This is a genomic window from Pseudoalteromonas sp. SWN29 (assembly GCF_015864465.1).
Taxonomy (GTDB): Bacteria; Pseudomonadota; Gammaproteobacteria; order Enterobacterales; family Alteromonadaceae; genus Pseudoalteromonas.
Window position 1 is genome coordinate 1 of sequence record NZ_JADYXE010000029.1, and the last position, 57,563, is coordinate 57,563.

The 57,563-nt window shown below is 39.5% G+C and carries 54 protein-coding genes; 29 read left to right on the forward strand and 25 right to left on the reverse strand.

Translation table 11 applies throughout. The annotated features are described in order from the left end of the window. Positions 1-108 precede the first annotated feature (108 nt). From hemF to I6F53_RS12190, 6 genes are all read right to left on the reverse strand, one after another. Positions 109-1,059, reverse strand: coding sequence for an oxygen-dependent coproporphyrinogen oxidase (gene hemF, locus I6F53_RS12165; protein WP_197239712.1), 951 nt, complete (start codon positions 1,057-1,059; stop codon positions 109-111). Between the two features lies 1 nt (position 1,060). Beyond that, on the reverse strand, positions 1,061-1,624 hold the full coding sequence (locus I6F53_RS12170) for an L-threonylcarbamoyladenylate synthase (RefSeq protein ID WP_197239713.1): 564 nt from the start codon (positions 1,622-1,624) through the stop codon (positions 1,061-1,063). A 25-nt stretch (positions 1,625-1,649) separates the two neighbouring features. Continuing rightward, the gene (locus tag I6F53_RS12175) at positions 1,650-2,225 is read right to left on the reverse strand and encodes a DNA topoisomerase family protein (RefSeq protein WP_166421555.1); all 576 of its coding nucleotides are present in this window, start codon (positions 2,223-2,225) and stop codon (positions 1,650-1,652) included. Positions 2,226-2,339: 114 nt separating this feature from the next. Next, on the reverse strand, positions 2,340-2,813 hold the full coding sequence (locus tag I6F53_RS12180; RefSeq protein WP_197181689.1) for a DUF494 family protein: 474 nt from the start codon (positions 2,811-2,813) through the stop codon (positions 2,340-2,342). A gap of 1 nt (position 2,814) precedes the next feature. After that, on the reverse strand, positions 2,815-3,906 hold the full coding sequence (dprA, locus tag I6F53_RS12185; protein WP_197239714.1) for a DNA-processing protein DprA: 1,092 nt from the start codon (positions 3,904-3,906) through the stop codon (positions 2,815-2,817). Positions 3,907-3,937: 31 nt separating this feature from the next. Further along, positions 3,938-5,056, reverse strand: a complete 1,119-nt coding sequence (locus I6F53_RS12190; RefSeq protein ID WP_197239715.1) for a LysM peptidoglycan-binding domain-containing protein — start codon at positions 5,054-5,056, stop codon at positions 3,938-3,940. 118 nt (positions 5,057-5,174) lie between these two features. Here I6F53_RS12190 and def point away from each other — a divergent pair, with 118 nt between their 5' ends. The 4 genes from def (at position 5,175) to trkA (ending at position 9,407) form a co-directional block, all read left to right on the forward strand. Continuing rightward, entirely contained in the window at positions 5,175-5,678 is a 504-nt protein-coding gene (gene def, locus I6F53_RS12195) for a peptide deformylase (RefSeq protein WP_197239717.1), read from the forward strand. A gap of 24 nt (positions 5,679-5,702) precedes the next feature. Next, positions 5,703-6,656 (forward strand): methionyl-tRNA formyltransferase, encoded by a 954-nt coding sequence (gene fmt / locus I6F53_RS12200; protein ID WP_197239718.1) that lies wholly within the window; start codon positions 5,703-5,705, stop codon positions 6,654-6,656. Further along, positions 6,649-7,944 (forward strand): 16S rRNA (cytosine(967)-C(5))-methyltransferase RsmB, encoded by a 1,296-nt coding sequence (gene rsmB / locus I6F53_RS12205; protein WP_197239719.1) that lies wholly within the window; start codon positions 6,649-6,651, stop codon positions 7,942-7,944. The genes fmt and rsmB overlap by 8 nt, the downstream gene beginning before the upstream one ends. Before the next feature lie 86 nt (positions 7,945-8,030). Next, positions 8,031-9,407: a Trk system potassium transporter TrkA gene (gene trkA, locus I6F53_RS12210; protein ID WP_004335170.1), complete on the forward strand. Its 1,377-nt coding sequence runs from the start codon at positions 8,031-8,033 to the stop codon at positions 9,405-9,407. A 94-nt stretch (positions 9,408-9,501) separates the two neighbouring features. On the opposite strand, the gene I6F53_RS12215 is transcribed toward trkA, so the two are convergent. From I6F53_RS12215 to I6F53_RS12255, 9 genes are all read right to left on the reverse strand, one after another. Further along, positions 9,502-9,717: an EF-hand domain-containing protein gene (locus tag I6F53_RS12215; RefSeq protein ID WP_166421560.1), complete on the reverse strand. Its 216-nt coding sequence runs from the start codon at positions 9,715-9,717 to the stop codon at positions 9,502-9,504. 77 nt (positions 9,718-9,794) lie between these two features. Beyond that, positions 9,795-10,007, reverse strand: coding sequence for a calmodulin (locus tag I6F53_RS12220; protein WP_024599947.1), 213 nt, complete (start codon positions 10,005-10,007; stop codon positions 9,795-9,797). A 139-nt stretch (positions 10,008-10,146) separates the two neighbouring features. Next, positions 10,147-10,359 (reverse strand): EF-hand domain-containing protein, encoded by a 213-nt coding sequence (locus I6F53_RS12225; RefSeq protein ID WP_166421561.1) that lies wholly within the window; start codon positions 10,357-10,359, stop codon positions 10,147-10,149. A gap of 62 nt (positions 10,360-10,421) precedes the next feature. Continuing rightward, on the reverse strand, positions 10,422-10,634 hold the full coding sequence (locus tag I6F53_RS12230) for an EF-hand domain-containing protein (protein ID WP_149594817.1): 213 nt from the start codon (positions 10,632-10,634) through the stop codon (positions 10,422-10,424). 463 nt (positions 10,635-11,097) lie between these two features. Then, positions 11,098-11,760 carry a flagellar brake domain-containing protein gene (locus tag I6F53_RS12235; RefSeq protein ID WP_197239721.1) on the reverse strand — a complete coding sequence of 221 codons (663 nt, stop codon included), beginning with the start codon at positions 11,758-11,760 and terminating at the stop codon, positions 11,098-11,100. 44 nt (positions 11,761-11,804) lie between these two features. Beyond that, on the reverse strand, positions 11,805-13,256 hold the full coding sequence (locus I6F53_RS12240; protein ID WP_007584186.1) for a TrkH family potassium uptake protein: 1,452 nt from the start codon (positions 13,254-13,256) through the stop codon (positions 11,805-11,807). A 96-nt stretch (positions 13,257-13,352) separates the two neighbouring features. Next, entirely contained in the window at positions 13,353-13,967 is a 615-nt protein-coding gene (locus I6F53_RS12245; protein WP_007377640.1) for a YigZ family protein, read from the reverse strand. An 88-nt stretch (positions 13,968-14,055) separates the two neighbouring features. Beyond that, positions 14,056-15,378: a Xaa-Pro dipeptidase gene (gene pepQ, locus I6F53_RS12250; RefSeq protein ID WP_197161599.1), complete on the reverse strand. Its 1,323-nt coding sequence runs from the start codon at positions 15,376-15,378 to the stop codon at positions 14,056-14,058. A gap of 149 nt (positions 15,379-15,527) precedes the next feature. After that, positions 15,528-17,414, reverse strand: coding sequence for a transglycosylase SLT domain-containing protein (locus tag I6F53_RS12255; protein WP_165729280.1), 1,887 nt, complete (start codon positions 17,412-17,414; stop codon positions 15,528-15,530). Positions 17,415-17,607: 193 nt separating this feature from the next. Here I6F53_RS12255 and fadB point away from each other — a divergent pair, with 193 nt between their 5' ends. The 3 genes from fadB to tusA all read left to right on the forward strand — a co-directional run bounded on the left by fadB (position 17,608) and on the right by tusA (position 21,497). Beyond that, positions 17,608-19,767 carry a fatty acid oxidation complex subunit alpha FadB gene (gene fadB / locus I6F53_RS12260; RefSeq protein ID WP_197181277.1) on the forward strand — a complete coding sequence of 720 codons (2,160 nt, stop codon included), beginning with the start codon at positions 17,608-17,610 and terminating at the stop codon, positions 19,765-19,767. Between the two features lie 4 nt (positions 19,768-19,771). Continuing rightward, a complete protein-coding gene (fadA, locus tag I6F53_RS12265) occupies positions 19,772-20,941 on the forward strand; it encodes an acetyl-CoA C-acyltransferase FadA (protein ID WP_007584192.1) in 1,170 nt (389 codons plus the stop codon). A 316-nt stretch (positions 20,942-21,257) separates the two neighbouring features. Beyond that, entirely contained in the window at positions 21,258-21,497 is a 240-nt protein-coding gene (tusA, locus tag I6F53_RS12270; RefSeq protein WP_007377644.1) for a sulfurtransferase TusA, read from the forward strand. A 12-nt stretch (positions 21,498-21,509) separates the two neighbouring features. On the opposite strand, the gene I6F53_RS12275 is transcribed toward tusA, so the two are convergent. The 9 genes from I6F53_RS12275 to dnaA form a co-directional block, all read right to left on the reverse strand. After that, positions 21,510-22,112 (reverse strand): DUF4276 family protein, encoded by a 603-nt coding sequence (locus I6F53_RS12275; RefSeq protein WP_197239722.1) that lies wholly within the window; start codon positions 22,110-22,112, stop codon positions 21,510-21,512. After that, positions 22,106-23,227 carry an AAA family ATPase gene (locus I6F53_RS12280; RefSeq protein ID WP_197239724.1) on the reverse strand — a complete coding sequence of 374 codons (1,122 nt, stop codon included), beginning with the start codon at positions 23,225-23,227 and terminating at the stop codon, positions 22,106-22,108. The genes I6F53_RS12275 and I6F53_RS12280 overlap by 7 nt, the downstream gene beginning before the upstream one ends. Positions 23,228-23,375: 148 nt before the next feature. Further along, positions 23,376-23,825 (reverse strand): hypothetical protein, encoded by a 450-nt coding sequence (locus I6F53_RS12285; RefSeq protein ID WP_197239725.1) that lies wholly within the window; start codon positions 23,823-23,825, stop codon positions 23,376-23,378. A gap of 267 nt (positions 23,826-24,092) precedes the next feature. Then, complete coding sequence (gene glyS, locus I6F53_RS12290) at positions 24,093-26,162, reverse strand: glycine--tRNA ligase subunit beta (RefSeq protein ID WP_197239726.1); 2,070 nt, start codon at positions 26,160-26,162, stop codon at positions 24,093-24,095. A gap of 2 nt (positions 26,163-26,164) precedes the next feature. Further along, on the reverse strand, positions 26,165-27,067 hold the full coding sequence (gene glyQ / locus I6F53_RS12295) for a glycine--tRNA ligase subunit alpha (RefSeq protein WP_007584197.1): 903 nt from the start codon (positions 27,065-27,067) through the stop codon (positions 26,165-26,167). Between the two features lie 135 nt (positions 27,068-27,202). After that, positions 27,203-29,635 carry a DNA topoisomerase (ATP-hydrolyzing) subunit B gene (gyrB, locus tag I6F53_RS12300; protein WP_197239727.1) on the reverse strand — a complete coding sequence of 811 codons (2,433 nt, stop codon included), beginning with the start codon at positions 29,633-29,635 and terminating at the stop codon, positions 27,203-27,205. Positions 29,636-29,647: 12 nt separating this feature from the next. Next, entirely contained in the window at positions 29,648-30,742 is a 1,095-nt protein-coding gene (recF, locus tag I6F53_RS12305) for a DNA replication/repair protein RecF (protein WP_008138030.1), read from the reverse strand. Positions 30,743-30,757: 15 nt separating this feature from the next. Further along, positions 30,758-31,861 carry a DNA polymerase III subunit beta gene (gene dnaN, locus I6F53_RS12310; protein ID WP_024599960.1) on the reverse strand — a complete coding sequence of 368 codons (1,104 nt, stop codon included), beginning with the start codon at positions 31,859-31,861 and terminating at the stop codon, positions 30,758-30,760. A 13-nt stretch (positions 31,862-31,874) separates the two neighbouring features. Beyond that, complete coding sequence (dnaA, locus tag I6F53_RS12315) at positions 31,875-33,263, reverse strand: chromosomal replication initiator protein DnaA (protein WP_010555148.1); 1,389 nt, start codon at positions 33,261-33,263, stop codon at positions 31,875-31,877. Between the two features lie 518 nt (positions 33,264-33,781). Here dnaA and rpmH point away from each other — a divergent pair. The 20 genes from rpmH (at position 33,782) to glmU (ending at position 52,890) form a co-directional block, all read left to right on the forward strand. Further along, the gene (gene rpmH, locus I6F53_RS12320; protein ID WP_004335215.1) at positions 33,782-33,916 is read left to right on the forward strand and encodes a 50S ribosomal protein L34; all 135 of its coding nucleotides are present in this window, start codon (positions 33,782-33,784) and stop codon (positions 33,914-33,916) included. Positions 33,917-33,923: 7 nt separating this feature from the next. After that, complete coding sequence (gene rnpA, locus I6F53_RS12325) at positions 33,924-34,346, forward strand: ribonuclease P protein component (protein WP_197181273.1); 423 nt, start codon at positions 33,924-33,926, stop codon at positions 34,344-34,346. A gap of 129 nt (positions 34,347-34,475) precedes the next feature. Further along, the gene (gene yidD, locus I6F53_RS12330) at positions 34,476-34,751 is read left to right on the forward strand and encodes a membrane protein insertion efficiency factor YidD (protein ID WP_197239728.1); all 276 of its coding nucleotides are present in this window, start codon (positions 34,476-34,478) and stop codon (positions 34,749-34,751) included. An 8-nt stretch (positions 34,752-34,759) separates the two neighbouring features. Further along, a complete protein-coding gene (yidC, locus tag I6F53_RS12335) occupies positions 34,760-36,397 on the forward strand; it encodes a membrane protein insertase YidC (protein WP_197239729.1) in 1,638 nt (545 codons plus the stop codon). Between the two features lie 135 nt (positions 36,398-36,532). Continuing rightward, positions 36,533-37,897 (forward strand): tRNA uridine-5-carboxymethylaminomethyl(34) synthesis GTPase MnmE, encoded by a 1,365-nt coding sequence (gene mnmE / locus I6F53_RS12340; RefSeq protein ID WP_165729271.1) that lies wholly within the window; start codon positions 36,533-36,535, stop codon positions 37,895-37,897. Positions 37,898-39,003: 1,106 nt separating this feature from the next. Further along, complete coding sequence (mioC, locus tag I6F53_RS12345; protein ID WP_024591277.1) at positions 39,004-39,453, forward strand: FMN-binding protein MioC; 450 nt, start codon at positions 39,004-39,006, stop codon at positions 39,451-39,453. Positions 39,454-39,881: 428 nt separating this feature from the next. Further along, entirely contained in the window at positions 39,882-41,771 is a 1,890-nt protein-coding gene (mnmG, locus tag I6F53_RS12350; protein WP_010555145.1) for a tRNA uridine-5-carboxymethylaminomethyl(34) synthesis enzyme MnmG, read from the forward strand. A 15-nt stretch (positions 41,772-41,786) separates the two neighbouring features. Further along, the gene (gene rsmG, locus I6F53_RS12355; RefSeq protein WP_007585988.1) at positions 41,787-42,407 is read left to right on the forward strand and encodes a 16S rRNA (guanine(527)-N(7))-methyltransferase RsmG; all 621 of its coding nucleotides are present in this window, start codon (positions 41,787-41,789) and stop codon (positions 42,405-42,407) included. 14 nt (positions 42,408-42,421) lie between these two features. After that, on the forward strand, positions 42,422-43,207 hold the full coding sequence (locus I6F53_RS12360; protein ID WP_004335235.1) for a ParA family protein: 786 nt from the start codon (positions 42,422-42,424) through the stop codon (positions 43,205-43,207). Positions 43,208-43,227: 20 nt separating this feature from the next. Further along, positions 43,228-44,151 (forward strand): ParB/RepB/Spo0J family partition protein, encoded by a 924-nt coding sequence (locus tag I6F53_RS12365; RefSeq protein ID WP_197239730.1) that lies wholly within the window; start codon positions 43,228-43,230, stop codon positions 44,149-44,151. Between the two features lie 142 nt (positions 44,152-44,293). Then, positions 44,294-44,674, forward strand: coding sequence for an ATP synthase subunit I (locus tag I6F53_RS12370; protein WP_165729265.1), 381 nt, complete (start codon positions 44,294-44,296; stop codon positions 44,672-44,674). Positions 44,675-44,689: 15 nt separating this feature from the next. Continuing rightward, a complete protein-coding gene (gene atpB, locus I6F53_RS12375) occupies positions 44,690-45,547 on the forward strand; it encodes a F0F1 ATP synthase subunit A (RefSeq protein WP_197209502.1) in 858 nt (285 codons plus the stop codon). A 61-nt stretch (positions 45,548-45,608) separates the two neighbouring features. Further along, positions 45,609-45,851: a F0F1 ATP synthase subunit C gene (gene atpE / locus I6F53_RS12380; protein WP_007585980.1), complete on the forward strand. Its 243-nt coding sequence runs from the start codon at positions 45,609-45,611 to the stop codon at positions 45,849-45,851. A 41-nt stretch (positions 45,852-45,892) separates the two neighbouring features. Next, positions 45,893-46,363: a F0F1 ATP synthase subunit B gene (atpF, locus tag I6F53_RS12385; RefSeq protein ID WP_004335264.1), complete on the forward strand. Its 471-nt coding sequence runs from the start codon at positions 45,893-45,895 to the stop codon at positions 46,361-46,363. 16 nt (positions 46,364-46,379) lie between these two features. Next, positions 46,380-46,913: a F0F1 ATP synthase subunit delta gene (atpH, locus tag I6F53_RS12390; protein ID WP_007585978.1), complete on the forward strand. Its 534-nt coding sequence runs from the start codon at positions 46,380-46,382 to the stop codon at positions 46,911-46,913. Between the two features lie 14 nt (positions 46,914-46,927). Next, a complete protein-coding gene (atpA, locus tag I6F53_RS12395; protein ID WP_007585976.1) occupies positions 46,928-48,469 on the forward strand; it encodes a F0F1 ATP synthase subunit alpha in 1,542 nt (513 codons plus the stop codon). 60 nt (positions 48,470-48,529) lie between these two features. Next, positions 48,530-49,390 carry a F0F1 ATP synthase subunit gamma gene (gene atpG, locus I6F53_RS12400; protein ID WP_007585974.1) on the forward strand — a complete coding sequence of 287 codons (861 nt, stop codon included), beginning with the start codon at positions 48,530-48,532 and terminating at the stop codon, positions 49,388-49,390. A gap of 33 nt (positions 49,391-49,423) precedes the next feature. Continuing rightward, positions 49,424-50,809, forward strand: a complete 1,386-nt coding sequence (atpD, locus tag I6F53_RS12405; RefSeq protein ID WP_007585971.1) for a F0F1 ATP synthase subunit beta — start codon at positions 49,424-49,426, stop codon at positions 50,807-50,809. Between the two features lie 13 nt (positions 50,810-50,822). Further along, a complete protein-coding gene (locus I6F53_RS12410) occupies positions 50,823-51,245 on the forward strand; it encodes a F0F1 ATP synthase subunit epsilon (RefSeq protein ID WP_007377666.1) in 423 nt (140 codons plus the stop codon). Between the two features lie 286 nt (positions 51,246-51,531). Beyond that, entirely contained in the window at positions 51,532-52,890 is a 1,359-nt protein-coding gene (gene glmU / locus I6F53_RS12415; protein WP_101163105.1) for a bifunctional UDP-N-acetylglucosamine diphosphorylase/glucosamine-1-phosphate N-acetyltransferase GlmU, read from the forward strand. 27 nt (positions 52,891-52,917) lie between these two features. Here glmU and I6F53_RS12420 read toward each other — a convergent pair whose 3' ends face one another. Next, on the reverse strand, positions 52,918-53,760 hold the full coding sequence (locus I6F53_RS12420; protein ID WP_165722850.1) for a LytR/AlgR family response regulator transcription factor: 843 nt from the start codon (positions 53,758-53,760) through the stop codon (positions 52,918-52,920). Between the two features lie 144 nt (positions 53,761-53,904). Between I6F53_RS12420 and I6F53_RS12425 the strand changes: the two genes are divergently transcribed. After that, a complete protein-coding gene (locus tag I6F53_RS12425) occupies positions 53,905-55,134 on the forward strand; it encodes an acyltransferase family protein (RefSeq protein ID WP_197142520.1) in 1,230 nt (409 codons plus the stop codon). Between the two features lie 83 nt (positions 55,135-55,217). After that, a complete protein-coding gene (locus tag I6F53_RS12430; RefSeq protein WP_197239731.1) occupies positions 55,218-57,011 on the forward strand; it encodes a choice-of-anchor I family protein in 1,794 nt (597 codons plus the stop codon). Positions 57,012-57,563 lie beyond the last annotated feature (552 nt).

The following is a 57,563-nucleotide window of genomic DNA, read 5'->3' on the forward strand; positions in this document are numbered from 1 at the left end:
CTGATCATGACATTGAGATTTAGTTCAAAAAAATCCCCGCTAATTTCTTAGCAGGGATTTGTGTATAAGAGACAGCTAATTAGCGCCATTTTGATTACTGTATAATTATTATAATTGCCATTCTCTGGCTATCAGCTCACTTGGTTGACTAGTTAGCCACTCTTGCGGGCGTAAGTAGTACTGATATAGGTTAGCTTCTGGGCTACTTGGCTCTGGTTTATAATTATATTCCCAGCGTGCGAGTGGTGGCATAGACATTAATATGGACTCTGTGCGTCCGCCACTTTGTAATCCAAATAAAGTGCCTCTATCCCATACTAAATTAAACTCAACGTAGCGTCCGCGACGATAAAGCTGAAAATCACGTTGTTGCTCTGTGTATTCATCATTTTTGCGACGTTCAATAATAGGTATATAAGCATCTAAAAAGCCATTACCCACCGATTGCATAAACGCAAAGCTCTTTTCAAAGCCAAGTTCGTTTAAGTCGTCAAAAAATAAACCGCCTACTCCGCGCGTCTCGTCTCTGTGCTTTAAATAAAAGTACTCGTCGCACCAGGTTTTATATTTTGGATAAACTTCGCCGCCAAATGGTGCGCAAATATCATGAGCAACTTGATGCCAATGTTGTACGTCTTCTAATACTGGGTAAAAAGGAGTGAGGTCAAATCCTCCACCAAACCACCATATTGGGTCTTCGCCTTCTTTTTCAGCTATAAAAAAGCGCACATTGGCATGACTTGTTGGTACATGAGGGTTTTTGGGATGAATAACTAACGACACACCACATGCATGAAAGCTTCGCCCTGCAAGCTCTGGTCTATGTGCTGTTGCAGAGCCAGGCATTGAAGCGCCAAATACATGAGAGTAATTAACTCCGCCTTGCTCTATTACAGCGCCGTTTGTAGTTACACGTGTACGACCACCACCGCCCTCTGCACGTTGCCAGTTATCTTCAATAAATTTAGCGCTGCCATCTGCGGCCTCTAAACCTTGGCAAATAGTGTCTTGCAAAGCCATAAAGTATGCTTTTACTTGATCTAATAATTCGCTTTGCATATTAACCTCTAAATATTTTGCCAGTCATGGCGTCTTTTATTGTGCTTGGCTGAGTATTACCACCTAACGGTTCGTCAACGTAAAAACCAACTTGCTCTGCAAATTGCGCTTTAGCTTGCTCAATACTAATAACAGTTTCTTGCCCTGTTAAGTTTGCACTCGTTGATACTAGCGGCTTACCAAACTCTTGGCATAAACGCTTTACTGTTGGATGGTTTGTTACCCTTACTGCGATAGTATCAAACTGCCCAGTTAACCATTTAGGCGTATTTTTAGAAGCAGGCATAACCCATGTCATTGCAGCAGGCCAACTGGAAAAAATATCAGCGCGTTTATCCATTGGTATTTTTGCATCGTCTACGTATTTTAATAATTGCCCGTAATTATCAGCAATTAAAATAAGCCCTTTTTCAACTGGGCGCTGTTTAATAGCTAATAGTGCCTCAACGGCTTGTTGATTATCTGGATCGCAACCTAAACCATATACAGCTTCTGTTGGGTATAAAATAACTTCGCCTTGCGTTAAGCATGTTATTGCAGTGGGCGTATTTGAAAGGTCTGACAAAGTAGTCTCCAGATATAATTAAACGTTATTCAGTTGGGGCGAGCTTATGCATGCAACTTTTTTGTGGGCATTGCAATAATGTACCGTTTGCCATATTTCTTTCAATGACGATTGGCCAATTACATTGTGGGCAAGGGTGTTCGACCGGTTTGTTATTAAGTGTGTATTTACAACTTGGGTAGCAATCACAAGAGTAAAATACTTTACCAAACTTATTACTACGCGCGACTAAATGACCTTTTTTACATTTTGGGCAACTAGGTAAAGTGTCTTCGCTTTGTTTTTCTTCATTTTCGTTAGCAATGTAATGACACTCTGGATAACCCGTACACCCAATAAACATACCGTAGCGGCCATTTTTAACCACCAGCGGCTTACTACATTCAGGACATGCTGAATCTTCTAATATTTTGATTTCATTACTATCGTGATGTGCCAACGGTCTAATAAAATCGCATTTAGGATAACTTGCACATCCTAAAAAAGGGCCTGATTTACTATTGCGGATCACTAACTCTGAACCACACTGTGGGCATATCTCGTATTCTTTTTCGAGGGCGTGCTTGTTCGCCGAGAAAAGCGAATGGTCGATTTTACTCATGGTGATCCTGATAGGTTGGTGAATTTTCGCCTAATATACCCAAACCACTTAAAGATACAAGCAATGCCGTGCTTATCCGTTTAAGTAATTTGAGTACAATCAAGATAATTATCTCTAATGAAGAAGTTCGCTGGGTTCATCAAAAATCAAATCTTCCATTTGCTCATACGCCTCCTCAGAGCCAGGAACATTAAATAAAATCATAAGTACAATCCATTTTAAATCCTCTAAACTTATGCTTGGTTTATCGAGTGAGGCTAAACAGTCCATTACCATTTCACGAGTCACATTGTTAATAACGCCTATTTGCTCTATAAACATTAAAAAGCCACGACACTCAGCACTGAGCCTTTGGCACTCGCTATCGGTAAATATACGCACGGCATATTTAGGGTTAGCTATTAAATAAGGAGATTCGTCACTGTGTTGTAAGTCGGCCAGTTGCTCTAGCCAATCAAGCGCTTTAAATATCTCAGGCTTATTAAAACCCGCGCGCAGTAGCTCATCAGTTAACTCATTTTGCTCGGCAAATATATCCGCTTCGCTATGAATGTAATTTTCAAAAAGATATAAAAGAATATCAAACATATTACCTTCCTGCGCTTAACTTAATATAACCATCTAGCACGCGCTCAATCTGATCGTCTAACTCTAAATCGAGCAACCTAGCGAGTACTTTGTCTATTGGCCACTGAGCACGACGTACAATGTCGTCTACGCTAGTTACTTCAAAACCAATACTATTTAAAACCTCACATTGAGAATTGGCTTGAATCGGTTGCTCTTTATTACCTAAGTTACTGTCGTAAGTAAAACTCACCTCATCAAGAATGTCGGCTACGTTTTCTACTAGCTTAGCGCCTTGCTTTATTAAAAAGTGACTTGCCTGCGCTAACGGGTTTTTGATAGAACCCGGTACTGCAAACACCTCTTTATTTTGCTCAAGCGCATAACGTACTGTTATTAACGAACCGCTTTTAATTTCAGCCTCAACAATAAGCACTCCCAACGATAACCCAGAAATAATACGATTACGACGCGGAAAATTATGTGCATTAGCAGCTGTTCCGGGTAAAAACTCACTCACCAGTAGGCCGCTTTCTAAAACCTGGTCTGTTAATAGTTTATGGCGTTTGGGATAGTAAATATCAACCCCAGTACCAAGCACTGCTATGGTTTTACCCGTACCAGCAAGAGAGCCCTTATGCGCTGCGCCATCTATTCCCCGCGCCATACCTGAGGTAACTGTAATACCAGCTAAAGTTAACTCGTATGCAAATTCTGAGGCTATTTCAAGCCCGGTGGGTGTCGCATTACGACTTCCTACTATTGCAATTTGCGGCGTAGATAATAACGAGACATCACCTCTACAAAATAGTAATAAAGGCGCGCTGGCAATCTGCCGAAGATCCTCAGGATAGAGCGCATCAAAAATACAGACTACAGTAATGCTCTGCTGCGCAATTAATTGCTCATAATGATTTACTTGCTGCCAATTAGTGTTGAGTAAATTACTCGCTTGATTAGCAGTTAATCCAAGCTTTAAAAGCTTGTCATGGGGTAAGTCGAATAACGACTCAAGGGAATAATGTGTAGATAATGCTAAAAGGGTTTTGATACCCAACCCTTTACACATATAAAAGGCAAGCCAGTGGGCTAGCTTGCCAGATGACTGATCCATGCTCTCTCCTAGAGCACCGACTCGCTACTTCTTAATGAATAACTGCAATATCTCCAATGCGAATTGGGTGCTGGTTTTTAGTTATTAATGCATAACTTACTTTGTCATACACTTTAAAGACAATTAGCTCGCCAACTTTTTCTTTAGGCATAGTCCACGTTGTATTTTCTTCGTCAGACTCACCACCAAATAATTGGCTTGCATCAGATAAAAGCTTCTCGTATTTACTAGAATCTTCTGGGTAACGAGGGCCACGAGGACCATCAATAACCGTTGGCGATTGACGTTCTAGATCTAATACATGACCTTCTTCTATATTTTGTTCACTGCCTAAGTTTAGCACCACAACATCCATTGTGCTGAATTCTCTAACGTGGCGTGGCGAAGCAATAATATTACCTGTTACAGGCTCAGAGGGACGGTGTATATTAAAGTACGCTGGAAGCATTTGACCTTCCATTGCTGGTATTAAAAAATCACCTTGTTGAATTTCTCGTTTAACCGATTCAACGCGTAACGACGAAGGTACACCATTGTGTTCATCACCCGATCTAAAGGCACGTGCTATACCCACAAAAGAAGCACGTGTTGCTAATACTTCACCGGTTAGATCTGTGTAAGGGTCACCCTTATGGTAAATGGTATACGCTTTATGAACTTGTAAGTCGCCTTTAGCATATAAAATGTGGCCTAACGTTTGTGTTTTAGTATTTTCGTTAGCACCTAAAATATAAGGCTTACCTTTAATATCGTCACTGTTCATTGCTTGCTCGTAACTGATATAAGGTTTAATCATTTCAAGCGGCAAGGTAGTAATAGCATTACGCCCTTTTGGTGTAATACGCCCCTGAGGAGATAATTTTCTATAGCCTTTATTGATCACTAAACGTGGGTTTCCATCGGCATCGTATATAAGCGCCAATGCATCACCGGGGTAAATTAGGTGTGGGTTGTCAATTTGTGGATTCATTTGCCAAAGTTCAGGCCAGAGCCAAGGCTCATTTAAATAGATGCCAGAAATATCCCAAAGCGTATCGCCTTTTTTTACAACATACTGTTTTGGAGCATCTTTTTTTATTTTAAGTACATCAGCGACTACGGGAAACGCAGCGCTTAACGTAAGCATGATTGCAAGTAATGGAGATTTCATTGAGCTTCCTTGTATTGTTTTTTCATTATTATTGCCCAAAACCTGTTAAAGGTGAACGCGAATGGCTAAAATAAGAGCATACAATACCCTAAATTAAGCACAAGTGAAAAAGGTAACTATGGCTAGGTTAGAAGTTTTAAGATTTCCAGATGAGCGTTTACGTACTATAGCAAAAGATGTTGCACAATTTGACGACACAGTACGTCAAATTGTAAAAGACATGCTAGAGACAATGTACGATGAAAATGGCATTGGGCTTGCAGCCACGCAAGTAGATATTCATCAACGAATAGTTGTTATTGATGTATCAGAAGAGCGCGATGAGCCACTGGTATTAATTAACCCACAAATTATCAAAAAAGACGGCTCTACCGTTAGCGAAGAAGGCTGTTTATCAGTACCTAACTCGTACGCAAAAGTAGACCGCGCAGAAACAGTAACAGTCGCTGCACTTAACGAAAACGGTGAAGAATTTGTACTAGATGCAGATGAATTACTGGCTATTTGTATTCAACACGAATTAGATCACCTTCAAGGTAAGCTGTTCATTGATTACTTATCTCCATTAAAGCGCCAACGTATTCGTAAAAAGCTTGAAAAAGAAGCCAAGTTTGCAGACTAGTAATAAGCACCTTAGGAAAACTCAGTGACTCAACCATTACGCATTATATTTGCCGGTACGCCGGACTTTGCCGCACGTCATTTACAAGCGCTGATTCAAAGCGAACACCAAATAGTGGGTGTATATAGCCAGCCAGACCGCCCAGCGGGTCGTGGTAAAAAATTAAAAGCCAGTGAAGTTAAAGCGCTAGCGCTTGAGCACGACTTACCGGTTTTTCAGCCTCAATCATTAAAAAATGATGAAGCACTAGCTGAGCTAACAAGCTTAAACGCCGACATTATGATAGTTGTAGCGTATGGCTTAATTTTACCTAAAGCTATATTAGAAGCCCCACGGTTAGGTTGCTTAAATGTGCATGGTTCTATATTACCGCGCTGGCGCGGTGCTGCACCTATTCAACGCGCAATTTGGGCAGGCGACGAGCAAACTGGCGTAACAATAATGCAAATGGATGAAGGGCTAGATACCGGCGATATGCTACATATAAGCCGCTGCCCTATTAGCGCCACCGAAACCAGCGAAAGTTTATATACAAAACTTGCTGAGCTAGGCCCAGACGCGTTAATTGAAACCATTAATAAATTAGCGAATGGTGAGATCACCCCTGAGCCTCAAAATGATGAACTTGCTAACTACGCTAAAAAGCTTTCTAAAGAGGAAGCTAATATCGACTGGTCAATGAGTGCGCTGCAAATTGAGCGAAACATTCGCTCTTTTAATCCATGGCCTGTGTGCTTTACCCAAATGGGTGGGCAAACAGTAAAGATTTATCAAGCGCAGGTTGTGCAGCAATTAGGTGATCCTGGGCAAATTTTGTCAAGCGACAAAAATGGTGTAGTAGTAGCATGTGGCGAACATGCTTTATGTATTACGCAATTACAACCGCAAGGTAAAAAACCAATGGCAATTAACGACTTTTTAAATGGTCGTAGTGACTGGGTTACTCCTGGCACAATATTAGGCGAAAACAATGAGTAATGTTCCAAACGTACGAGCGCTTGCCGCTGAAACTTTATATAACATAGTTGATAAAGGCGCATCGCTTAATCAAGAACTTCCATTTGCAAGCCAAGGCTTGCCGCCTAAAGATAAAGCGCTGCTACAGCAAATTTGTTACGGCGTTTTACGCTACTTACCTAGCCTTGAAAATTACTGCCAACACTTAGTAGAGCAGCCATTAAAAGGTAAACGTAGAATATTTCAGTTTTTATTATACGTGGGTATTTATCAACTGCAGCATATGCGCGTACCGCCACATGCTGCCATTTCAGAAACGGTAAATGCACTGGCTCAACTGCGCGCTTTAGGATTAAAAGGGCTAATAAACGCCATTTTACGTAGTTTTCAGCGCCAACAAACAGAGCTTGAAGAAAAAGCAAAACTGATCCCTGTGTGCTTATACAACCACCCAAATTGGTTTATCAAACAAGTTAAAGAAGCCTATCCAGATAGCTGGGAAGAGATACTTGCAGAAAACCAACAACAAGCACCTATGTGGTTACGTGTAAATCAATCGCAATTTAGTACGCAAGAATACAGCGATATGCTTAGCGCTAACGACATTGAACATACCTTAAACCCAGACTTTATAGATGGGATTAAGCTTGCCAAACCACGCGATGTATTTTCATTGCCTGAGTTTGATACGGGTGCATGTTCAGTACAAGATGCAGCAGCCCAACTTGCAGCACGCTTTTTAGAACCTAAAGCAGATGACTACATTTTAGATGCCTGTGCAGCACCTGGCGGTAAAACATGTCATATATTAGAGCTTGCTGATGCAGAAGTACTTGCACTTGATAGCGACGCAACTCGCCTTGAACGTGTTAAGCAAAACTTAACGCGTATTGGCTTAGGTGCAGACCTACAATGTGGCGATGCTTCACAACCACATACTTGGTGGGACGAAAAGTTATTTGATCGTATTTTGCTTGATGTGCCTTGTTCGGCTACTGGCGTAATTCGCCGTCACCCTGATATAAAATGGTTACGTCGCGCATCAGACATCGAAGACTTATCTAAATTACAAAGCGATATTCTTGATAGCATTTGGCCTCTGTTAAAACCAGGCGGCACATTGGTATATGCTACGTGTTCGGTACTCCCACAAGAAAACCAACTGCAAGTTGCTAAGTTTTTAGCTAATAACGATGACGTAGAGCATATTCCGCTACACGAAAATGATACCGTAACAACTCCTGGTTTGCAGTTATTACCCGGCGAAAGTGATGGATTTTATTACGCTAAACTAGTTAAAAAAGCCTAATAGCCGTACACTGAATAGTTAGCCATTTATGAAACATTAAATGGCTATTTTTTTAATTAAATTATGGTCAATACCACGGGTAAATAATGAAAATAATTATACTCGGTGCCGGGCAAGTTGGTGCTACGCTTGCTGAAAACTTAGTTGGCGAACAAAACGAAATTACCGTTGTTGATATAGACGGTAACCGATTACGTGAACTTCAAGATAAGTACGACTTACAAGGGGTTATGGGCCACAGCGCGCATCCTGATGTATTACGCCGTGCAGGCGCTGAAGATGCCGATATGATTATAGCGGTAACCAGTTCAGATGAAGTGAACATGGTGGCATGCCAAGTGGCATACAGTATTTTTAAAACCCCCACTAAAATTGCCCGCATTCGCTCAGAGCAATATTTAAAATACCGCGAAAAGCTTTTTCAAAACGATGATTTACCTATCGATCATTACATTGCCCCAGAAGCACTGGTCACTAAGTATATTCGCCGTTTAATTGACTACCCTGGTGCTCTGCAAGTATTGCAGTTTGCCGATGGCATGCTCTCGTTAGTCGCCGTAAAAGCTTACTATGGTGGTTTATTAGTAGGTTATGCGTTATCAGCACTTAAAGAACATATTCCTAATGTAGAAACTCGTGTTGCCGCTATTTATCGCCAGGGTAAAGCAATCAAACCACTGGGTACCACCGTTATTGAAGCCGACGACGAAGTATTCTTTATTGCCGCTACAAAACATATACGCGCAGTAATGAACGAGCTACAAAAACTTGAGCGTTCGTACAAAAAAATTATGATCGCTGGTGGCGGTAACATTGGTGCAGGCCTTGCCCGCTCACTTGAAAAAAATCACACAGTTAAACTTATTGAACGCAGTAAAGAACGTGCTGAGCAGCTCTCAGAAATGCTCGACAATACGGTCGTTTTTTGTGGTGACGCATCTGATCAAGAACTACTTTCAGAAGAACATATAGAACAAGTTGATGTATTTATTGCCGTAACCAACGACGATGAAGCAAACATTATGTCGGCCATGCTTGCAAAGCGTATGGGCGCACAGAAAACCATGGTGCTTATTCAGCGTGGAGCTTACGTTGATTTAGTACAAGGCGGCGAAATAGATATTGCCATATCACCGCAACAAGCCACTATATCAGCGTTATTAACTCACGTACGACGTGGTGATATTGTTAATGTGTATTCACTACGTAAAGGTGCGGCAGAAGCTATTGAAGCGGTTGCCCATGGTGATGAAAACACATCTAAAGTGGTTGGTCGTGCAATTGCCGATATAAAACTTCCGGCGGGTACCACTATTGGCGCAATAGTACGTAATGACGATGTGCTGATAGCCCACGACGATACAATTATTATGTCGGGCGATCATGTCATCATGTTTTTAATCGACAAAAAGCACATTACCGTTGTAGAAAAACTATTCCAAGTAAGTGCTATCTTCCTTTAATTATTTCCATTAATTAGCTCCTTAAATTAGTTAATTGAACACACAAAAAAGCCGCTGACTAAGGCGGCTTTAGTGGAGTATGCTTAAATAGTGATTACTGTACTTTTGAAAATTCTTCTTTAGAGATCTCACCATTACCATCAGTATCTAAATCATCAAAAATCTTTACAAGCTGAGGATTAACCTTCGCTTCTTCCATTGAAATCGCGCCGTCGCCATCTGCATCAAAAGAGGAAAAGTCTACTGCTGCGTATGCTGCTGATGAAGATGCTAAAACGATAACTGCAAGTGTTGTATTTAATGTTTTCATAATAATATTCCTAGTAAAATGGGAAGTCCTTTTCAAAGATCCCTGACTGTGAAAAATGTTTAACCTAAAGAGGTTAATTAGTAATTAGCAAACTCTTCTTTAGAAAGCTCGCCGCTACCGTCGGTATCTAGCTCAATAAACTCGGCCATTAAATCCGTATCGACTGCCGCTTCGCTTGGGCTAATTGTGCCGCTACCGTCGATATCAAGGCTGTCAAAATCTGATGCTGCAAATGCAGCTGAAGAAGACGCTAGTGCTATAAGTGCTAATGCTTTATTTAAATGTTTCATAACTTAATCCTTCAATGTTCTATCAAAAAAATTGCTTCGTTTAACTTAAAACGTAATTTTTCACTTCCTTGTTATCCTCTTTCGTAAGCTCCCTTGCCTACTTAGGTTGTCTTTGGCAACTCAGGATAAATACTTTAAATTAAGCTTCTGAAAATTCTTCTTTTGATAACTCACCATTTTGGTCAGTATCAAGTTCTGAGAACATACTCATTAGCTTTGCATCTACTGATGCTTCTGCTTGGCTAATTGCACCATTGCCATCTACATCTAATGTATCGAAATCTGTTGCTGCAAACGCGGCTGAAGAAGATGCTAGTGCCACAAGTGCTAATGCTTTATTTAATGTTTTCATAACGTGTATCCTTCAATTTTTTGAGTAATGTGGGCTCTTAGTAGCGCCCCAGAGTTTTAAGCTTATGCTTGTGAAAACTCTTCTTTAGATAGTTCGCCGTCTTGGTCTGTATCAAGTTCAGAGAACATACTCATTAATTTTGCGTCTACTGATGCTTCTGCTTGGCTAATTGTGCCACTGCCATCCACATCAAGTGTGTCAAAGTCTGTTGCAGCAAAAGCGGCTGAAGAAGATGCAATAGCGATAAGTGCTAAAGTTTTATTAATGCTTTTCATAATATGTATCCTTCAAATTTATGTGTGCGATTAAGTATTTCACTTTGAATCACGATTTCGTTCAGTACACCTAGACTATTACAACTTAGATGCCAACATTTAAAAGCTATTAAATTTCAGATAGTTAAATGTAAAACTCATAAAAAGAAGGGATTTTTAAAGTAATTACTGTTGCCTTTTAGCAACGCTCTTCAAAGTGGATATATTAAAACTATTAAAAACATATAGTTATGTTTAGATAAAAAGATACATTTTTAAATGTATGGAAATTAAAGAAGGGGATTTATAGAATAATTCAGATAAATTTTAACGAGGTAGATTTAATAACACAAAAAAAACCACAATAAATAATACGTAATGCACTGTTTTATTTAAATAATAATTTTAATTATAAAAACAATAAAAAGTATTTTATAAATACTGACGTAAAACACCTTTTTGTTGCAAATAAGCGAAAAGCTATTTATTCAACGGTAGGTTCGAGCGCTGCAGGGTCTATAAAATGCTCTTTCATAAAAGTTTTCATTTCATCCTCGCTTGCTAGTAACTTAATTCCACAACGCACGCCTGTGACATGTTCCTTAACACTGCAAATTTCGCCTTCAAAACTTTTATCACTGCTATTGAGTATTACTGTGCATTGCATATCTTTAATATTTTCATCTTTCTGATCACCTCTAATATCGAACATTACTCCGGTTAGCGAAATATCTTTAATGAGGCCTTCAAGTATTCTGTCGTCACTTAGTTTTAGCTTTGCAGGTAATAAGGTAGGTATACGCGTTTGCGAGCGCAGTGCAAATAACTGCACCTGCTTAGGATAGTTAATAAATATAAGCTTAGCCGGGTGAGACGCTACCGACATTATTTGTTGGCGAAACGCTATAACTTGCCCGCCGCCACCTTCAATTAATGCCCTAACTACAACCATTACACCATCACGTAAATAGTCACTACTAGCAGGTAAACGTCTAGAATTTGGATAATTTAAAATAATAAATTTATTTTCAAGCAAACCAACAAACTCGGTTTTTACACGTTTACTGTCGGTTGGGGTTAATATTTCTAAATCGACCAAACCACTTGTAGTTAGTTGATGTAATTTATCTAGATTTGAAGTTGGCATATCCCTTTCCCACTAACTTGTATTTTAAAATTTAAACGACTCGTTTAACCACGCCAAAATGTAGGCGTAAATAGCACTAATAAGGTAAATATTTCTAGGCGACCAAACACCATTGCAATGGTCAGTAACCATTTAGCACCATCGGTTATGGCACCATAGTGCGAGGCTACATCACCCAAGCCGGGGCCTAAGTTATTTAAACAAGCAGCAGTGGCTGAAAACGCCGTTATATTATCCATACCCGTGCCCATAAGCGCTAACATAATAATAATAAACACCAACGCATAAGCAGAGAAAAATCCCCACACAGCTTCTACTACTTTATCTGGCAGCGCCTTTCTACCCAGCTTGATTGAATATATAGCACGAGGATGAACCAAACGATTGAGCTCACGCACACCCTGCAAATAAAGTAAAAACACGCGCACTACTTTCATACCACCACCGGTAGAGCCTGCACAGCCACCAATAAAGCTCGAAAATATAAGTAAAATAGGTAAAAACAAAGGCCAAGTTGAAAAGTTATCAGTAGCAAAGCCTGCCGTTGTACTCATAGAAACAGCCTGAAATAACGCCTGATCGAGGGTTTCATCGCCATTAGCAAATATTTCATTAGAGGAAAGTACGGTAAAACAAATAACCACCAGCGCTAATTGAATACACAAAAACACCTTAAACTCAGGGTCTCGAATATAAACTTGTATGTTACGACTGGCTACTGCGGCGTAATGAAGGGAGAAGTTAACGGCGGCTATAATTAAAAAGAACACACAAATAAAGTTAATAACAGGGCTATCAAAGTGCCCCATAGAGGCATCGTAAGTAGAAAAACCACCAATAGCCACCGTTGAGAATGCATGACATATAGCATCAAACCACTCCATTCCTGCAGCCCAATAAGCCAGCATACAAGCAATAGTAAGCGACACGTAAATATACCAAAGATGCTTTGCTGTATCGGCAATTCGCGGGGTCATTTTGGAGTCTTTTACAGGCCCTGGTATTTCAGCGCGATATAACTGCATACCACCAACACCAAGCATAGGCAGTATAGCAACAGCAAGTACGATTATACCCATACCGCCAAACCACTGGAGTTGCTGGCGATAAAACAATACCGACTTGGGTAAGTACTCAATACCGGTAAGTACAGTAGCACCTGTGGTGGTTAAGCCTGAGAATGCTTCAAACACCGCATCGGCGAGCGATAGATTAGGTTCTTGTAAAAATATAAGCGGCAAGGACGCAAACGCCCCAAGTACCAGCCAAAACAAAACAACAATTAAAAAGCCTTCACGTGCTTTTAAGTCACCGTTTTCATGGCGGTTTGGGTAATAAGCCATCATGCCAATAACAACACTAAAGATAAATGCTAAAACAAAAGGAACACCACCACCGTCTTTATATATTAAAGACACTAGTGCCGGGGGCACCATGGTAATACTAAACAGCGCAACAAGTTGGCCAAGAATTTTTATGATGGTACGAAATTGCATTTAGCTTGTCGCTTTTATTATTAGTAAATTCAGGCTGAGTAGTATCAACCAAATTAAATAGAGTCAGTATGCATTACATGTAATTTGTGTAGGTTATTACTCTTTAATAGTTAACTCAACTGCGCCGTGACTTAAATCAAAAATATCTTTGATTGCTTGCTGAGCTTCGCGGCTATCTATAGTAATGACCCATTCAATATTAGCAGTAAATTGCTTATCAATATTAAGCACTTGATACTTTGTTTTTAATAACTGCTCTATAGCACCTTGCATGCTGTATTCACTACTCCCAGTAATTTCAACACTGGGAACTTTAAGTACCGTTTGCAATTTTACTAATGCATTATTTAATGAGCCACCATAAGCACGTACTAATCCGCCCGTGCCTAATTTTATTCCGCCAAAGTAACGTGTAACTACAGCTGTGATTTCGCCAAGGCCTGAACCCACCAGCACATTTAACATAGGCTTTCCTGCCGTGCCATTTGGCTCACCATCATCCGAAAAACCATAAACATGGCTGCCACCGGGGTTGCCTGCCACATGTGCCCAGCAGTTATGACGAGCATCGCTATACTTTTCTTCAATACTTTTAATAAATGCTTTGGCTGAATTTAAATCGGGGGTATGTGCAATGTGAACTATAAACGTACTTTTTTTAATTTCTTCTTGATGAAAAACGTCAGCAGCGGGATATTTATATTCAGACATATTTTAAACTTGTAAAAAGGGGGCCAAAAGGCCCCTTTAAATAATGTACGTATTTTAACGTGTATAAACTAATTAGTGTTAACTAGAATTAATCGAGCGCTAAATCTCGTGTCATATTTTCTAAGCTATCTTCGTGAACAATAATGTTATCTTCAATACGAATACCGCCAAATGGTTTAAATGACTCAACCTTTTCCCAATTAATAAACTGCTTATTATCGGTTTGTGCTAAATCACCAAGCAGTGAATCAATAAAGTATAAACCCGGTTCAATAGTAAACACTTGGTTTTTCTCTATTCGACGAGTACAACGCAAGAACGGATGACCTTCAGGCGATGGCTGATGAGTGCCTTTTTCGTCACTCATAAAGCCGCCCATATCATGCACTTGTAAACCAAGGTGATGCCCTAGACCATGCGGGAAGAAAGTAGAGGTAATTTTACGCTCAACAATTTCCTCAGCAGGTAAATTAACAATTTTAAAATCACTTAGAATTTGTGCTATACGGTTATGGCATTCAACGTGTAAATCACCATAAAGCATACCCGGCTTTAAACCTTTACCTAGTTCTATTTGTTGAACTGTCATAGCTTGTACAAGCTCAGCAAACTCACCCTGCTTTTTAAAATCATACGTACGAGTAATATCAGCAGCATAACCATTAAAGTTTGCACCAGCATCAATTAAAAATGAGTTATGAGTGTGTGGCGCTTTTGGATCAAAGTGCGTGTAGTGCAAAATAGCGCAGTTTTCGTTAAGCGCAACAATGTTGCCGTACGGCATTTCATTTTCGCTTTGACGTGTTGCCATTAAGTACGCTTGCTGAATATCGAACTCGCTACCACCATTAAAGAATGTGTCGCGTGCAGCTTTATGCCCATCTACTGCAATGCGGTTAGCGTTGCGTAAACATTCAAGTTCGTACTGCGTTTTATAAGCGCGGTGGTAATGAAAATAGTTAAGTACAGGCTCAGGGTTCATAATACTAAAACCAAGTGCTTGCGCTACTTCAATATATTCGCCCATGTAAGCGTATTTAGCTTTGTCGTATGGTAATAACTTTTCAACTTGATCAGGCTGAAGTAATAGCTCTATATCAAAGTACTCAGCCCAAAAGTCGCGAGGCTCGTCTGGTACTTTATGCCAAAAATCTACTGGACGATAAAATATTAGTTTTGGTTTGTCGCTGCCATTTACCACAATCCAGCAATGAGGATTATCAATAACCGGTAACCACGCTTTAAACTGTGGATTAACTTTAAATGGATAATACATATCATCTAAAAACTGGCGCTTAGCTTGGCCTGAATGAATTACTAATCCTTCTAACCCTTCGCTATTACAAATTGTACGAGTACGCTGTTGCAGTGTTGCAATATGTTCGGCGTATAAAACGGCTAATTTATCCATTGTTAATCCATCTGTTAAATTTAACTTGCTCTGAGTCTACCACTTAAACACTAAGCGCTCAAAAAAGGGGGATATTTAACATGTAAACATCCCCCTTATTAATACCTATACCTATCGTGTTAAGTTATTGGTCGATTGGTATCATATATTCAACCGCCCATTTTCATTTCGAGTAGCGGCGCTAATACATTACCTTCTCGGCCCATTCTTGTATGGTAAACCTGTCTGTACGCAAATACATTTTTTACGTAATCACGGGTTTCGCGATACGGAATAAGCTCTACCCATAACTCAGCCGGAATAGCGTCATCAGGTAACCAACGCTTTATACGGTGATAACCCGCATTATAAGAAGCTGTTGCCAGCACTTCATTGCCATGGTTTTTCTTTTTTAAGTATTGTAAGTAACTCGTACCCAACCTAATATTTGTTTTAGGTTGATATAAACGACTACTTGTCACACTGCCTTTATTTACATACTCAGCAGTACTAGGTAATAACTGCATTAAACCACGTGCATTAGCATGCGAGCGTGCATCTGGCGCAAAAGAGCTTTCGCGCCTTGCAATAGCAATACTCCAGGCAACATCTATCTTGCTACGTTTACTGTAGCGCTCAAAAACATCTTGAAACGCAAACGGAAAACGTTGCTCTACGTTATCCCACGCTTTAATTTTTGCTAAAGTAAAAATAGTACTGTCGTGCCAACCTAAATCGGTAGATAGTTGTGATGCTGCTAGCTTTTCTTCATCGCTAGACGTATCCGTTAAATAATTCCACTCACGGCGCGCCGACGTAAAGCGCTCAATATCGTAAAGTGCTTTTGCGCGCTTATAACCTGGTGCATTCCTTACTTTATCTACAAGTACCTTATCAACAGCTAAAGGTTGATTATTTAAATCAACAGGTAAACCCAAACGCGCAGCTGCTAAAAAGCCGTAATAATCACGATTAGCCGCTACGGTTTTCCAAATGTCGTCGGCTTTTTGTTGCTCACCACGTTTTGCATAGCTGTAAGCTAACCAATATTGTTGGCCAAGGCTTAAGTTTTCTTTACCTGTAAAAAACGCAGCGATACCTTCCCAATCTTGGGTTTTGAGCATATTGCCCAGTTGCCATTGAATAAGCTTGCTGTCTAGTCGCTCTTTTGGCACTTTATTTAGCCAAAAGCTCGCTTGTTTATGCCCGCTTGAAGCAAGCGACAATGCAAAAGTGTAATACACACCCGCTTTTTCCTCATCACTGTACTTAAATATTTTTTCTAACTTTTCCCACGCCTTCAAAGCAAGCTCTTTATCGCGCCATATTAAACGCTTAACACCATAAAGTGCTATTTGGCCTTCTTTAGCTGACTTATTTTTATATCTATATAATCCAGCTGCAGCGCTTGGATCTTTACGTACTTTTAAATATAAATCTGCTAAGTAGCTTTCATTTTTAGGTAACAGCGTTTTTAAATAAGGTAGTAAGCTTTGCGTACCGCCATCAGCAGCAAGTGTAACGCGCTTCCAAACGGTTTCTTCTTTCATGTAGCCTTTTTTACGCCACTGTGAAAATAAACTATCGCACTCATTTGGCTGCGACTTACCCACAGCCCATAGGTCGGTTACCTGATTAAATATTGCTTTTTCAGGTGCGCCCAAATCAAGCTGAAAATCTAAATAAGTACAGGTAAGCCCAGTATTAGACGTTTCACGGTAATTACGAATATAAGCTGCTTTTTTATTTTTCTTTTTTAAATACTCTAACCATGCTTTACGTACCGGCCACTCAAGCGGAGTATGTTGATATATGTTTAAATAGTCTTCTATCTCTGCTTGATACTTAATATTTGGATGGCGCTGCCAATATGTTTTTTCAACGTAAGGTTTCAACGGATGATTTAAGCCACTAACCGCTTCTTTAAAGTCTTGGTAGCTTCCGTACCTTACTTTTTTTTCGGCATCTAAAAATGCCTCGTTATCGATACTTGCCTCGGCAGAATAAAGAGGGAAAATGAATGCAGCTGCCGCAACACTTAATAAATATTTTTTCATAATGTCCTTTAATAAAAAATTAAAGTAGTGAATAAAAACTTTTCAACCACCTTAGCACCAAACCAGCTATATTTTAACCAGTCGATTGTAACCGAGTTAAATTTTTCGTTGCATTTTTAATTTAAAGCAAGCACACTGATTGAAATGCAAACTCATCGTACCAGTCTTAGTTCGTCAACTAGGGAGAATAATAATGTTATATAAAAGCGATTCCTTTGAAGTTAGCTTCCTAAAGGAAAGCATCGCCGAGTTTAAGTTTTGTGTTGCAGGTTCTGTAAACACATTATCTCAAAAAACTCTTTCAGATTGCGCGGCAGCATTAAAAGAATTAGCCGCTAATACTGATATCAAAGGCATGATTTTTACCAGTGATAAAGAGCACTTTATTATTGGTGCCGATATCTTCGAATTTTTACCAACGTTTACTAAACCAGAAGCAGAATTAGTAACGTGGATCAAAAATGCAACAGACGTTTTTGATGCAATCGAAGATTTACCATTCCCAACCCTAACCGCTATAAACGGTATGGCACTTGGCGGTGGTTGTGAGTGGGCACTTGCTACCGATTATCGTATAGCAAGCGAAACTGCTAAAATGGGCCTACCAGAAGTTAAGCTTGGCATAATGCCTGGTTTTGGTGGCACAGTGCGCTTACCACGTATCATTGGCGCCGATAACGCAATGATGTGGATTACCTCTGGCGCAGAAAATCGCGCAGCAGATGCCCTTAAAGTAGGTGCGTTTGACGCGGTAGTTAGTACTGACAAACTTTTAGAGTCAAGTGTATCAACGCTTGAACTTGCGATTGCTGGCAAGCTAGATTGGCAAGCAAAACGTAACGTAAAACTACAGCCACTTAAATTAAACCGTGTTGAGCAAGGCATGAGCTTTGCAATGGCAGAAGGTATGGTAATGGGTAAAACCAAAGGCCACTATCCTGCACCGGTTATGGCTGTACGTACTATTAAAGCAGCGGCAAACTGTACTCGCGATGAAGCAATGGCAATCGAAAATGCCAACTTTGCTAAATTAGCACGTACACCAGAAGCAGCAGCTCAAACAGGTATATTCCTAGCTGACCAATACATTAAAGGTAAAGCACGTAAATTTGCTAAGCACAGCGATGTAGAAATTAAACAAGCAGCTGTATTAGGTGCAGGTATTATGGGCGGCGGTATTGCATACCAGTCTGCTTATAAAGGCACACCTATTATAATGAAAGACATCCAACAAGATGCGCTTGATTTAGGTATGGGTGAAGCGTCTAAGTTATTAGGTGCAAAAGTTAAGCGTGGCCACATGCCAATGGAAAAAATGTTGGCAACTCTTAGTAAAATCAAACCAACACTTAACGATTCAGACCTACAAAGCGCCAACATTATTGTTGAAGCCGTTGTAGAAAACCCTAAAGTTAAGCAAGCAGTACTCGCTGATCTTGAAAAGAACATGCCAGAAGGCACTGTACTTACTTCAAACACATCGACTATTTGTATTGATTTACTAGCAGAAGCGCTAGATAAGCCAGAAAATTTCTGTGGTATGCACTTTTTCAACCCAGTGCCAAAAATGCCATTAGTAGAAATTATCCGTGGTGCAAAAACCTCAGATAAAACGATTAATGCAGTAGTTGATTACGCGCTTAAATTAGGTAAATCACCAATTGTTGTTAACGATTGCCCAGGCTTTTTTGTAAACCGTGTTTTATTCCCTTACTTTGCAGGTTTTAGCAAATTAGTGGTTGAAGGCGCTAACTTTGCAAAAGTAGATAAAGTAATGGAAAACGTATTTGGCTGGCCTATGGGTCCGGCTTACTTACTTGATGTTGTAGGTATTGATACAGCGTTCCATTGTACTGGCGTAATGGCTGACGGTTTCCCTGAGCGTATGGCGCGTGCTGATAAAGACCCTGTAACTATTTTTGCCAACGAAAAACGTTTTGGTCAAAAGAACAAAGCCGGTTTTTACAAATACGAAACAGATCGTCGCGGTCGTCTTAAAAAGTCTCATGACGAGACAGCAGTTGAGCTATTAAGCCCAATTACAGATGCACCAAAAGAATTTGATAAACAAGAAATCATCGACCGTTGTATGATTCCAATGATTAACGAAGTGCTACTTTGTTTGCAAGAAGGCATTGTTGCCTCTCCGCAAGAAGCAGATATGGCATTAGTTTATGGTGTTGGTTTCCCTCCATTTAGAGGCGGCGCGTTCCGTTACTTAGATCAAACTGGATTAGCTAACTTTGTTGCAGCAGCAGACAAATACGCTCACCTAGGTGCGATTTACCAAGTATCTGAGCAAACTCGCAAGTGGGCCGAAGAAGGTCGTGTTTTCTATAAGGTGGAAGGTTAATATCATGAATAATCCAGTAATTGTAGATTGTATCCGCACACCAATGGGTCGCTCTAAAAGTGGCGTATTCAAACATAAACGTGCTGAAGACTTAAGCGCACATTTAATGAAAGGCTTACTTGATCGCAACCCAGCAGTTGATCCAGCATCAATTGACGATATTTATTGGGGTTGTGTACAACAAACATTAGAGCAAGGCTTTAACGTAGCACGTAACGCAGCATTACTTGCCGGTATTCCGCACAGCGTACCTGCTGTAACGGTTAACCGTTTATGTGGCTCGTCAATGCAAGCATTGCATGACGCTGCACGCGCAATAATGACAGGCGCTGGCGACACTTACCTAATTGGTGGTGTTGAGCACATGGGCCACGTACCTATGACTCACGGCAACGACTTTCACCCAGGCTTAGCAACAACGATTGCACAAGCATCGGGCTCAATGGGCTTAACAGCAGAATACCTTGCAACGCTTCATGGCATTAGCCGTGAGCAACAAGATGAATTTGCTTATCGCTCACATCAACGTGCACAAGCTGCAACTGTTGAAGGCCGTTTCCGTCGCGAAATATTAGCAATGGAAGGTCACGCAGCAGATGGTTCTCTTATCTTAGTTGAAGACGACGAAGTAATTCGCCCAGAAACAACAGTAGAAGGCCTATCAAAGCTTCGCCCTGTATTTAATCCTGCATCGGGTACGGTAACAGCCGGTACGTCTTCTGCACTTTCTGACGGCGCATCTGCAATGTTAGTTATGAGCGAAGAAAAAGCAAAAGAACTTGGCTTGCCAATTCGTGCTCGCATTAAAGCAATGGCAGTCGCGGGTTGCGATCCATCAATTATGGGTTACGGCCCAGTACCAGCAAGTAAAAAAGCACTTGCACAAGCCGGTATTACAATTGATGACTTAGGCGTAGTAGAGCTTAACGAAGCCTTTGCAGCACAATCATTACCTGTAATGAAAGATTTAGGGTTAATGGATGTTGTTGACGAAAAAGTGAATTTAAATGGCGGCGCAATCGCACTTGGTCACCCACTGGGTTGTTCGGGTTCGCGTATTAGCACATCGCTTATTCACTTAATGGAAGACAAAAATGTACGATACGGTTTAGCAACTATGTGTATTGGTTTAGGCCAAGGCATTGCAACTGTATTTGAACGTGTTCAAGACTAATTAGTTTGAACATGTAAAACCATCTTGGTGATTAAAAAGGCGGACTGATTTTATTCAGTTCGCCTTTTTTATTAGCTGCAATAGATGAAAACGACCTTTTATCAAACAAGCATGTAACAGCATAATTATGTGATCGGGCGTATTATTAAATAAAGCATTTTGAAGCTGCTAAAAGCATTAAATAAAATGCTGATCTAGATCTAAGTAAAATAGTTAAATTACACTTAAAATTGCGTTAAACTTCCAAACTTATTAATTGCTATACCTAAGCACTCACTGACGCAGCAATCACTTTAATTAAACAGGCCAATTTATTATGAGCTTTGATAACCCCGATCACCAATTAGATGCCATAGGCCTACGCTGTCCAGAGCCAGTAATGATGGTACGCGCTGCAATTCGTAAAATGAGTGATGGTGAAACGTTATTAATAACCGCTGATGACCCGTCAACAACTCGCGACATTCCAAGTTTTTGTACGTTTATGGATCACACGCTGGTGGCTAAAGATGCAGAAGAAGCACCGTATAGATATGTGGTGAAAAAAGGGTTGTAAATTACTTTATGACTACTTATCGTTAATTTTCTCTATTTTATGAAGCCACTCATTAAAACCCGAACATTTATTTCGTATTGCTTCTACTCCAATAGCCTCAGCAATACGAGGGCCATGTGTTGTTTTTCTATACCGAACAACAGACATAATTCTTTTTGATGGTGCAGTCTGCGGCGAATTATTTATCTTTTCAGGATCACCCCTAAACTCCTGTAATAAACCATCTGCCCACTCTTTAAGGTTTGCTTGTCTCATTATTAATGCAAAACTTTTTGGGCATGAGAATAATATACCTTCAAACTCATACATTTGCACAAAAGGTATCAATCGACCTCTAATATTTTCGCCTACAGCATTCAAAATACGCATTTCTAATGAGAGCTTAGTTTCACCTGCTACTTTATTTTTAAATCCATAGAAATCATAAAAAGTAGTTACATAATCAAAATTATTAGCTATTTTTTTCAGTTCGCTACGTACCTTATCTATATTTACATCACCTTGCATACATATTGGGGTCATAAACAAGTTTTTTTGAGCTAGATAAGGTGCTAAAACTTTTTTAACGAATATCTCTTCTGTTTGCCCTTCAACTGAAATTCCTATTCTTACCATTCTGGACGGCCCCCGATAAGATTTTTAGACCAAATATCTCCCATTGAAAAATCATCTAGCCATTCTGATAACTCATCTGTAGAAACTCTCTTAAATTCAGATTTACCTTCATTTTGATCGACCACAATGAAGTCATCAGGGTTAAACTTATTCGCAAAAGTTACCGACTGCGTTGAACAGATAACTTGATTATCCTTTGACGTTACTTTTACTATTTCTGCTAACTCATCTAATGCCGCAGGGTGTAACCCAAGCTCAGGTTCATCTAAAATAATAGTTTTTGGCCTTAGCGTTTCAGGCTGTAAGAATAAAGTAGCCATACAAATAAATCGTATTGTTCCATCTGATAACTGATTAGCTGAAAATGGTTCGTCATTTTGTTTATGTAACCATTTTAATAAGATGCGCTTTGAATTATCGTTCCCCCGTGGCTCCAAATAAAAATCATGAAAATATGGTGCTATATTTTGTATAGCCTCAACTATGTCTAAATATGCATTACTATATTCTTCTAAAGTTGAATGCTTTAGATAATATAAAAATGCAGCGATATTGCTTGCATCTGTATATAAATAGTCTACAGCATCAAGATCACAGGCTTGTTTGAACCCTGCAGTATCACTAGTGTCGTGAAAGTGATAAACACGACAATCATTTAGATATAATTTTGTATATTTCTTCACATGGGGACTATCAGCTTTTATGCTATGTGCTAAGCCACTTTCTCCTTTAGTACCTTGAATAGAAAAACTTTTAGAAGAGCTTCTTATCGAACAATATTCCGTATTAAATATTAATGTATCGTCATTAATACCGTGTCCAAATGTTGCATGATAGCCATTATATCCAACGTCAATATCAATGCTTATTTCTTTAGTTTTCTTTGGCCCAAAATGAAAAAAAGCACTTGCTGATCCATGTTTTTGAACATAATTTTGTAGTTTACCTTCTGATAAGTGCCTCAAGAAAGTAAACAAGGAAATAAAATTTGATTTACCTGAACCATTCGCACCAATCAATATATTGATCGGTTTGATTTCTAGCTCAAAGTTTTTTATTGATTTGAACCCTTTAACAACCACTTTACCTAAGTGATTATTAGTTGAATCTGACATAACTTACCAACTTAACCAAAGTATGAATATACACCTAAAGCGAATTCCGAATTAGAACTAATATTTTATAGAGACTTTAACAGATGAATAAACTAACTACACTTAGAAACTTATAAATGAAAGGCTAAGCTTACTATTTATCCTTGCTCTATTTCTTCGTTATCGTCACTTGCGGCTTGTCGTAGTCACTGTAATCAATACTTACTATGTATGTGCCTTTTATCGCTGGTGTGTAACTAAAGTAATTATAAATAGTATTACAGTCTGCGATAGCTGGCTGGCCGAGTGTTAGTTTTTGGCCTGCAGGTTGTGCATCGCTGTAACCGCAGTTGTAACCTTCGCTAAAATCGGCATCTGCTATTTTAAATTCGTACACTTTACCAGGGCTTGAAAACTTTACTTCTGCTTGATAAAGCGCAGGGCCAACTGGCGCAAACTGATACTGAGGTTCTGCATCCCACAATGTAAAGTCGCCACGTAAGTAAATTGTGCGATCAAGCTCTTGCTGTGGCAATACATCGTTAATCGAAATTTGACTAGTACAAGCAGTAAGTAAACCAGCAATTGCTAAGGTTAAAATTCGTTTCATAGAAATCATCAATGGGTATCCTTTGCGTACAGTGAAAACTAAAAAGCCAGCAAAACGCTTAATGCCGATCAGTTAGTCACTTTTTTGAATAATTAGTCATGTTTTATTCAAATATAGCTAAGAAAAAAAACTAGCTGTAAACAATACTGAATGTAGGTGAAACAAAGGTTTCAGAACTATTTATCAAAATTAGCCTGAAACCCTTAATTTTATTGATTTCACCTTAAGTGAACGGCATTACAGCAAAACGCTGGCTTTTAAAATTGCTAATCGGTGTTATTTTTGTAAAACAGAAATATCTGCAATACCTAAAAACAATCCGCTTAGCTGGCTTAATAGCGCAAGACGATTTTGCTTAACTGCTTCATCGTCGGCCATAACCATTACGTTGTCAAAAAAGTTATCAACACTTTCACGAATACCCGCCAATTGGCTTAATGCTTCTTGGTAGTTACCGTCTGCGTAAAGTGGTGCAAGGTCAGTGGCAAATTTTGCTACTTGTGATGCTAATACTTTTTCAGCGTCGTCGCTTAACAAGCTCTCATCAACACTACCTTGGCTGGTAATGTCATTTTTAGCCAGAATATTACCTACGCGCTTATTAGCGGCTGCAAGCGCTTCTGCTGCGTCTAATGTGCGGAAGTGGCTCACGGCTTTAACGCGGCGATCAAAATCAACTGGTTTAGTCGGACGACGTGCAAGCACTGCTTGAATTACGTCTACTTCAATACCTTCGTCTTGATACCACGCACGGAAGCGCCCTAGCATAAATTCAAATACATCAGCTGATACATTTAAGTTAGTTAACTTGTCGCCAAACAATGTTTGCGATTTAGCCACTAGGTCTAAAATATCAAGTGGTAATTCTTTTTCTACCATGATGCGAAGAGCACCAATAGCAGCACGACGAAGAGCAAATGGGTCTTTGTCACCTTTTGGTGCTTGGCCTATACCAAAAATACCCACCAGCGTGTCAAACTTATCAGCAATCGCTACTGCGCAGCTAATTAAATTTGTAGGTAAGTTGTCGCCAGCAAAGCGTGGCATGTACTGCTCGTTTTGCGCTATAGCTACATCTTCGGCTTCACCGTCATGGCGAGCATAATGCATTCCCATTACACCTTGCACGTCGGTAAATTCCATTACCATCTCAGTCATTAAGTCTGTTTTACTTAATAGACCAGCGCGCTCTGCTAATGCTTTATCGGCACCTAATTGCTCAGCAATATAACCTGCAAGCTCACTAATGCGCGCAGACTTATCTTTAAGCGTACCAAGTTGCTTTTGAAACAATACACTATCAAGCGACTCTAATCGGCTTTCTAGTGTTTTCTTTTTATCTGTTTCAAAGAAAAACTGTGCATCAGCTAAACGTGGGCGTACTACTTTTTCGTTACCAGAAATAACCACACTTGGATCTTTACTTTCTATGTTAGATACAAACAAAAACTTATTTAAAAGTTTGCCGTTTTGATCTAATAACGGGAAATATTTTTGATCGTCTTTCATGGTGTAAATTAACGCTTCGGCTGGTACATCTAAAAATGCTTCTTCAAATGTTGCCGTTAAAGTAACTGGCCACTCTACAAGTGATGTTACTTCTTCTAGTAAATCTTCATCCATAGCAACAACAGCGTTAACTGCTTTTGCAGCCTCTTCTATTTGTGCACGAATTTGCGCTTTACGTTGCTCGTAATCGGCAATAACGTAAGCCGATTTAAGCACGTCAAAAACGTCATCTGCATGGTTAATGCTAATTTTTTCTGGGTGATGAAAACGATGACCTTGGAGCTGGTTAGTTATTTGCTTACCAAGGATCTCACCTTCAAGTAACTCATCACCAAACAAAATAGTTACCGTATGCACAGGACGAATAAATTGTGTTTTATTCGCGCCCCAACGCATTGGTTTAGGAATTGGTAATTTAGCTAACGCTTTAGTAATTGCACCCGTCATTAGCGTTTTGGTTTCTTGCCCTGCTACTTTAGCAATGTGCAATAACCATGCGCCTTTATCAGTCTCAAGTGTTTGTGCATCTTTTACTTCAATACCACAACCACGTGCCCAACCCATTGCTGCTTTTGTTGGATTACCTTCACCGTCAAATGCGGCTTTAGTAGCTGGACCGCGTTTTTCAACTTCTTTGTCTTGTTGCTTAGCTTCAAGCGCTTTTACTTGTAAACCTAAACGACGAGGCGATGCATACCAGCTTACGCCTTGGTGTGCTAATTCTAATGTTTCTAGCTCTGCAGTTAAGTTTGCTGCAAAGGCTTCTGCTAGCTTACGCAGTGCTTTTGGTGGCAACTCTTCGGTGCCAATTTCTACTAATAAATTTTGTGCTGACATGCTTACTTATCCTTACACAGCGGGAAACCAAGCGCTTCGCGTTTGTCATAGTAACTTTGTGCACACGCTTTTGATAACGCACGTACGCGTAAAATATAACGTTGGCGTTCTGTTACCGAAATAGCGTGGCGTGCGTCTAGTAAGTTAAATGCATGCGATGCTTTCATTACTTGCTCGTAAGCTGGTAGTGGTAAGTTAGCTTCAATTAACTTTTGGCTTTCTGCTTCGCATTTATCAAACTGAGCAAATAAGTCTTCTACGTTTGCGTGTTCAAAGTTATAAGTAGACTGCTCTACTTCATTTTGATGGAACACGTCACCGTAGGTTACGCGCCCTAGTGGACCGTCTGCCCATACTAAGTCGTAAATACTATCTACGCCTTGAATGTACATTGCTAAACGCTCTAGGCCGTAAGTAATCTCACCTGTTACAGGTGAACATTCAATACCGCCAACTTGCTGGAAGTAGGTAAATTGCGTTACTTCCATGCCGTTTAACCAAATTTCCCAACCTAAGCCCCAGGCACCTAATGTAGGTGATTCCCAGTTGTCTTCTACAAAGCGAACTTCGTGAGTTAGTGTATCGATACCCATAGCCGCTAAAGAGCCTAAGTAAAGCTCTTGGATGTTATCTGGCGATGGCTTTAAAACTACTTGAAATTGGTAGTAATGTTGTAAGCGATTTGGATTTTCACCGTAACGACCATCGGTAGGACGACGACACGGTTGCACGTATGCACTCGCCATTGGCTCTGGACCAATAGACTTTAAAAATGTTTGCGGGTGAAATGTCCCTGCGCCCACTTCCATATCAAGTGGTTGAATAATGACACAGCCTTGCTGTGCCCAATAATCCTGTAAAGCCAGGATCAAACCTTGAAAGGTTTTTACGTCATATTTTTGCATATTTGGCTTTTTACTATCTAAGAAGTAGCGTGAAAATTACCCTTAGTATACCGTGTGTACACTCAGGTTTTAAGCAGTTTGTGTAGAAAATAAAAAAGGAGCCATTAGGCTCCTTTTTCAATGTAAGTAATATTTTTACACGTCTAGGTTAACTACACGTAGTGCGTTATTTTCAATAAACTCACGACGAGGCTCTACTTGATCGCCCATTAAGGTCGCAAATAATTGATCCGCGCCAACAGCATCTTCGATCGTTACTTGTAACATACGGCGAGCACTAGGATCCATTGTGGTCTCCCAAAGCTGGCTTGGGTTCATTTCGCCCAGTCCTTTATAGCGTTGAATATAGATCCCGCGCTTCGATTCTGTGATCAACCATTCCAAAGCATCCACAAAGTTATCAACAGGTTTTGTTTTCTCACCACGTTGAATATATGCACCTTCGCTAAGGATGTTTGCGATGTTAGTACCAGTCACAGCAATGCGTTGGTAGTCACGTGACGCAATAAAGTCATAATGAAGTACGTGCGCTTTATCAACACCGTGCTGACGAATATTCACAACCGGGTAATACATATTACGCTCAGCATCATGCTCTGTACCAGCATGGAAAATAGTCGCATCTTCATCACGTGCAATCAGGTCGTCAACCAACACTTTAGTCCAAGCAATTACTTTAGCTTCGTCTGAAAGGTCATCAGTTTTCAATTCTGTTTGATAAATTAAGCGTTCCATTACCGTGTTAGGGTATTTACGCTTTAAACGCTCAATTACTTTAACTGTGTTTTGATAATCGTGAACTATTGACTCTAGTGCCTCACCTTCAAGAGCTGGTGCATCTGTACTTGCATTTGCATACAACGCTGCACCATTAAGAGCAAGCGATGTTAGGTATTCAACTAATGCAGGGTCATCTTTAATATAACGCTCTTGCTTACCTTTTTTCACTTTATAAAGTGGTGGTTGAGCAATGTAAATATAGCCGCGTTCTACAATTTCAGGCATTTGGCGATAGAAGAATGTTAATAGTAACGTACGAATGTGAGAACCATCCACGTCCGCATCGGTCATGATGATAATACGATGATAACGTAACTTTTCAGGATTATATTCGTCACGACCAATACCACACCCTAATGCAGTAATTAGTGTTGCTACTTCTTGCGAAGATAACATTTTGTCAAAACGTGCTTTTTCTACGTTTAAGATTTTACCTTTAAGTGGAAGAATAGCTTGGTTTTTACGGTTACGTCCCTGCTTGGCTGATCCGCCAGCAGAGTCCCCTTCCACTATATATAGTTCAGATTGGGCTGGATCTTTTTCTTGGCAATCAGCTAGCTTACCTGGTAAACCAGCTAAGTCCATTGCACCTTTACGACGTGTCATTTCACGGGCTTTACGCGCCGCTTCACGAGCACGTGAGGCATCAATAATCTTACCTACTACAATTTTGGCATCAGTTGGGTTTTCTAATAAAAACTCAGTGAATTTTTCAGCCATTGCTTGTTCAACTGCTGACTTAACTTCACTTGAAACTAGCTTATCTTTAGTTTGCGATGAGAACTTAGGATCAGGAACTTTAACACTAACAACAGCCGTTAAGCCTTCACGGGCATCATCACCGGTAGCATTGCTGGTTGTTTTAGCTTTTTTGTTAAAGCCTTCTTTTTCCATGTAGTTATTAAGTGTACGTGTTAGCGCTGATCTAAAACCGGCTAAGTGAGTACCACCATCACGTTGTGGAATATTATTTGTAAAACAGTAAATGTTTTCTTGGTATGCATCATTCCACTGCATTGATACTTCAACGCTAATACCATCTTCTTCACGCTCATGAGTAAAATGGAATACACCTTTGTGTATAGGTGTTTTATTACGGTTTAAGTATTCAACGAAAGCTTGAATACCGCCTTCGTATTTAAAGTGGTCAGATTTATTTTCTTCACGTTCATCATTTAAAATGATGCTCACACCTGAATTTAGGAATGAAAGCTCGCGTAAACGCTTAGCTAAAATTTCGTAATGAAAATCTAAGTTTGTGAATGTTTCACCACTTGGCCAAAAGCGTAGTTCTGTACCAGTCGTGTCCGATTCACCAATAACAGCTAGAGGTGCATCTGGCACACCCATAGTGTAAAACTGCTCATGAAGTTTACCTTCACGGCGAACTGTAAGTTTTAGTTTTTCTGAAAGTGCATTTACAACAGAAACACCAACACCGTGTAAGCCACCTGATACTTTATAAGAGTTATCATCAAACTTACCACCAGCATGAAGTACCGTCATAATAACTTCGGCTGCTGATACGCCTTCTTCTTCATGAATAGAAGTTGGGATACCACGACCGTTATCTCGTACTGAGACAGAACCGTCTAAGTGAATCGTTACGTAAATATCATCACAATGACCTGCTAAGGCTTCATCGATCGAGTTATCAACGACCTCAAACACCATGTGGTGTAAGCCTGTGCCATCATCGGTGTCCCCAATATACATTCCAGGACGCTTTCTTACTGCGTCTAATCCTTTAAGTACTTTAATACTCGACGAGTCATAATTCTCAGACATGGTTAATCCCACTTATCTTGTTATTAGGTTGCCATGTTTCACGTGGAACATTTGTAGTTCTCGTTGCATGGGTTCCACCACAGCAGAAATACTTTCAGACAAAATTGAAGAGATAAAAATTTGAGAACTGCAGTGAGCAAGTAATTGACCCACTTTCTCTTTTGTATCTTCGCCTAACTCTGAAGGTAGATCATCTATTAGCAATATAGATTGCTTATCTGTCTCTGACTCAATTAAGCTATTTTGCGTAACTTTTAACGCATACAATAGTAACTTTAATTGACCGCGTGAGAACGTATTCTCTACACTGTTGCCAGCGACACTAAAACTAAAATCAGCCTTATGAGGGCCTTTACTTGTAAACCCTTGGCGAGCATCTCGCTCAAAGTTTTGCTCTAACGCATCTGCAAGAGATTCAGTCTCTTTCCAACCTGCGTTAAAGGTCATTTCTAAATCACGTACAAGCGTTAATTCTGCACACATTTTATCAAAAAATTGCTGCTTAAACCTACTTATATACGCCAATCTTAATTTATTTATTTCTTCAGCCAGTCTAACAAATTCTTTGTCCCAAAACTTAATTTGGTCAAAATAATTCTTTGGCTTAGTTTTTAACAACGCATTGCGTTGTTTAAGTACTTTATTAAATGACTGCCATAAAAAAAAGAACTCATGTTCCACGTGGAACAAACCTAAATCTAAAAACTTTCTGCGCTCTTTCGGCCCACCAAAAAATAAGGAGTAACTCTCTGGTGTGATAATTTGTACAGGCATAAGCTGAGCTAGCTCAGATATTTTACGGCTCGCCTTACCTTGAATTTTTAAATTAGTTTCACCCGTTTGGGTTTTACTAATACCAATTGGAATAGATAAGTCGTGTATCGTTTTTCGTCCGTGAATTACAAACTGCTCTTGCTGATGCGCAATAATACTTTTGTGTTTTGGAGTACGAAAAGATTTGCCGTGAGAAAGGTAATAAATAGCCTCTAAAAGGCTGGTTTTTCCGCTGCCATTTTCACCATAAATTATATTAACGCCGTTGACTGGTTCTAACGTCAGCGCCTCAATATTACGAAAATATTTGAGGCTCAAATGACTTAAGCTCATTATGTATTTATAATCTTATAAACGCATAGGCATAACAACATACATTGCTTCTTCATCACCAGCGCCTTCAATTAAGGCACTGCTATTTGAGTCGGCTAATGTAAATAGTACGTCTTCTGTTTTTAGAGTGTTAAGTACGTCTAATACGTAAGACACGTTAAACCCTATTTCTAGGTCTGCGCCTTCGTAACTTACTTCAACAACTTCTTCAGCTTGTTCTTGCTCTGGGTTGTTAGCCGTAATTTTTAATAAGCCGTTTGATAAGTTTAAGCGTACACCACGAAACTTTTCATTAGATAAAATAGACACACGTTGAAACGCATTTCGTAACCATTCGCGGTTAGCTGTAATTACTTTGTCGCCACCGCGCGGTAATACACGACGGTAATCAGGAAAACGTCCATCAACTAGTTTACTTGTAAATGTAAACTCAAGATCGATAATACGAATATGGTTGGCACCAAACTGAATTGTTACCAATTCATCATCAGCGACCATAAGACGCATAATTTCTTGCACACCTTTGCGAGGTATAATTAATTGGCGTTGAGTATTAAGCGATTGCGTTAATTGCTTTTGCGCTATAGCTAAACGGTGACCATCTGTTGCTACTGTTTTTATATCGGTATTATCTACTTCAAACGACATACCATTTAGGTAATAACGTACGTCCTGATTGGCCATTGAAAAATGCGTGCTTTCGAGTAACTTACGTAACTCTAAACGAGTAAGTTGAAATTCAACTTCTCCATCCCACTCTTCTAAATTTGGAAAATCATCAGCAGATAAAGTCGTTAATGAAAAACGGCTTTTACCACTAGTTAAAAGTAATTGGTGCTCTTGCAAGCTTAAAGTAATGTCCGAACCATCTGGTAGACTTTTACAAATATCGAGTAACTTTTTAGCGGGTAACGTTAGTTTTGTATCGGCAATATCATCACCTACAAATACGCCAGAAACTAATTCAATTTCAAGGTCAGTACCCGTCATTGAAAGTTGTCCGTTTTCTACCACTAACAAAACGTTAGATAAAATTGGCAACGTGTGTTTGCGCTCTATTGCGCCCGACACTTGCACCAATGGCTTTAAAAATTGTTGTCTTGATATTGTTATTTGCATAATAAAGTCAGCCCTAAGATGACAATGTTCTTATTAAGTTTTGGTAATCTTCTTTAATTTCGTGGCTTTCGTCACGTAGTGATTTTATCTTACGACATGCATGTAATACGGTCGTATGATCGCGTCCACCAAATGCGTCACCAATCTCAGGTAAGCTGTGATTAGTTAATTCTTTAGATAATGCCATAGCTACTTGGCGCGGCCTCGCTATAGAGCGGCTGCGGCGCTTAGATAACAGATCTGATATACGAATTCGATAGTACTCAGCAACGGTGCGCTGAATATTGTCTATGGTAACCAGTTTATCTTGCAAGGCAAGTAAATCGCGAAGCGCTTCTTTTACAAAATCGATAGAAATTGGACGACCGGTAAAGTTAGCGTTAGCAATTACACGGTTAAGTGCACCTTCTAATTCACGTACGTTCGAGCGTAATTTTTTGGCAATAAAAAAAGCAACTTCGTGTGGTAAGTTAATCTTACTTTGCTGGGCTTTTTTCATCAAAATAGCAACGCGCGTTTCAAGCTCTGGTGGCTCTATCGCGATTGTTAATCCCCAACCAAAACGTGATTTAAGCCTATCTTCAACGCCTTCAATCTCTTTAGGATAACGGTCAGAGGTTAAAATGATTTGTTGGTTACCTTCGAGCAATGCATTAAAGGTATGAAAAAACTCTTCTTGTGAACGCTCTTTGTTAGCAAAAAATTGAATATCATCAATCATTAATGCATCAACACTGCGGTAATAACGCTTAAATTCTTCTATCGCATTATTTTGTAGTGCCTTTACCATGTCTTGGACAAAGCGTTCTGAATGCATGTAAACAATTTTAGCATCTGGCTTATTTGCCATAATGCCATTACCTACCGCATGTAATAAATGAGTTTTACCTAAACCAGTACCGCCGTATATAAATACAGGGTTAAAAGCAGAGCCAGGATTGTCGGCAACTTGTGTGGCCGCAGCTTTTGCTAATTGGTTAGATTTACCTTCAACAAAGCTGTCAAAAGTATAATTTTCTTTAATGTTAGATTTGTAACCTGACTTAGGTGCAGGTTCAACAACTGGCTTTTGCTCGCGAGGCTGTTGTTTTGCAGAAGCGTGTGCACTTGGTGCCGATTGAGTTTCTATAACCGGTGCAGCTTGTGCATTTAATAAAGGTTTACTACCTACATCAAAACGTAGTTTTGGTGCTTCAACACCACAAATCTCTACTAATAATTCGTTAATTCTATTTAGGTACTTTTCTCTCACCCAATCAAGCACAAAGCGATTAGGTGCATAAATCGTCAAGGTATCTTCGGTACTTTCTGCTTGTAGCGGTCTTACCCACATACTGAATTGCTGCGAAGGCAGCTCATCTTGCAATACATATAAACAACTTTGCCAAACCGACAGATACACAGTTAAACTCCCAGAGATATAATTTTTATTCCCGCACATCATTAATGATTATAAATCATACATTTATTGCGTTCAAATGGTCCAATAAGCGACCCAAGACCGCGTATTATGAAGACACTTTATCCACAAGTAAAAGATTGATTTTTATAAAATTGTTGACATCGATGTATAAAATCATTAACAAGCTGATTTAAAACAGTTTTTATTTTAGATCCTGAGAGGAGATCATAACAAAATAACACCAAGATCGCGAACCAAATTTACGATCCAATTTACTTTTCCCCTGCTTTTATTCACTTTTTATACAGGGGCTGTGGAAAACTTCTTATTTATGATGATCCTAACAGATCGCCTTATATGATCTCTTATATAGTAGTAGGTGGGTTATATACCCTTAACGTAATTATGATTGACTTTACATTACTTACTCTATAATATCTCGCGCTCGCAATGGCACCTATGCCAGGATCGCGACCTGTATAGGATGTTTTAACTTTAACCGATCGGATGAGATTGTTATGAAAAGAACTTTTCAACCTAGCGTTTTAAAACGCAAACGTGCACACGGCTTCCGTGCTCGCATGGCAACTGTAAATGGCCGTAAAGTATTAGCACGTCGCCGCGCTAAAGGCCGCAAAGTTCTTTCTGCTTAATTTATAAGTGGAAGACTTTAGCTTTGGCAGGGAGTTACGTCTGTTAACTCCCTCGCATTACTCTCGCATATTTAATGAACCCGCTCGGGCTGCAACTCCTTTCTTTACTCTATTAGCTAAACCAAATGACCAAGAAAAACCTCGGTTAGGTCTTACTGTTGCTAAAAAACGTGTAAAAAAGGCATGCCAACGAAACCGTATTAAACGTCTCGCTCGCGAAAGTTTTCGTTTAAATCAACACAGCATCGATAATATTGATATTGTGCTTATGGTTAAAAATGGTATTGATGAGCAGTCTAATGAAGAAATAACCAAACAACTTACTAAATTATGGCGAAAAATTAACGAACGCTGTAAACCAGGTGCACCAAAACCGCCACCTTTTAAGAAACGCCCAAACAAATCAGCTAAATCTAACAAACAACCCTAATTGCAATAGAATTGCAGGGTTAATTAATGTATCTTTAGCTCACCTTTTAATCATGCATTTAAAATTTCTAATTGAGTCTTTAAATACATGATATCTATCTCACTAAACTTAAGTAGGGGCATAAACATCATGAGGTTACTTAAACCACTTGTTGCTTTACCAACTTATTGTTTAGTGTTATTTATCCGCGGTTATCAAAAGTGGATTAGCCCGCTGTTAGGTCCGCATTGTCGTTTTAATCCAACCTGTTCTAGTTATGCTATTCAAGCAATTAAATTGCATGGATCGGTAAAAGGTAGTTGGTTAGCTTTAAAACGCATATTAAAATGCCATCCTTTACATTCAGGTGGAGAAGACCCCGTCCCTGAAAAATTAACCCATATTAACCACCAACACGAGAAATAAGAGCTGTTATGGAATCGCAACGCACGTTTTTATTAATTGGCCTAATGCTAGTGTCGTTTTTATTGTTCCAAGAATGGGATAATGATTACAACAAGCCTAAAGTCGATCCAAGTGCCACAACACAAACACTACAAGCAAATTCACCAGAGTCGGATGATTATATCCCTTCATCGTCAGATTCAGGTTTACCCGCTTCAGCAACTTTAGCTAAACGTTCTGTAATTAATATCACTACTGACGTTTTTAAAGTTAAAATTGACACCAAAGGCGGTGATATTGTTGAAGCAGATCTTCTTCAGTATGAAGATACCAAAGGTAGCGACACACCTTATATGCTTCTTGGTGAGCTTATTGAAGGTAGACAATACTTTTCACAAAGTGGCTTAATTGGCTTAAATGGCCCTGATGCATCAGCTAATGGTCGCCCTACTTATAGTACCGAACAAAAAACATATACCTTAACGGGTGATGAGCTTCGCGTTCCACTTCAGTTTACTGATAGTAATGGTGTTAACTTTACTAAGACGTACGTATTCAAAAAAGGTCAATATGATGTTGGTTTAGAATACAAAGTTAACAATACAACAAGCACACCACTTCAAGTACAGCTATACACGCAAATTAAGCGTACCGTACAAGAAAAAGGCAGCATGGTTGACCAAAACTATTTAGGTGCTGCATACGGTACTGACGAAGAACCTTACGAAAAGTATAGTTTTTCTGATATGGCTGATAAAAACCTAAATAAGAGTACACAAGGTGGTTATGTTGCCTTTATTCAGCATTACTTTGTAAGTGCTTGGGTTCCAATGCAAGATCAATCAAATACAATTTATAGCTTAATTACAAAAAGTAATGCCGCTATTATTGGTGCTAAAGACCCTGCTGTAAATATTCAAGCTGGTAGTGAACAAACACTAACTGCTACTTATTATATGGGCCCTAAAGAGTCAGATATTCTTGAAGCGATTCACCCAGACCTAGACCTAACTGTAGATTACGGTTGGTTATGGTTTATTTCGCAACCTTTATTTGTATTGCTAAAATGGCTACACAGCATTTTAGGTAACTGGGGTGTAGCAATTATTGCCATCACTATTATCGTAAAATCGTTAATGTACCCACTTACTAAAGCGCAATACACTTCAATGGCTAAAATGCGTGCCCTACAGCCTAAAATGGCAGCCCTTAAAGAAAAGTTTGGTGATGACCGTCAAAAGTTCGGCCAAGCAACTATGGAAATGTACAAAAAAGAAAAAGTTAACCCAATGGGTGGCTGTTTCCCTATTTTGCTACAAATGCCAATTTTCTTAGCCTTGTTCTACGTATTCTTAGAGTCTACTGAACTTCGCCATGCTGAATTTATTTTTTGGTTAAATGACCTTTCTGCACAAGACCCGTACTACGTACTACCAATATTATTTGGTGCGAGTATGTTTGTGACGCAAAAGCTACAACCTATGACGGTTACTGATCCAATGCAGCAAAAAATGATGACCTTTATGCCGGTTATCTTCTCTGTATTCTTCTTATGGTTCCCATCTGGTTTAGTTCTTTACTGGTTAGTGTCTAACCTTATTTCTATTGTCCAGATGTTAATCATCTATCGTGGCATGGAAAAGAAAGGAATTAAAGTAAGAGGCTAACTAAGCTCCTACTTATATAAAGGCGACTTCGGTCGCCTTTTTTATTGCCTGTTTTTCACCACAGCTATTCGCTACAAATAAATCGATAGGTTACAATACGGGCATAAAGTTACTCATCGTTGGCAAATTAATAGCATGATCAATCAAGATACAATTGCAGCACAAGCAACAGCACCTGGACGTGGTGGTGTTGGTATTATTCGCGTTTCAGGTAGCCTTGCTAAAAGTGTCGCCGAAAAAGTAGTAGGTAAAATACCTAAAGTTCGCTACGCCGATTATGTGCCATTTAAAAGCCTTGCTGGCGAGCAACTTGATCAAGGTATTGCCATTTACTTTGCAGGCCCTAACTCATTTACTGGTGAAGACGTACTTGAATTACAAGGCCATGGCGGCCCTGTAGTGCTGGATATGTTACTTAAAGAAATTAGTAAAATAGAGGGCGTTCGATTAGCAAAGCCTGGTGAGTTTTCTGAGCGCGCATTTATGAACGACAAGCTTGATTTAACACAAGCTGAAGCCATCGCCGACTTAATTAATGCTACCAGCGAGCAAGCCGCTAAAAGCGCCCTACAGTCTCTCCAAGGTGAATTTTCTAAGCACATAGAAACACTCGTAGAAAAAGTAATTCACTTACGTATGTATGTAGAAGCAGCAATAGACTTTCCTGATGAAGAAATTGATTTTTTATCCGATGGTAAAGTGTCAGGCGACTTAGACGCGATTATTACTCAGCTTAACACTGTAACCAACCAAGCCAAGCAAGGCAGCATCATGCGCGAAGGTATGCGTGTTGTTATTGCAGGTCGCCCTAATGCGGGTAAATCAAGCCTGCTTAACGCTCTAGCCGGTCGTGAAGCCGCAATCGTAACAGAAATAGCCGGTACCACTCGCGACGTACTAAGAGAGCATATACATATAGATGGTATGCCACTGCATATTATAGATACAGCAGGCCTACGCGAAAGCCCAGACAGAGTAGAGCAAATAGGTATTGAGCGTGCATGGGATGAAATAAACCAAGCCGACCGCGTTTTATTTATGCTTGATGGCACTGACACTATAGATACTGACCCGCACAAAATTTGGCCTGAATTTATGGCAAAATTACCAGAAGGTATGGGGGTTACGGTCATCAGAAATAAAGCTGATTTATCGGGCGACATAGTCGGAATGGAGCAAGAGCAACAATACCCGGTAATCAGCTTAAGTGCTAAAAATGCTGACGGTATTGAACTTGTTCGCGAGCATTTAAAAGCGTGTATAGGCTTTCAAGGCGCAACAGAAGGTGGCTTTATGGCGCGCCGTCGTCATTTAGATGCACTAGAAAGTGCTGCGTATCATTTAGAAACGGGTAAAACACAATTAGAAATGCACATTGCTGGTGAAATACTCGCTGAAGAACTGCGTTTAACACAACAGCATTTAAATGAAATTACAGGCGAATTTACCTCAGATGACCTACTTGGCAAAATATTTAGCTCGTTTTGTATTGGTAAATAAACACCCTATTACAGATATATTTTTATTATAAGAGCACTTAGGTGCTCTTTTTTTATGTAAAATATTCTGCTGTAAAATATGTATTTATACACCTGATGCCTGCAAATTACTGCCAATAAAATCATATCCAAAACTACCTTTGTTACGTGCTAAGAGAGGTCAGATTATATAGAGTAGGCAATACTGAGAGTGCTTATTGGGGGAATTAATAGCACAAATTACACCTATTATTAAGACTAAAACCAATGCCTTTTCAAACAACCGCACGCTTTAATAGCGTTATATGTCATACAAAAAGTAGTTATAAATAGCTTCCTTATACTTACTTTAGCTCACAAAAATGCACTAAAACACACCTCATACACGCAAAAGATGATGCTATTCGCTCAATTAAAGAGCTAAAAAACACTGATTAGTACTCTAAAAAGCTTACTTTTGACAACATATAATTTGATGATCACTGTGATTTTTAAATAAAATAACTCAACTGCTAAGTATTCAAAACTTTTGATCTGCTTACTCCACCAGCAAAATTAATAAAAATAGCAGCTCTAAACTCGCATAAAATTAAAAATACCGAGATCACTTATCCACAATACCTAATTTTCAGCTCAAATAAATACCAAAACTAGGTAAATCAGCTGCAAAAACCTCATGATCAATTGTAATTTATCTATTTATGAACTTATTTTTAATTAATTTCATTAGATCTGCTTTATTAGATCATTTTTAAAAATTATTTTCGATCTAAATTTAAGGTTATCAACAGGCTTTATATCCACATTATGATCAACATGTATTTTTAATTAAGATATTTACAATTTAATTCTTTACTGACAAGTAATATCAATAACTTAGCGAATATAAAACAACCTAAAAAAGCAGTTTAAGCAGAGCTTTCCCCACTGTTATCAACAACTTGATCAGAAGATTACATTTAAAGATAATTTGTTAAACACTATATTATCAACAACTTAAAGACACAATTTTGAATGAGTGTAAAATTACCGCAAAAATAGTTATACAAAAAAGCACTCTTAACTTTACTGTTATCCTCACTCAGTTATCATAGGCGGCAATTAAAACCAATGTGATCACTAATATTCATGAGTTCAGTAAATCTTATTGTCGGCAGCCAAATGGGATCAGCCGAGTATGTTGCAGAGCAATTAAGCGACGCGCTTAATAACCTTGGTATTACTACGCAACTACATGATCAACCTGAATTTAGCGATATTGATCAGCAAAATACCATTTGGTTAATCTGCACATCAACTTATGGTGCAGGTGATTACCCTGAAAATCTTATTAGTTTTGTTGAAGATGTAACTCAAGCAGATGATTTATCTGAATTAAAATATTCAGTAATCGCTTTAGGCGACACTAGTTATGACACTTATAACCTAGCAGGACGTAATATAGATGCCTTATTAACTCAAAAAGGCGCTATAAAAGTAGCAGAACGTTTAGAGCTTAATATTCTCGATGAAGCACTACCAGAAGACACTGCATTAACATGGTTGGATTCTTGGATAGCTCAAACAGGCATAAAATAGATAGATCAAGTAAAAAGTTATATATAAAGTTACCCACAATTTACTAATAATTTAATAGGTTTTGTGGATAAAGATTGAATAAACTGCGTTTTAAAGCATGCTTATCCATTGGATAAGATCCAACTGATTCAACCCTGTGCATAAAGTGCCTTTTTGATCAGAGCTTATTTGCTGGATGATCCGATCATATTAACACCTTTAGATCTGATCTAATTTCATGTTTTAAATGAAGATCTAAACCTTATCAACAGAAAATTCGATCAGTAGTAGTAATAGTAATAAAAGATCTCTTTAAAAGATCCTTTATATTATTAGAGATCACATACTTAGATCTTGCCCTTTGTTTAATCATTTATCTTCTGCCAATTTCTAGGTAGAATACGCTCCCTTTTGAAGTTTACCGGTTTGATTTAAGTAGGATCCCATTAATGATTTTTCACGAAAATTTTGACGTTATCGTAGTAGGTGGTGGACATGCTGGCACTGAAGCCGCATTAGCAGCTGCCCGTATGGGGATGAATACCCTGCTACTGACTCACAATATGGATACCCTTGGTCAAATGTCTTGCAACCCAGCAATTGGTGGGATTGGCAAAGGTCATTTGGTAAAAGAGATCGACGCTCTTGGTGGTGCAATGGCACAGGCCATTGATAAAGGCGGGATCCAATTTCGTACACTAAATTCTTCAAAAGGACCTGCTGTTCGTGCTACTCGAGCACAAGCAGATCGCGCTTTGTACAAAGCGGCTATTCAAACAACATTACAAAACCAAGATAACCTTAAGATTTTTCAACAATCATGTGATGATCTTATTGTTGAAAACGATCGTGTTACTGGCGTAGTAACTCAAATGGGTTTACGTTTTAGTGCACCAAGTGTTGTTTTAACCGTGGGTACTTTTTTAGGCGGCTTAATTCATATTGGTTTAGAAAATTATAAAGGCGGTCGTGCAGGCGATCCTCCTTCAATCGCTTTAGCTGATCGCTTACGTGAACATCCATTTAGAGTTGATCGTTTAAAAACAGGTACACCTCCACGTATTGATGCACGTACTGTTGATTTTACAAAAATGGAAGCACAGCCAGGTGATACACCAACTCCTGTGTTTTCGTTTATGGGTAAACAATCAGATCACCCACAACAGATACCGTGTTACATAACTTACACAAACGAAAAAACACATGATGTTATTCGTAAAAACTTACATCGCTCACCTATGTACTCAGGTGTTATTGAAGGTATTGGTCCACGATACTGCCCTTCAATTGAAGATAAAATTGTTCGTTTTGCAGATAAAGATAAACATCAAATATTTGTTGAACCTGAAGGTTTAACATCATACGAATTATACCCAAATGGTATTTCGACTAGTTTACCGTTTGATGTACAACTTGAAATTGTGCAATCGATTACAGGTTTTGAAAATGCACATATTTGTCGACCTGGTTACGCAATTGAATATGATTACTTTGATCCACGTGATTTAAAACAATCTTTAGAAACTAAATTTATTGAAGGTTTATTTTTTGCGGGTCAAATTAACGGTACAACTGGTTATGAAGAAGCCGGTGCACAAGGCTTAATTGCAGGGATGAATGCTGCACTAAAAGTACAAGGCAAAGATTCTTGGACACCACGTCGTGATGAAGCTTACGTGGGTGTATTAATCGACGACTTAGCAACATTAGGTACAAAAGAACCGTACCGCATGTTTACCAGTCGTGCCGAATACCGTTTATTACTTCGTGAAGATAATGCTGATATTCGTTTAACTGAAAAAGGCCGTGAACTAGGTTTAGTTAATGACGAACGCTGGCAGGCATTTAACGAAAAAATGGAAGTAATCGAAAAAGAGAAGCAACGCATTAAAGATACGTGGATTCATAAAGATCACGCCGTTGTAGAACAAGTAAATGCATTACTGAAAACACCGCTTACACGTGAAGCAAGTTTAGAAGAATTACTTCGTCGCCCAGAGATTCGTTATAACGATCTTATGGCTATAGAAGGATTAGGATCTGAATTTACAAACAAAGCGGCACTTGAACAAGTTGAGATCCATACTAAGTACGCAGGTTATATTGCGCGTCAACAAGATGAGATCAACAAACAGCTTCGTCATGAGCAAACAATTTTACCAAAAGAGTTTGATTATAAAACCGTATCTGGTTTGTCAAATGAGGTAGTTGCCAAGCTTATTGAGTCGCGTCCTGACACTATTGGTCAAGCATCGCGTATTTCTGGTATCACCCCAGCGGCGATTTCGCTATTATTAGTGTATCTGAAGAAGCAAGGCTTATTACGCAAATCCGCGTAACGGTAAGGGTACATAGTGTTACAGCAACAATTAACTACATTGTTAGCGCAAACTGATATTGCGCTAACAGAAAAACAACAGCAACAGCTAGTTCGTTACGTCGAGTTATTGAATAAGTGGAATAAGGCTTATAACTTAACCTCAGTACGCTTACCTGAAGAAATGATGATTAAGCATATTATGGATAGCTTAGTTGTTGCGCCTCACTTACCCGGTCATCATTATATTGATGTTGGAACGGGTCCTGGATTACCGGGTATCGTATTAGCAATTGCATTACCTAATACACATTTTGTGTTATTAGATAGCTTAGGTAAACGTGTACGATTTTTAATGCATGTTAAACATGAGCTTGGTCTTGATAATGTAACCCCGGTTCAGTCAAGAGTTGAAGAATATCAACCAAGTGTTAAATTAGACGGCGTACTAAGTCGTGCTTTTGCTTCATTACAAGATATGGTTGACTGGTGTTCGCACTTAATCGATCATTCGGGTAAATTTATAGCACTTAAAGGCGTGTTCCCTAGCGAAGAGCTAGAGTCACTACCTGCAGGCGTTAAGTTTGAGCAAAAAATTGCATTAGAAGTACCTAATTTAGATGCACAACGACATTTAATTATTCTTTCTAAAGACTAGGGATCAGAGACACCGTGGCAAAAGTCATCGCATTAGCAAATCAAAAAGGTGGAGTGGGTAAAACTACAACCGCTGTTAACCTCGCTGCGTCTATGGCTGCAACGAAACGTAAAGTGCTGTTAATTGATCTCGATCCGCAAGGTAATGCGACTATGGGGAGTGGCGTAGATAAGTATGGCGACGTGCCAACTATTTACGACTTACTTATTGAAGATAAACCTATAGAAGACGTTATCATCAAAGAAACGTCTGGTGAATACCATATGATTGCTGCAAACGGTGATGTTACCGCTGCAGAAGTTAAACTTATGGAATTATTTGCCCGTGAAGTGCGTTTACGTAACGCACTTGAAAAAATTCAGGACCAGTACGAATTTATTTTTATCGACTGTCCGCCCTCTCTAAATATGTTAACTGTTAACGCAATGGCCGCAGCTGATTCTATTTTAGTGCCAATGCAGTGTGAGTATTATGCACTTGAAGGGTTAACCGCATTAATGGATACGATTACGCAGCTTGCTAAGTTAGTGAATCCTAGCTTACAAATTGAAGGTATACTTCGTACTATGTACGACCCGCGTAACCGTTTGGCAAATGATGTATCAGAACAATTAAAACAACATTTTGGCGATAAGGTATACCGTACGGTGATCCCGCGTAATGTTCGTTTAGCGGAGGCACCTAGTTTTGGTACTCCTGCTATGTACTATGACCGGGCATCAAGTGGTGCTAAAGCATATTTAGCACTCGCTGGTGAAATGTTACGCAGAAAAGAAAAAACAGCGTCCGTTGTCGCCTAACTTTGAGGTAAAAAAATAACATGTCTGCTAAAAAACGAGGTTTAGGCCGAGGACTCGATGCACTTTTAAGTTCGTCAAAGCCTGCACCAAGCCCAAGCAAGGAACAAGACACATCAAACGTTTCTGAGGCTGTGCAAAATGCTGCGGCTAATAATAGTGAATTACAAAAACTCCCAATAGAGTTTTTACACTCGGGTAAATACCAACCTCGTAAAGACATGTCTGAAGAGGCGTTAGAGGAGCTTGCTAGTTCTATTCGCTCACAAGGTATTATTCAACCCATTGTTGTGCGCCCTATTGCACACAATAGCTTCGAAATTATTGCTGGTGAGCGTCGTTGGCGCGCTGCGCAAATAGCTAAGCTTGAAACAGTGCCTTGTATTATTAAAGATGTACCTGATGAAGCTGCCGTTGCGATTGCACTGATAGAAAATATTCAGCGTGAAGATTTAAATGCTATGGAAGAAGCGGTTGCACTTAATCGTTTACTTATAGAATTTGAACTAACACATCAGCAAGTAGCCGATGCCGTTGGTAAATCACGTACAACAGTAACTAATTTACTGCGTTTAAATAATTTAAATAACGATGTAAAAATTCTGTTAGAACATGGCGATATCGAAATGGGCCATGCTCGTTGTCTGTTAGCTCTTGAAGGTGAAGCGCAGTCAGATGCTGCTCGTTTAGCGGTTGCTAAAGCACTAACCGTTCGAGAAATTGAAAAGCTCGTACGTTCTATCTTAGAGCCTGTACCTGCTAAAGAAGTAACCGAAAAAGATCCTGATGTTAAGCAGTTAGAGCAACAACTCGCTGAAAACCTAGGTGCCAAAGTTGAGATTAACTACAATAAAAAAGGCAAAGGTAAGCTTGTTATTTCTTATACTAATTTAGATGAACTTGACGGCATTTTAAATCATATCAATCACGACAATACCCACCATTAATTTATTACATGTCTGAAAAGGGACATTTGTAGCTATTTCGTGTTACAAAGCGTCTACTCAAGTTGCAAAACTGGCAGGATTAAGTATAATTTCGCCAGTTTTCACACCCTAACAATTAGAACGCAATAAAGGTTAACTAAACGTGACTGACAAGTTAGCAAGTCCATATCGACTTGCCGTATTAAAGTTAATTTGCCTTCAGGGTGTTGTAGCATTAGTTGCTGCTGTAATTATTTTTTTTAGTTCGGGAGTCAATGCAGGGCTTTCATCACTTGTTGGTGGAGCTGTAGCAGTACTTCCGCACTTTGTATTTGCGCTTTATGCATTCAGATATATGGGTGCAAGCCGAGCAAATCAAGCGTATGCCTCGTTGAAACGCGGCAACGGATTAAAGTTTATGCTAACAATTGTATTGTTTGCGCTAGTACTGAAGCATTTTCCGGTAATTTTATTACCTTTTTTTAGTACTTATATACTGGCGCTATTTACTGGATTGTTCGCCCCCGTTTTTTTTAAACATTAACTTTTGGGATATAACATGGCAGCAGAAGAAGTTACTCTATCTGGCCATATCCAGCACCATTTGACCAATGCTAAGATGTGTTCGACCGATACAGGTCTCGCCTTCAACAAAGCATGTACGGATAGTGGTTTCTGGACATGGCATATAGATACCCTCGCATGGTCTATCGGATTAGGTCTATTATTTTTATGGATCTTCCGTAGTGCCGCTAAAAAATCAACACTAGGTGTACCTGGTAAGTTTCAGTGTTTTATTGAAATAATCGTAGAATTTGTTGGCGACAACGTACGCGATACTTTCCATGGTAAAAGCAAGCTTATTGCACCATTAGCCTTAACGATTTTCGTTTGGGTGTTCTTAATGAACTTAATGGATTTAATACCAGTTGATTTCATTCCAGCACTTGCAGGTTTCGTTGGTGAGACTGCATTTGGTATGGATTCACACGATGTGTACATGAAAATTGTACCAACGACTGACATTAATATGACTTCAGCGCTAGCGCTGGGTGTATTTATACTAATGGTTGGCTTTTCAATCAAAATAAAAGGTATTGGCGGGTTTATTAAAGAGTTAACGCTTCATCCGTTCAGCTCAAATAACATGTTTGTTCAAATTATTTTGATACCATTTAACTTATTACTTGAACTGATTGCACTCGTTTCTAAACCGTTTTCATTAGCACTACGTTTGTTTGGTAACTTATATGCTGGTGAGTTGATTTTCATCTTGATCGGCGCTATCGGTTTTATGCAACTACCGTTGCACTTTGTTTGGGCTGTATTCCATATTCTAGTTATTACATTACAAGCATTCTTATTCATGATGCTTACGATTGTATACCTAAGCATGGCAAGTTCAGATAATCACTAATTTTTAGATTTACAATTTTACTTTTACTTTTAACTTTACAATTGAAACTTTGGAGAAATAAATGGAAGCTTTAGAATTATTAACAGGCTTAAAATACATCGCAGTAGCTTTACTAATCGGTTTTGGTGCAATCGGCACAGCAATCGGTTTTGGTAACATGGGCGGTAAATTCCTTGAAGCATGTGCGCGTCAACCTGAGCTTGCACCTTCGCTACAAGTTAAAATGTTTATCCTTGCTGGTCTAATCGATGCTGTAGCAATGATTGGTGTTGGTATCGCTATGGTATTGTTGTTCGTACTTTAATTTTATTCTTTGAACAGCTTACTATTTAAGGAGGAGCGGTTGTGAATTTAAACGCCACTCTTATCGGTGAATTGATTGCGTTTACGGTGTTCGTATTATTTTGTATGAAATACGTATGGCCACCACTAAACGGTGCAATTGAAGCTCGCCAGAAAAAAATCGAAGATGGTTTAGCTGCCTCTGATAGAGCCGAAAAAGACTTAGAACTTGCGCAAAAGAAAGCTGCTGAACAGCTTAAAGATGCAAAAGCTCAAGCGGCTGATATCATTGATCAAGCTAAAAAGCGTGCAGTGCTAATTGTTGACGAAGAAACACTTCGTGGTCAGCAAGAGCGTGAAAGTATCATTGCTCAAGGGCACTCTGAAGTTGAGTCTGAACGTAATCGCATAACAGAAGAACTACGTAAGCAAGTAGCAACTCTGGCAGTGATTGGCGCAGAACGTATTTTAGAGCGTGAAATTAATCAAGCCGCACATAGTGACATCGTTGAAAAACTTGTCGCTGAGCTGTAATTAGGAGGGTATGAGCATGTCTAATTTGACTACTATCGCTCGCCCATACGCTAAAGCGGCTTTTGAACTTGCCGTTGAGAAAGGCACTCTAGAAAGCTGGAATGATATGTTGTTCTTTGCAGGCCATGTAGCCAGCAATGAGCAAGCCTCGTCTGTTTTAGCGAGTATGCCTACAGCTACTGCACAAGCTGAATTATTTATTCAACTTTGTGCTGAGCAGCTCAACGAACAAGGTCAGAACCTAGTTAAGGTGATGGCTGAAAATGGACGTTTGACAGCTCTACCTGAAGTTGCACAGTTATTTGCTGAATTTAAAGCAGAATACGATAAAGAAATCGAAGTAGATGTGATTTCTGCAACTCCTCTTGTTGCTGCGCAACAAGAGTCATTGGTAGCGGCACTTGAAAAACGTTTCGCACGCAAAGTTAAGCTGAATTGTAGTGAAGACGCGTCAGTGGTTGGTGGACTTATTATTAGGTCTGGCGACACTGTAATCGACGGTACTATTCGCGGTAAATTAAACCGCTTAGCTACAACACTACAATCGTAATTGGGAAAAAGAGCATGCAACTTAATTCCACTGAAATTTCAGATCTGATCAAACAACGTATTGAGAAGTTCGAAGTTGTAAGTGAAGCTCGTAACGAAGGTACTATTGTATCTGTTACTGACGGTATCATCCGCATCCACGGTCTTGCTGACTGTATGCAAGGTGAAATGATTGAGCTTCCTGGCAGCCGTTATGCTATCGCACTAAACCTTGAGCGCGACTCAATTGGTGCAGTAGTAATGGGTCCGTACGCTGACCTTACTGAAGGCGTAAAAGTATATACAACTGGTCGTATTTTAGAAGTTCCTGTTGGTCCTGGTTTACTTGGTCGTGTTGTAAACACACTAGGTGCTCCAATCGATGGTAAAGGCGCTCTAGATAACGACGGGTTTGAACCTGTAGAAAAAATTGCACCAGGTGTAATCGAGCGTAAATCTGTAGATGAGCCAGTTCAAACTGGTTATAAATCTATTGATGCGATGATTCCAGTTGGTCGTGGTCAACGTGAACTTATCATTGGGGATCGCCAAACAGGTAAAACTGCACTAGCAATCGATGCAATCATCAATCAAAAAGACACAGGCGTTAAGTGTGTGTACGTTGCGATTGGTCAAAAAGCATCTACTATTGCAAACGTAGTTCGTAAATTAGAAGAGCATGGTGCACTAGCAAATACTATCGTAGTTGTTGCATCTGCTTCTGAATCTGCGGCACTTCAGTACTTAGCACCGTTCGCGGGCTGTACTATGGGTGAATACTTCCGTGACCGTGGTGAAAACGCATTAATCGTATATGATGATTTGTCTAAGCAAGCAGTTGCTTACCGTCAAATTTCATTACTACTTAAGCGTCCACCAGGCCGTGAAGCATACCCAGGTGACGTATTCTACCTTCACTCTCGTCTTTTAGAACGTGCATCGCGTGTAAACGCAGATTACGTTGAAAAGTTCACTAATGGTGAAGTGAAAGGTAAAACTGGTTCATTGACGGCATTGCCAATCATTGAAACTCAAGGCGGCGACGTTTCTGCGTTCGTACCGACTAACGTTATCTCTATCACCGATGGTCAGATCTTCTTAGAAACTGACTTATTCAACTCAGGTATCCGTCCGGCAGTAAATGCTGGTATCTCGGTATCGCGTGTTGGTGGTGCTGCACAAACTAAAATCGTTAAGAAACTAGGTGGCGGTATTCGTCTAGCCCTAGCTCAGTACCGTGAATTAGCTGCGTTTTCGCAGTTCGCGTCTGACCTTGATGATGCAACTCGTGCTCAACTTGAGCATGGTGAGCGTGTAACAGAGCTAATGAAGCAGAAACAGTACGCGCCAATGTCTGTTGCTGATATGTCTTTGTCGTTATTTGCTGCTGAAAAAGGCTTCCTTCAAGACATCGAAATCGCGAAAATCGGTGACTTTGAAGCAGCTTTACTTTCGTATGCAAATAGCACATACGCAGAGCTTGTGGCTCAAATCAATGAAACTGGTAACTTGAATGCCGAGATCGAAGCGCAGCTTAAAGAACTTCTAACGAAGTTCAAGTCTACGCAAACTTGGTAATTTAGTTATTAATGGTGCGCTTTAGGAAACTAAAGCACACCTTGATTCGGAGAGAGAGTCATGGCCAGCGGAAAAGAGATTAAAAGCAAGATCGGGAGTATTAAAAATACTCAAAAGATCACTAGCGCAATGGAAATGGTTGCTGCGTCTAAAATGAAAAGGGCGCAAGAACGCGTTGCTTCAAGCCGTCCATACGCTGACAAATTACGTGAAGTAATTGGTCGTGTTGCTCAAGCAAATCTTGATTTTACTCACCCGTTCTTAAAAGATCGTGAAGTGAAACGAGTTGGTTATATTGTTATCTCTACAGACCGTGGTCTGTGTGGCGGTCTAAACTCAAACGAGTTTAAGAAAGTTGCACTTGATGTTAAAGCGTGGAAAGAAAAAGGTGTTGATGCTGAATTTGCTACTTTAGGTAGTAAAGCAGCTGGCTTCTTTCAACGTTTTGGTGGTCAACTACTCGCTAAAAAAGCGGGCCTAGGAGATAAACCTTCAGTACAAGACGTTATTGGTCCTGTAAAAGTTATGCTTGATGCATTTTCTGAAGGCAAAATAGACCGTTTATTCTTGGTATATAACAAATTCGTTAATACCATGAGGCAAGAGCCAATTATAGATCAGTTACTCCCTTTGCCAAAAGCTGAAGAAGAAGTATCTGCTCACACATGGGATTACTTATACGAGCCAAATCCAGAGGCTATTTTAGAGTCTTTGTTAGTACGCTTTATTGAGTCTCAAGCATACCAAGGTGTGGTAGAAAATGCTGCCTCTGAACAGGCTGCTCGTATGGTTGCAATGAAAGCTGCAACTGATAACGCAGGTGACCTTATGGACGAGCTACAGCTTGTTTATAACAAGGCTCGCCAAGCAGCAATCACACAAGAAATTAGTGAGATTTGTTCTGGCTCAGCAGCAGTTTAATGCTTCGGGTAAAGATTAACGAGAGGAATAGACATGAGTTTAGGTAAGGTCGTCCAAATTATCGGCGCCGTTGTGGATATTGAATTTCCACAAGATAGCGTGCCAGCGGTATACCACGCACTAAGAGTAACAGATGGCGATTTAGCTGGTTTGACTCTAGAAGTTCAACAGCAGCTAGGTGGCGGTGTAGTGCGTACTATCGCTATGGGTACTACTGATGGTTTACGTCGTAGTGCTTTAGTTATGAATACAGGTGAATCGATTCAAGTTCCAGTTGGTAAAGCAACACTTGGTCGTATCATGAACGTACTTGGTGAGCCAATCGATGAAGCGGGTCCAATCGGCGAAGAAGACCGTATGTCTATTCACCGTGCAGCACCTTCATACGAAGAGCAATCAAGTTCAGTTGAACTTTTAGAAACTGGTATCAAGGTTATCGACCTTGTATGTCCGTTTGCTAAAGGTGGTAAAGTTGGTTTATTCGGTGGTGCCGGTGTTGGTAAAACCGTAAACATGATGGAACTTATCCGTAACATCGCAATCGAGCACAGCGGCTACTCAGTATTCGCAGGTGTTGGTGAGCGTACACGTGAGGGTAACGATTTCTACCATGAGATGAACGATTCAAACGTACTTGATAAAGTATCGCTTGTATACGGTCAGATGAACGAGCCTCCAGGTAACCGTTTACGCGTAGCGTTAACAGGTCTTACTATGGCTGAAAAGTTCCGTGATGAAGGTCGCGATGTACTTTTCTTCGTAGATAACATCTACCGTTATACTCTTGCTGGTACAGAAGTATCTGCACTACTTGGTCGTATGCCATCAGCGGTAGGTTACCAGCCTACACTTGCTGAAGAAATGGGTGTGCTTCAAGAGCGTATCGCTTCTACTAAGACGGGTTCAATTACATCAATCCAAGCGGTATACGTACCTGCGGATGATTTAACGGATCCATCTCCAGCAACTACCTTTGCTCACTTAGACGCAACAGTAGTACTTTCACGTGATATCGCATCACTTGGTATTTACCCAGCGGTAGACCCACTTGATTCATCTTCACGTCAACTTGACCCACAAGTAATTGGTCAAGAGCACTACGATACAGCACGTGGCGTTCAAACAGTTCTTCAGCGTTATAAAGAACTTAAAGACATCATTGCAATCCTAGGTATGGACGAGCTTTCTGACGAAGATAAGCAACTTGTATCTCGTGCACGTAAAATCCAACGTTTCCTATCTCAGCCATTCTTCGTGGCAGAGGTGTTTACAGGCGCGTCTGGTAAATACGTATCACTAAAAGATACAATTTCTGGCTTTAAAGGCATCTTAAACGGTGAATTTGATGATATGCCAGAGCAAGCGTTCTACATGGTTGGCTCTATCGAAGAAGCTCAAGAAAAAGCCAAAGGCATGTAACTAGGAGGGTAGTATGACAGCTATGACTGTACATCTTGACGTAGTAAGCGCTGAGCAGAGTTTGTTCTCTGGTCTTGTTGAATCGATTCAAGTATCTGGTAGTGAAGGCGAGCTGGGTGTAAACCTAGGCCATGCTCCACTACTAACTGCCCTTAAACCTGGTATGGTACGTTTAGTTAAGCAATTTGGTCACGAAGATGTGATATATGTTGCTGGCGGTACATTAGAAGTTCAACCAAATCACATCACGATTCTTGCAGATACTGCGGTTCGTGGTGAAGATTTAGATGAAGATTCTGTACAAAAGGCTAAACGTGAAGCTGAAGAACATATGGCGAATTCGTCAGCTGTTGAGTTTGACTATCAGCAAGCGGCTACGCGACTGGCAGAAGCAGTTGCTCAGTTACGCGTAATTCAGCAATTACGTCACAAGTAAGCCTATCCGGTTTGTAAAAAGCCCACTAGTAAGTGGGCTTTTTTGTGCCTGTTACTTTTGTATTTACACTAAATACCTTAGTCCGATTATTATCTACACTTTTACACTTATATCCTGCCGGAATCCTCGCTACAATAACGTCATCCAATTAAGTGTGTTTTTTCAGTCAAGATTCAGTACTAATAAACTAACCTACTGAGTATTTGCACAAGAAGTGATTTACGTAATCTTCTGATCAAACATAAGACTTATTTAGCTAAAACAACGAAAAAAGGAAATTGTTTTAATGGCTCTAACAACTATTATTCTTGCTGCGGGTAAAGGTACTCGTATGCGCTCTGCTTTACCTAAAGTTTTGCACAAAGTTGCAGGTAAACCAATGGTGCAGCACGTTATTGATAATGCGATGGCATTAGGTGCAACGACTACAAACCTAGTTTACGGACACGGCGGCGAACTATTACAACAACAACTTGCCGATAACAATGTAAATTGGGTACTTCAAGCTGAACAACTTGGTACTGGCCACGCAGTAGCGCAAGCCAACTCTCATGTTAATGATGAAGACACGGTATTAATTTTATACGGTGATGTACCACTAACAAAGCAATCAACACTAGAGCGTTTATTAGCCGCAACACCTAAAAATGGTTTAGCTGTATTAACGGTAAATTTAGTAAACCCAAATGGCTATGGTCGAATGCTTCGTGCCGGTGGTAAGTTAGTTGGTATTGTTGAGCAAAAAGATTCAAGCCCAGAACAGTTACTTATTAACGAAGTAAATACAGGCATTATGGCTGTTAACGGTAAGCTATTAAAAACATGGTTAGGTAACTTATCTAACAATAATGCACAAGGCGAGTACTACTTAACAGATATCGTTGCAATGGCTCACAGTGAAGGCGTAGAAATCACTTCAGCTCAGCCAGACCATGCAATGGAAGTTGAAGGCGCAAATAACCGCGTACAACTTGCAGGCTTAGAGCGCGCTTATCAAGCATGGCAAGCAGAAGAGTTAATGTTAAATGGTGCAACACTTGCTGATCCTGCGCGTATTGATGTGCGAGGAACAGTTACCACCGGTGAAGATGTACTTATCGACGTAAACGTTATTTTTGAAGGCACAGTCACGCTTGGTAACAACGTACAAATTGGCCCTAACTGTGTCCTTAAAAATTGTAGCATTGGCGATAACGTTATTATTAAAGCTAATACGCTGATTGAAGATGCGACAGTTGCAGATAAGTGTACGCTTGGTCCTTATGCTCGCCTTCGCCCAGGCGCTGTAATGGAAGAAGACTCACACATTGGTAACTTTGTTGAGATGAAAAAAACCCGACTAGGTAAAGGCTCTAAAGCCAACCACTTAAGTTATTTAGGTGATGCTGAAATTGGCGAAAAAGTGAATATTGGCGCTGGCACTATTACCTGTAACTACGATGGTGTTAACAAAGCAAAAACTATTATTGGCGATAATGCCTTTATTGGTTCTAATTCATCACTCGTTGCCCCAGTAAATATAGGCGCAACTGCAACAATTGGTGCAGGCTCTGTGATCACCAGTACCGTTGAAGATGACCAATTAGCAATTGCACGCTCTAAACAGCGTAATTTAACGGGTTGGAAACGCCCAGTTAAAAAATAACAATAGAGGCTACTTAGGTAGCCTTTTTTATTTTAGTTGAAGTTTAAATTGCTCTTTATAGCGTCTAGACAAGTTAAGTACTTTACCTGTTGTTAGTTTTATTTCACTGTCGCCACTGGGGAGTGCTGTAATGGACTCCACTTTATCGAGTTTTACGCCATGGCTGCGGTGAATTCTACAAAATCCCTGTACTTCAAGTTGTTTGCTCAATGCTGTAAGCGTTGCCCTTAAAGGATATATGCGTGAGCCTATATGTAGGTTTACATAATTACCCGACGATTCAAGCCAATCAACATCCTCTATTTTTATAATGAATTCTTTTCCGAGCTTTTTAACTAATAGGCGGTTTATGGTCGATGTTGTTTGCTGCTCACTTTCTTCAATTGAAGAGGCTTCACCTAGTAACTGCTGCACCACATATTGATATACTTTGATAAGTACGATGAAAAAGACAAAGCTTATAGCGTCTTTCTGGTATTCATAAATAAGCTCAAACCAGCTAAGTCCAAAGTTGTAAGACCCATCATTCAACAAATATATGAATTTACGAACCCCTACCATAATACCAACGTGTAACACGCTAAATATAATAGAGGCACCAAAGTACATACCTAATGAAGCCGTAATATTTTGCCAATTAAAAGATAAGTGTCTTAAAAACCAAATTAAAATAGGGAATATAAGCAAAGTACTCAAGGCACTTGAATACTCCCAAACAAATGGCTCCCACATTAAAAAAGTTAAAGCCCCTTCTCTTTGGGCTTCCATTATTTGGGTTGTAGCGTTTACTGTATTATTAATTAATACGTAAGCACACAGTAATACTGATGCGTAAATGCTTTGAAAACGTTGAAAGTGCTGTAGGTTCATAAATGTATGCTTATTGCTGACGTGGCACGCTTATCCCTGTATACCACCTTTTATCACTATTGCTTGTAATATAAGCACTTATAGATAGTTTTAGCGAGAGCTTTAGGTATGAATAACGCATAACATACATAAAGTAGTAAAAGCATGAGCACTCAAGTACAACAACCTTCATTAGTTAATTCGCGTAAATATTATCTTGATTGGCTTAGGGTAATCGCATTTGCGTCGCTAATTTTTTATCACATTGGCATGTTGTATAGCGAAAACTGGGGATTTCATTTTAAAAGTAATTATACATCACAGTATGTTGAATATTTAATGTTGGTGTTTTCACCTTGGCGCATGTTGCTCATTTGGTTTATATCGGGCGTAGCACTGCGTTTTATGATTGATAAAGTACGCAGCTTTAAGTCTTGGTTACATTTCACCTTATACCGCTCTATTTTTTTACTATTACCCTTGCTGGTGGGGTTATGGTTAATAGTGCCTTTACAGCTGTTTGCAGAAATGTCGCAGCAAGGTGTTATTGATATTAGCTATTGGCAATTTTATTTAGCTTTTATAGAGACGAACAATACGCTTTTTATTAATTATCAGTCTGGAGTGTGGCCGAATGTGGATGTAAATCACTTATGGTATTTGCGCTCGTTGTGGCAATTTATGCTGATCATTATTGTTTTAACTCTTTTTGCACGCTTGCCTTTTATTACGCCTTTAAAAACATTTGTTAAAGGGGATATGTCATTTGGGCTTTTAATTACCTTGCTCACTATTGCCGTACTATTTACAAGCCATTACTTAACTGGTGATTCAATCAGAGAGACTAACGGCTTAATACTGCTACTCGCAGGATACATACTTGCCAAAAACACTTACTTTTGGAACTGCTTAAATAAAAACTTGGTATTACTAGCTTTGAGTTTTGCGGTTTTGTTTGTACTTATAATATTAAGTTATCAGAAGGTGTTTACTCTTCCTCATTTTATTTTAAGCGCTAGCTACAATATTCAACGTGTTGTAGGTGTATTTTTTGTACTCGCGTTCGCTCACCGATTTTTAAATTTTAATACTTACTATTTAAAACAGCTCAATGTATGGGTGTTTCCCTTTTATTTATTGCATCAAAGCATTTTGATTATTTTGTGTTTTTTTCTACAGCCTTTAAGTTTAGGGCCTGTTGCTGAACCATTCATCATTATTACAGGGACTTGGTCTTTTTGCGGTGTTATTACATGGGGTATTACACGTATTGATGTACTTAGACCTTTGCTAGGGGTTGCAATTAAACGAGAGTATTCCTCGACTGTAAAAACGATTGGCTATACGGCCGCTTTAATTTTAATAACGCCGCTAGCGTATAAGCTAATTACTTAGGCTAAGGGGCTGTATTGAAATTGCCATAATCTTGTCATGCCTGTGTGTTGATATTTAGCAAATACAATACTAAGGAAAATCACATGTTTAAAAAATCAATTATTGCGCTGTCACTTATATCTGTTCTTACTGGCTGCTCATTTGATGGTGACGATGGTCAAAACGGCTCTCAAGGGTTACAGGGAGAACAAGGCATAGATGGAGCTAATGGGCTAAATGGTATAAATGCCAATTCAGCATTAAATATTAGCCTTGTAGGAAGAGGTGTATTAAATGCACAAAGCCCAGAAGGAGCAGCTGAAATAGTTGCATATCAAGCGTCTAAAAAATGGATTTACGCTATTAACAGTTCAGGTGATGACGCTGTTGTTAATATTTTACCCGCCGACACCTTTGATACTGCCGCACTCGTTAAAGATAACGAAGGGGTTATAAACGGCACAAATTTAACATCCGTTATTACGTTGCCTTTAAACGAGTTCACCCAAGGCGATGCAAACAGCATTGCTATTGATGAAAATAACAATCTACTTGCAGTGGCAATGGCTGCTGAAAGCACGGGTGATACAGGTCAAATTGCTTTTTACGATATAAGCGGCGACTCACCTGTATTTATTAAAAATGTTACAGTCGGATTTTTACCAGACATGGTGACGTTCACCCATGATGGCGCAAAAGCAGTGGTTGCTAACGAAGGTGAACCAAGTGATGACTACAGCGTAGATCCTGAAGGTTCTATTAGTATTATCGATATAACAAATAATGTAATAGCCGATACAGCAATAAATATTGATTTTAAAGCCTATAACAACAAACAAACCGAACTAGAAGCGCAAGGGGTAGTTTTTGCAAACCCAAATGGTCGTACTATTAACGGTAATCTAATAAATACCACCGTAGCTATGGATTTAGAGCCCGAGTACGTTAGCATTTCTAAAGATAACAAATATGCTTATGTATCTATTCAAGAAAACAACGCACTTGCAATAGTTAACCTACAAGACAACAGTCTTGAGCTAAAGGGCTTAGGCTTTAAAGATTGGTCAAGCTTACAACTTGATGCCTCAGATAAAGACGGCGGCGTGAATTTTAAATCATACCCAGGGCTCTATGGTATGTACCAGCCCGACACTATCTCAAGCTTTAGTTGGAAAGGCGCTAACTTTATAGTCACTGCCAACGAAGGTGACGCAAGAGAATACTTTTTTGATACAACGGATGAAGCAGACTGTATAGCAAAGGGCGGACTTGATTACGATAAAGACGATGGCTGCTTAGCTTATATAGATGAAAGCCGCGTTGAAGACTTAACTCTTGCTACTAATTTTGATTACTTAAATAATGACGATGATGATATTGGTCGCTTAAAAGTAACAACAATAAAAGGCGATACCAATAACGACGGACAATACGAATCGCTTTACGGCTATGGCGCACGTTCTTTTACTATTTGGGATAGCAATGGGCTGGTGGTTTTTGATTCAGGTGACGATATAGCACGTATAACAGCATCGGTGCATGGTGAATCATTTAACAATAATGAAGATGAAAACAAAGGTGACTCACGTTCAGATGATAAAGGCGCAGAGCCTGAAGCGCTGACTATTGGTAAAATTGACGATCGTACATTTGCTTTTGTTGGATTAGAACGTATGGGCGGTATTATGGTTTACGACATTACTAATCCATACAATGTGCAATTTGAAGACTACTTCTATAATAGAGGCTTAATTAAAGGAGCGAATATTACAGGCGATTTAGCACCTGAAGGAATGGTATTCGTTTCAGCAGAGCAAAGTGCAACAGGAAATCCACTCTTAATTGTTGGAAATGAAATATCAGGCTCTATTGCCGTATGGGAAATAGCATCTAAATAAATCTTTAATTTTAAATAAAGCTGTGTGTTGTTTGTTTAACATACAGCTTAGTTTAAACCTTACTAATACATCATCAATTGATACATAAATTATGAGTGTTTTTTAAACTAAAAGTATCCTGCAGCCCTTTATTTGTATAGCTTTCATACTAAATTCATTTAATTGTCAAAAAGCTGAAATAAAACATTGACCCCCGCTCGAATCTCCCTATAATGCGACCCCACTGAGACAGGAAACGCCAACGCATAGCGAGGCACGAACTACTCAGAGAGTTAAGTAAAACTTCGGTTTTAAATCTTCCAAAAAGAAAGTTTAAAACTAAGTGTTGACTCGAAAAATAAAGGGTGTATTATTCGCATCCCTTGAGACGCTAAAGCGACTCAAAACGTTCTTTAACAATATAAAGCAATCATCTGTGTGGGCACTCGTACAGATTGAGTTCTAACAGCCAATCTACTTAGGTAGCGAGGCAAAAAAATTAGAGTCTCAATTGAAAACTGAGTGACCAACAGAATAGTTATTTCGGTAATTATTCGGCACAGTCAATTCAAT

What these genes read in the sequence shown, in the direction of transcription:
- I6F53_RS12410 (WP_007377666.1), top strand. Translation starts at nt 50,823, where the DNA reads ATGACAGCTATGACTGTACATCTTGACGTAGTAAGCGCTGAGCAGAGT.
- tusA (WP_007377644.1), top strand. Translation starts at nt 21,258, where the DNA reads ATGAGCTTTGATAACCCCGATCACCAATTAGATGCCATAGGCCTACGC.
- atpB (WP_197209502.1), top strand. Translation starts at nt 44,690, where the DNA reads ATGGCAGCAGAAGAAGTTACTCTATCTGGCCATATCCAGCACCATTTG.
- atpH (WP_007585978.1), top strand. Translation starts at nt 46,380, where the DNA reads ATGTCTAATTTGACTACTATCGCTCGCCCATACGCTAAAGCGGCTTTT.
- dnaN (WP_024599960.1), bottom strand. Translation starts at nt 31,861, where the DNA reads ATGCAAATAACAATATCAAGACAACAATTTTTAAAGCCATTGGTGCAA.
- rpmH (WP_004335215.1), top strand. Translation starts at nt 33,782, where the DNA reads ATGAAAAGAACTTTTCAACCTAGCGTTTTAAAACGCAAACGTGCACAC.
- I6F53_RS12365 (WP_197239730.1), top strand. Translation starts at nt 43,228, where the DNA reads ATGTCTGCTAAAAAACGAGGTTTAGGCCGAGGACTCGATGCACTTTTA.
- fadB (WP_197181277.1), top strand. Translation starts at nt 17,608, where the DNA reads ATGTTATATAAAAGCGATTCCTTTGAAGTTAGCTTCCTAAAGGAAAGC.
- trkA (WP_004335170.1), top strand. Translation starts at nt 8,031, where the DNA reads ATGAAAATAATTATACTCGGTGCCGGGCAAGTTGGTGCTACGCTTGCT.
- yidD (WP_197239728.1), top strand. Translation starts at nt 34,476, where the DNA reads ATGAGGTTACTTAAACCACTTGTTGCTTTACCAACTTATTGTTTAGTG.
- I6F53_RS12245 (WP_007377640.1), bottom strand. Translation starts at nt 13,967, where the DNA reads ATGTCTGAATATAAATATCCCGCTGCTGACGTTTTTCATCAAGAAGAA.
- dprA (WP_197239714.1), bottom strand. Translation starts at nt 3,906, where the DNA reads ATGGATCAGTCATCTGGCAAGCTAGCCCACTGGCTTGCCTTTTATATG.
- yidC (WP_197239729.1), top strand. Translation starts at nt 34,760, where the DNA reads ATGGAATCGCAACGCACGTTTTTATTAATTGGCCTAATGCTAGTGTCG.
- atpA (WP_007585976.1), top strand. Translation starts at nt 46,928, where the DNA reads ATGCAACTTAATTCCACTGAAATTTCAGATCTGATCAAACAACGTATT.
- recF (WP_008138030.1), bottom strand. Translation starts at nt 30,742, where the DNA reads ATGAGCTTAAGTCATTTGAGCCTCAAATATTTTCGTAATATTGAGGCG.
- I6F53_RS12230 (WP_149594817.1), bottom strand. Translation starts at nt 10,634, where the DNA reads ATGAAAAGCATTAATAAAACTTTAGCACTTATCGCTATTGCATCTTCT.
- atpD (WP_007585971.1), top strand. Translation starts at nt 49,424, where the DNA reads ATGAGTTTAGGTAAGGTCGTCCAAATTATCGGCGCCGTTGTGGATATT.
- I6F53_RS12215 (WP_166421560.1), bottom strand. Translation starts at nt 9,717, where the DNA reads ATGAAAACATTAAATACAACACTTGCAGTTATCGTTTTAGCATCTTCA.
- I6F53_RS12425 (WP_197142520.1), top strand. Translation starts at nt 53,905, where the DNA reads ATGAGCACTCAAGTACAACAACCTTCATTAGTTAATTCGCGTAAATAT.
- fadA (WP_007584192.1), top strand. Translation starts at nt 19,772, where the DNA reads ATGAATAATCCAGTAATTGTAGATTGTATCCGCACACCAATGGGTCGC.
- pepQ (WP_197161599.1), bottom strand. Translation starts at nt 15,378, where the DNA reads ATGGATAAATTAGCCGTTTTATACGCCGAACATATTGCAACACTGCAA.
- I6F53_RS12225 (WP_166421561.1), bottom strand. Translation starts at nt 10,359, where the DNA reads ATGAAAACATTAAATAAAGCATTAGCACTTGTGGCACTAGCATCTTCT.
- mioC (WP_024591277.1), top strand. Translation starts at nt 39,004, where the DNA reads ATGAGTTCAGTAAATCTTATTGTCGGCAGCCAAATGGGATCAGCCGAG.
- glyS (WP_197239726.1), bottom strand. Translation starts at nt 26,162, where the DNA reads ATGTCAGCACAAAATTTATTAGTAGAAATTGGCACCGAAGAGTTGCCA.
- hemF (WP_197239712.1), bottom strand. Translation starts at nt 1,059, where the DNA reads ATGCAAAGCGAATTATTAGATCAAGTAAAAGCATACTTTATGGCTTTG.
- gyrB (WP_197239727.1), bottom strand. Translation starts at nt 29,635, where the DNA reads ATGTCTGAGAATTATGACTCGTCGAGTATTAAAGTACTTAAAGGATTA.
- def (WP_197239717.1), top strand. Translation starts at nt 5,175, where the DNA reads ATGGCTAGGTTAGAAGTTTTAAGATTTCCAGATGAGCGTTTACGTACT.
- I6F53_RS12430 (WP_197239731.1), top strand. Translation starts at nt 55,218, where the DNA reads ATGTTTAAAAAATCAATTATTGCGCTGTCACTTATATCTGTTCTTACT.
- glyQ (WP_007584197.1), bottom strand. Translation starts at nt 27,067, where the DNA reads ATGCAAAAATATGACGTAAAAACCTTTCAAGGTTTGATCCTGGCTTTA.
- atpE (WP_007585980.1), top strand. Translation starts at nt 45,609, where the DNA reads ATGGAAGCTTTAGAATTATTAACAGGCTTAAAATACATCGCAGTAGCT.
- I6F53_RS12420 (WP_165722850.1), bottom strand. Translation starts at nt 53,760, where the DNA reads ATGAACCTACAGCACTTTCAACGTTTTCAAAGCATTTACGCATCAGTA.
- glmU (WP_101163105.1), top strand. Translation starts at nt 51,532, where the DNA reads ATGGCTCTAACAACTATTATTCTTGCTGCGGGTAAAGGTACTCGTATG.
- mnmG (WP_010555145.1), top strand. Translation starts at nt 39,882, where the DNA reads ATGATTTTTCACGAAAATTTTGACGTTATCGTAGTAGGTGGTGGACAT.
- I6F53_RS12285 (WP_197239725.1), bottom strand. Translation starts at nt 23,825, where the DNA reads ATGATTTCTATGAAACGAATTTTAACCTTAGCAATTGCTGGTTTACTT.
- atpG (WP_007585974.1), top strand. Translation starts at nt 48,530, where the DNA reads ATGGCCAGCGGAAAAGAGATTAAAAGCAAGATCGGGAGTATTAAAAAT.
- I6F53_RS12175 (WP_166421555.1), bottom strand. Translation starts at nt 2,225, where the DNA reads ATGAGTAAAATCGACCATTCGCTTTTCTCGGCGAACAAGCACGCCCTC.
- mnmE (WP_165729271.1), top strand. Translation starts at nt 36,533, where the DNA reads ATGATCAATCAAGATACAATTGCAGCACAAGCAACAGCACCTGGACGT.
- I6F53_RS12280 (WP_197239724.1), bottom strand. Translation starts at nt 23,227, where the DNA reads ATGTCAGATTCAACTAATAATCACTTAGGTAAAGTGGTTGTTAAAGGG.
- I6F53_RS12180 (WP_197181689.1), bottom strand. Translation starts at nt 2,813, where the DNA reads ATGTTTGATATTCTTTTATATCTTTTTGAAAATTACATTCATAGCGAA.
- I6F53_RS12220 (WP_024599947.1), bottom strand. Translation starts at nt 10,007, where the DNA reads ATGAAACATTTAAATAAAGCATTAGCACTTATAGCACTAGCGTCTTCT.
- I6F53_RS12240 (WP_007584186.1), bottom strand. Translation starts at nt 13,256, where the DNA reads ATGCAATTTCGTACCATCATAAAAATTCTTGGCCAACTTGTTGCGCTG.
- rsmB (WP_197239719.1), top strand. Translation starts at nt 6,649, where the DNA reads ATGAGTAATGTTCCAAACGTACGAGCGCTTGCCGCTGAAACTTTATAT.
- I6F53_RS12275 (WP_197239722.1), bottom strand. Translation starts at nt 22,112, where the DNA reads ATGGTAAGAATAGGAATTTCAGTTGAAGGGCAAACAGAAGAGATATTC.
- I6F53_RS12255 (WP_165729280.1), bottom strand. Translation starts at nt 17,414, where the DNA reads ATGAAAAAATATTTATTAAGTGTTGCGGCAGCTGCATTCATTTTCCCT.
- I6F53_RS12190 (WP_197239715.1), bottom strand. Translation starts at nt 5,056, where the DNA reads ATGAAATCTCCATTACTTGCAATCATGCTTACGTTAAGCGCTGCGTTT.
- I6F53_RS12235 (WP_197239721.1), bottom strand. Translation starts at nt 11,760, where the DNA reads ATGCCAACTTCAAATCTAGATAAATTACATCAACTAACTACAAGTGGT.